Annotated in this window: 57 protein-coding genes and 3 tRNA genes (2 of these 60 cut by a window edge); 24 read left to right on the plus strand and 36 right to left on the minus strand. The window is 63.7% G+C overall.

What is annotated here, in order from left to right; all coding sequences use genetic code 11:
- From rpsA to mnhG, 11 genes are all read left to right on the plus strand, one after another.
- Positions 1-219, plus strand: the final stretch of a protein-coding gene (gene rpsA, locus AC07OD_RS13585) for a 30S ribosomal protein S1 (RefSeq protein WP_370627717.1). 1,482 nt of this gene lie to the left of the window's left edge; 219 of the gene's 1,701 nt are visible here — the last part of the coding sequence; its start codon lies beyond the left edge, outside the window; its stop codon occupies positions 217-219.
- Positions 220-304: 85 nt separating this feature from the next.
- The gene (locus tag AC07OD_RS13590; protein ID WP_492255377.1) at positions 305-640 is read left to right on the plus strand and encodes an integration host factor subunit beta; all 336 of its coding nucleotides are present in this window, start codon (positions 305-307) and stop codon (positions 638-640) included.
- 121 nt (positions 641-761) lie between these two features.
- Positions 762-1,094, plus strand: coding sequence for a LapA family protein (locus AC07OD_RS13595; protein ID WP_218297485.1), 333 nt, complete (start codon positions 762-764; stop codon positions 1,092-1,094).
- Entirely contained in the window at positions 1,084-2,241 is a 1,158-nt protein-coding gene (lapB, locus tag AC07OD_RS13600; protein ID WP_218297486.1) for a lipopolysaccharide assembly protein LapB, read from the plus strand. Before AC07OD_RS13595 ends, lapB begins: the two co-directional genes overlap by 11 nt.
- A gap of 47 nt (positions 2,242-2,288) precedes the next feature.
- The gene (locus AC07OD_RS13605) at positions 2,289-2,708 is read left to right on the plus strand and encodes a ComEA family DNA-binding protein (protein WP_218338751.1); all 420 of its coding nucleotides are present in this window, start codon (positions 2,289-2,291) and stop codon (positions 2,706-2,708) included.
- A gap of 116 nt (positions 2,709-2,824) precedes the next feature.
- The gene (locus tag AC07OD_RS13610; RefSeq protein WP_494597117.1) at positions 2,825-5,773 is read left to right on the plus strand and encodes a monovalent cation/H+ antiporter subunit A; all 2,949 of its coding nucleotides are present in this window, start codon (positions 2,825-2,827) and stop codon (positions 5,771-5,773) included.
- Complete coding sequence (locus AC07OD_RS13615; RefSeq protein WP_142146595.1) at positions 5,764-6,129, plus strand: Na+/H+ antiporter subunit C; 366 nt, start codon at positions 5,764-5,766, stop codon at positions 6,127-6,129. The genes AC07OD_RS13610 and AC07OD_RS13615 overlap by 10 nt, the downstream gene beginning before the upstream one ends.
- A 159-nt stretch (positions 6,130-6,288) precedes the next feature.
- Positions 6,289-8,010, plus strand: coding sequence for a monovalent cation/H+ antiporter subunit D (locus AC07OD_RS13620; protein ID WP_255594897.1), 1,722 nt, complete (start codon positions 6,289-6,291; stop codon positions 8,008-8,010).
- Positions 8,007-8,528, plus strand: coding sequence for a Na+/H+ antiporter subunit E (locus tag AC07OD_RS13625; protein WP_218297489.1), 522 nt, complete (start codon positions 8,007-8,009; stop codon positions 8,526-8,528). The genes AC07OD_RS13620 and AC07OD_RS13625 overlap by 4 nt, the downstream gene beginning before the upstream one ends.
- Complete coding sequence (locus tag AC07OD_RS13630) at positions 8,525-8,803, plus strand: K+/H+ antiporter subunit F (RefSeq protein WP_055402533.1); 279 nt, start codon at positions 8,525-8,527, stop codon at positions 8,801-8,803. Before AC07OD_RS13625 ends, AC07OD_RS13630 begins: the two co-directional genes overlap by 4 nt.
- Positions 8,800-9,186, plus strand: coding sequence for a monovalent cation/H(+) antiporter subunit G (mnhG, locus tag AC07OD_RS13635; protein WP_218338753.1), 387 nt, complete (start codon positions 8,800-8,802; stop codon positions 9,184-9,186). The genes AC07OD_RS13630 and mnhG overlap by 4 nt, the downstream gene beginning before the upstream one ends.
- A 51-nt stretch (positions 9,187-9,237) precedes the next feature.
- Here mnhG and AC07OD_RS13640 read toward each other — a convergent pair whose 3' ends face one another.
- Both AC07OD_RS13640 and AC07OD_RS13645 read right to left on the minus strand, forming a co-directional pair.
- Positions 9,238-12,888, minus strand: coding sequence for a hydantoinase B/oxoprolinase family protein (locus AC07OD_RS13640; protein ID WP_494597121.1), 3,651 nt, complete (start codon positions 12,886-12,888; stop codon positions 9,238-9,240).
- An 85-nt stretch (positions 12,889-12,973) separates the two neighbouring features.
- Complete coding sequence (locus tag AC07OD_RS13645) at positions 12,974-13,504, minus strand: winged helix DNA-binding protein (protein ID WP_218297492.1); 531 nt, start codon at positions 13,502-13,504, stop codon at positions 12,974-12,976.
- A gap of 172 nt (positions 13,505-13,676) precedes the next feature.
- Here AC07OD_RS13645 and AC07OD_RS13650 point away from each other — a divergent pair, with 172 nt between their 5' ends.
- The 5 genes from AC07OD_RS13650 to AC07OD_RS13670 all read left to right on the plus strand — a co-directional run bounded on the left by AC07OD_RS13650 (position 13,677) and on the right by AC07OD_RS13670 (position 18,229).
- On the plus strand, positions 13,677-14,693 hold the full coding sequence (locus AC07OD_RS13650; RefSeq protein WP_218297493.1) for a TRAP transporter substrate-binding protein: 1,017 nt from the start codon (positions 13,677-13,679) through the stop codon (positions 14,691-14,693).
- Positions 14,694-14,702: 9 nt separating this feature from the next.
- The gene (locus tag AC07OD_RS13655; protein ID WP_218297597.1) at positions 14,703-15,239 is read left to right on the plus strand and encodes a TRAP transporter small permease; all 537 of its coding nucleotides are present in this window, start codon (positions 14,703-14,705) and stop codon (positions 15,237-15,239) included.
- 193 nt (positions 15,240-15,432) lie between these two features.
- The gene (locus AC07OD_RS13660) at positions 15,433-16,743 is read left to right on the plus strand and encodes a TRAP transporter large permease (protein ID WP_218297494.1); all 1,311 of its coding nucleotides are present in this window, start codon (positions 15,433-15,435) and stop codon (positions 16,741-16,743) included.
- A 134-nt stretch (positions 16,744-16,877) separates the two neighbouring features.
- The gene (gene crcB / locus AC07OD_RS13665) at positions 16,878-17,264 is read left to right on the plus strand and encodes a fluoride efflux transporter CrcB (protein WP_369642362.1); all 387 of its coding nucleotides are present in this window, start codon (positions 16,878-16,880) and stop codon (positions 17,262-17,264) included.
- Positions 17,265-17,365: 101 nt separating this feature from the next.
- On the plus strand, positions 17,366-18,229 hold the full coding sequence (locus tag AC07OD_RS13670) for an LOG family protein (protein ID WP_494597125.1): 864 nt from the start codon (positions 17,366-17,368) through the stop codon (positions 18,227-18,229).
- Between the two features lie 74 nt (positions 18,230-18,303).
- Here the strand turns inward: AC07OD_RS13670 and AC07OD_RS13675 are convergent, their stop codons facing one another.
- The 7 genes from AC07OD_RS13675 to AC07OD_RS13705 form a co-directional block, all read right to left on the minus strand.
- Positions 18,304-19,494 (minus strand): MFS transporter, encoded by a 1,191-nt coding sequence (locus AC07OD_RS13675; protein WP_494597127.1) that lies wholly within the window; start codon positions 19,492-19,494, stop codon positions 18,304-18,306.
- Positions 19,491-21,317 carry a DNA recombination protein RmuC gene (locus tag AC07OD_RS13680; RefSeq protein ID WP_218297498.1) on the minus strand — a complete coding sequence of 609 codons (1,827 nt, stop codon included), beginning with the start codon at positions 21,315-21,317 and terminating at the stop codon, positions 19,491-19,493. Before AC07OD_RS13680 ends, AC07OD_RS13675 begins: the two co-directional genes overlap by 4 nt.
- 80 nt (positions 21,318-21,397) lie before the next feature.
- The gene (locus tag AC07OD_RS13685; RefSeq protein WP_492246207.1) at positions 21,398-22,393 is read right to left on the minus strand and encodes a 2-hydroxyacid dehydrogenase; all 996 of its coding nucleotides are present in this window, start codon (positions 22,391-22,393) and stop codon (positions 21,398-21,400) included.
- A 172-nt stretch (positions 22,394-22,565) separates the two neighbouring features.
- Positions 22,566-23,978: a sodium:proton antiporter gene (locus tag AC07OD_RS13690; RefSeq protein ID WP_369643898.1), complete on the minus strand. Its 1,413-nt coding sequence runs from the start codon at positions 23,976-23,978 to the stop codon at positions 22,566-22,568.
- Between the two features lie 17 nt (positions 23,979-23,995).
- Positions 23,996-25,216: a nicotinate phosphoribosyltransferase gene (gene pncB, locus AC07OD_RS13695; protein ID WP_218297501.1), complete on the minus strand. Its 1,221-nt coding sequence runs from the start codon at positions 25,214-25,216 to the stop codon at positions 23,996-23,998.
- Between the two features lie 192 nt (positions 25,217-25,408).
- The gene (locus tag AC07OD_RS13700) at positions 25,409-25,894 is read right to left on the minus strand and encodes an acyl-CoA thioesterase (protein WP_494597130.1); all 486 of its coding nucleotides are present in this window, start codon (positions 25,892-25,894) and stop codon (positions 25,409-25,411) included.
- Complete coding sequence (locus AC07OD_RS13705) at positions 25,891-26,835, minus strand: histone deacetylase family protein (RefSeq protein WP_218338759.1); 945 nt, start codon at positions 26,833-26,835, stop codon at positions 25,891-25,893. The genes AC07OD_RS13700 and AC07OD_RS13705 overlap by 4 nt, the downstream gene beginning before the upstream one ends.
- A gap of 200 nt (positions 26,836-27,035) precedes the next feature.
- Here AC07OD_RS13705 and AC07OD_RS13710 point away from each other — a divergent pair, with 200 nt between their 5' ends.
- The 3 genes from AC07OD_RS13710 (at position 27,036) to AC07OD_RS13720 (ending at position 29,845) form a co-directional block, all read left to right on the plus strand.
- On the plus strand, positions 27,036-27,584 hold the full coding sequence (locus AC07OD_RS13710) for a phasin family protein (RefSeq protein WP_094290910.1): 549 nt from the start codon (positions 27,036-27,038) through the stop codon (positions 27,582-27,584).
- A 317-nt stretch (positions 27,585-27,901) separates the two neighbouring features.
- Positions 27,902-28,954: an extracellular solute-binding protein gene (locus AC07OD_RS13715; RefSeq protein WP_218338760.1), complete on the plus strand. Its 1,053-nt coding sequence runs from the start codon at positions 27,902-27,904 to the stop codon at positions 28,952-28,954.
- A 132-nt stretch (positions 28,955-29,086) separates the two neighbouring features.
- Positions 29,087-29,845 (plus strand): 3-hydroxyacyl-CoA dehydrogenase, encoded by a 759-nt coding sequence (locus AC07OD_RS13720; RefSeq protein ID WP_218297505.1) that lies wholly within the window; start codon positions 29,087-29,089, stop codon positions 29,843-29,845.
- A gap of 166 nt (positions 29,846-30,011) precedes the next feature.
- Here the strand turns inward: AC07OD_RS13720 and AC07OD_RS13725 are convergent, their stop codons facing one another.
- On the minus strand, positions 30,012-30,638 hold the full coding sequence (locus AC07OD_RS13725) for a GNAT family N-acetyltransferase (RefSeq protein ID WP_494597134.1): 627 nt from the start codon (positions 30,636-30,638) through the stop codon (positions 30,012-30,014).
- Between the two features lie 108 nt (positions 30,639-30,746).
- On the opposite strand from AC07OD_RS13725, the gene AC07OD_RS13730 reads away from it, so the two are divergent.
- Positions 30,747-31,625 (plus strand): LysR family transcriptional regulator, encoded by an 879-nt coding sequence (locus AC07OD_RS13730; RefSeq protein ID WP_494597136.1) that lies wholly within the window; start codon positions 30,747-30,749, stop codon positions 31,623-31,625.
- A gap of 205 nt (positions 31,626-31,830) precedes the next feature.
- Here AC07OD_RS13730 and AC07OD_RS13735 read toward each other — a convergent pair.
- The 4 genes from AC07OD_RS13735 to AC07OD_RS13750 all read right to left on the minus strand — a co-directional run bounded on the left by AC07OD_RS13735 (position 31,831) and on the right by AC07OD_RS13750 (position 33,700).
- Positions 31,831-31,907: transfer RNA gene (locus AC07OD_RS13735), tRNA-Asp, on the minus strand.
- 52 nt (positions 31,908-31,959) lie between these two features.
- Positions 31,960-32,035 (minus strand) — tRNA-Glu (locus AC07OD_RS13740).
- A 30-nt stretch (positions 32,036-32,065) separates the two neighbouring features.
- Positions 32,066-32,141 (minus strand) — tRNA-Ala (locus AC07OD_RS13745).
- A gap of 353 nt (positions 32,142-32,494) precedes the next feature.
- Positions 32,495-33,700 (minus strand): tyrosine-type recombinase/integrase, encoded by a 1,206-nt coding sequence (locus tag AC07OD_RS13750; protein WP_494597138.1) that lies wholly within the window; start codon positions 33,698-33,700, stop codon positions 32,495-32,497.
- Positions 33,701-34,042: 342 nt separating this feature from the next.
- On the opposite strand from AC07OD_RS13750, the gene AC07OD_RS13755 reads away from it, so the two are divergent.
- Positions 34,043-34,777, plus strand: coding sequence for a hypothetical protein (locus tag AC07OD_RS13755; protein ID WP_494597139.1), 735 nt, complete (start codon positions 34,043-34,045; stop codon positions 34,775-34,777).
- Positions 34,752-35,366, plus strand: a complete 615-nt coding sequence (locus AC07OD_RS13760) for a hypothetical protein (RefSeq protein ID WP_494597141.1) — start codon at positions 34,752-34,754, stop codon at positions 35,364-35,366. The genes AC07OD_RS13755 and AC07OD_RS13760 overlap by 26 nt, the downstream gene beginning before the upstream one ends.
- 189 nt (positions 35,367-35,555) lie before the next feature.
- Here the strand turns inward: AC07OD_RS13760 and AC07OD_RS13765 are convergent, their stop codons facing one another.
- Positions 35,556-35,840, minus strand: coding sequence for a hypothetical protein (locus AC07OD_RS13765; protein ID WP_494597142.1), 285 nt, complete (start codon positions 35,838-35,840; stop codon positions 35,556-35,558).
- Between the two features lie 209 nt (positions 35,841-36,049).
- On the opposite strand from AC07OD_RS13765, the gene AC07OD_RS13770 reads away from it, so the two are divergent.
- Positions 36,050-36,208, plus strand: coding sequence for a transposase (locus AC07OD_RS13770; protein ID WP_494597144.1), 159 nt, complete (start codon positions 36,050-36,052; stop codon positions 36,206-36,208).
- Between the two features lie 110 nt (positions 36,209-36,318).
- On the opposite strand, the gene AC07OD_RS13775 is transcribed toward AC07OD_RS13770, so the two are convergent.
- The 7 genes from AC07OD_RS13775 to AC07OD_RS13805 form a co-directional block, all read right to left on the minus strand.
- Positions 36,319-36,972, minus strand: a complete 654-nt coding sequence (locus AC07OD_RS13775) for a hypothetical protein (RefSeq protein WP_494597146.1) — start codon at positions 36,970-36,972, stop codon at positions 36,319-36,321.
- Between the two features lie 557 nt (positions 36,973-37,529).
- Complete coding sequence (locus tag AC07OD_RS13780; RefSeq protein WP_494597148.1) at positions 37,530-38,225, minus strand: hypothetical protein; 696 nt, start codon at positions 38,223-38,225, stop codon at positions 37,530-37,532.
- 316 nt (positions 38,226-38,541) lie between these two features.
- On the minus strand, positions 38,542-39,078 hold the full coding sequence (locus AC07OD_RS13785) for a PD-(D/E)XK nuclease family protein (protein ID WP_494597150.1): 537 nt from the start codon (positions 39,076-39,078) through the stop codon (positions 38,542-38,544).
- Positions 39,071-39,535, minus strand: coding sequence for a CFI-box-CTERM domain-containing protein (locus AC07OD_RS13790; protein ID WP_494597152.1), 465 nt, complete (start codon positions 39,533-39,535; stop codon positions 39,071-39,073). The genes AC07OD_RS13785 and AC07OD_RS13790 overlap by 8 nt, the downstream gene beginning before the upstream one ends.
- The gene (locus AC07OD_RS13795) at positions 39,532-40,029 is read right to left on the minus strand and encodes a hypothetical protein (protein ID WP_494597154.1); all 498 of its coding nucleotides are present in this window, start codon (positions 40,027-40,029) and stop codon (positions 39,532-39,534) included. The genes AC07OD_RS13790 and AC07OD_RS13795 overlap by 4 nt, the downstream gene beginning before the upstream one ends.
- Before the next feature lie 21 nt (positions 40,030-40,050).
- Positions 40,051-40,347 carry a hypothetical protein gene (locus AC07OD_RS13800; RefSeq protein ID WP_494597156.1) on the minus strand — a complete coding sequence of 99 codons (297 nt, stop codon included), beginning with the start codon at positions 40,345-40,347 and terminating at the stop codon, positions 40,051-40,053.
- Positions 40,347-41,381, minus strand: coding sequence for a PRTRC system protein D (locus AC07OD_RS13805; RefSeq protein WP_494597158.1), 1,035 nt, complete (start codon positions 41,379-41,381; stop codon positions 40,347-40,349). The genes AC07OD_RS13800 and AC07OD_RS13805 overlap by 1 nt, the downstream gene beginning before the upstream one ends.
- A gap of 1,211 nt (positions 41,382-42,592) precedes the next feature.
- Here AC07OD_RS13805 and AC07OD_RS13810 point away from each other — a divergent pair.
- Positions 42,593-43,768: an integrase domain-containing protein gene (locus AC07OD_RS13810; RefSeq protein WP_494597160.1), complete on the plus strand. Its 1,176-nt coding sequence runs from the start codon at positions 42,593-42,595 to the stop codon at positions 43,766-43,768.
- Here AC07OD_RS13810 and AC07OD_RS13815 read toward each other — a convergent pair.
- The 14 genes from AC07OD_RS13815 to AC07OD_RS13880 all read right to left on the minus strand — a co-directional run.
- A complete protein-coding gene (locus AC07OD_RS13815) occupies positions 43,763-44,116 on the minus strand; it encodes an H-NS histone family protein (RefSeq protein WP_494597162.1) in 354 nt (117 codons plus the stop codon). The two genes, AC07OD_RS13810 and AC07OD_RS13815, sit on opposite strands and share 6 nt — an antisense overlap.
- A 314-nt stretch (positions 44,117-44,430) precedes the next feature.
- A complete protein-coding gene (locus AC07OD_RS13820; protein ID WP_494597164.1) occupies positions 44,431-45,267 on the minus strand; it encodes a PRTRC system ThiF family protein in 837 nt (278 codons plus the stop codon).
- A gap of 17 nt (positions 45,268-45,284) precedes the next feature.
- Complete coding sequence (locus AC07OD_RS13825; RefSeq protein ID WP_494597166.1) at positions 45,285-45,995, minus strand: PRTRC system protein A; 711 nt, start codon at positions 45,993-45,995, stop codon at positions 45,285-45,287.
- A complete protein-coding gene (locus AC07OD_RS13830) occupies positions 45,992-46,732 on the minus strand; it encodes a PRTRC system protein B (RefSeq protein ID WP_494597168.1) in 741 nt (246 codons plus the stop codon). Before AC07OD_RS13830 ends, AC07OD_RS13825 begins: the two co-directional genes overlap by 4 nt.
- A 20-nt stretch (positions 46,733-46,752) precedes the next feature.
- A complete protein-coding gene (locus tag AC07OD_RS13835) occupies positions 46,753-47,781 on the minus strand; it encodes a PRTRC system protein F (RefSeq protein ID WP_494597170.1) in 1,029 nt (342 codons plus the stop codon).
- Positions 47,778-48,230 (minus strand): PRTRC system protein C, encoded by a 453-nt coding sequence (locus AC07OD_RS13840; protein WP_494597172.1) that lies wholly within the window; start codon positions 48,228-48,230, stop codon positions 47,778-47,780. The genes AC07OD_RS13835 and AC07OD_RS13840 overlap by 4 nt, the downstream gene beginning before the upstream one ends.
- A gap of 99 nt (positions 48,231-48,329) precedes the next feature.
- Positions 48,330-48,794 carry a PRTRC system protein E gene (locus tag AC07OD_RS13845; RefSeq protein WP_494597173.1) on the minus strand — a complete coding sequence of 155 codons (465 nt, stop codon included), beginning with the start codon at positions 48,792-48,794 and terminating at the stop codon, positions 48,330-48,332.
- A gap of 73 nt (positions 48,795-48,867) precedes the next feature.
- On the minus strand, positions 48,868-50,649 hold the full coding sequence (locus AC07OD_RS13850; RefSeq protein ID WP_494597175.1) for a PRTRC system ParB family protein: 1,782 nt from the start codon (positions 50,647-50,649) through the stop codon (positions 48,868-48,870).
- Between the two features lie 114 nt (positions 50,650-50,763).
- On the minus strand, positions 50,764-50,991 hold the full coding sequence (locus AC07OD_RS13855; protein WP_494597177.1) for a hypothetical protein: 228 nt from the start codon (positions 50,989-50,991) through the stop codon (positions 50,764-50,766).
- A gap of 76 nt (positions 50,992-51,067) precedes the next feature.
- Complete coding sequence (locus AC07OD_RS13860; protein ID WP_494597179.1) at positions 51,068-51,616, minus strand: hypothetical protein; 549 nt, start codon at positions 51,614-51,616, stop codon at positions 51,068-51,070.
- Positions 51,617-51,691: 75 nt separating this feature from the next.
- A complete protein-coding gene (locus tag AC07OD_RS13865) occupies positions 51,692-52,228 on the minus strand; it encodes an adenine nucleotide alpha hydrolase family protein (protein ID WP_494597181.1) in 537 nt (178 codons plus the stop codon).
- 2 nt (positions 52,229-52,230) lie between these two features.
- The gene (locus AC07OD_RS13870; protein WP_494597182.1) at positions 52,231-52,845 is read right to left on the minus strand and encodes a hypothetical protein; all 615 of its coding nucleotides are present in this window, start codon (positions 52,843-52,845) and stop codon (positions 52,231-52,233) included.
- A gap of 255 nt (positions 52,846-53,100) precedes the next feature.
- Positions 53,101-54,522: an MFS transporter gene (locus AC07OD_RS13875; protein ID WP_494597184.1), complete on the minus strand. Its 1,422-nt coding sequence runs from the start codon at positions 54,520-54,522 to the stop codon at positions 53,101-53,103.
- 81 nt (positions 54,523-54,603) lie between these two features.
- On the minus strand, positions 54,604-55,385 hold the 3' portion of the coding sequence (locus AC07OD_RS13880; protein ID WP_494597186.1) for a hypothetical protein. 220 nt of this gene lie beyond the right edge of the window; the window shows 782 of its 1,002 coding nt (coding positions 221-1,002); its start codon lies beyond the right edge, outside the window; its stop codon occupies positions 54,604-54,606.

The following is a 55,385-nucleotide window of genomic DNA, read 5'->3' on the forward strand; positions in this document are numbered from 1 at the left end:
GATGCCCGCAACGTGCTCAAGGAAGGCGACGAAGTCACCGCTGTGGTGGTCAACGTGGATCGCAAGACCCGCAACATCCAGCTGTCGATCAAGCAGAAGGACATGGCCGACGAACAAGGCGCCATGGCCAACCTGAGCCAGCAATCGAGCCGCGAAAGCGCCGGCACGACCAGCCTGGGCGCCCTGCTGCGCGCCAAGCTGGACAACTCGGAAAAGTAAAGCGCTGACCCGTTAAACGGTCAGACAGCGGGCGCCTCGGCGCCCGCTCTTTTTTCAGCCAAGACTGCCTATGTCCCAAGATTCCATGACCCGCTCAGACCTCGTCGAAGAACTGGCCGCCCGTTTCGGCCAGCTGACACACCGCGATGCCGAATACGCCGTCAAGACCATTCTGGACGCCGTGGGCGAGGCCCTGGTGCGTGGGCACCGCATCGAGATCCGGGGCTTTGGCAGCTTCTCGGTGAACCACCGCCCTCCCCGCATGGGCCGCAATCCGCGCAGCGGCGAGGCCGTGGCCATCCCCGAAAAGCGCGTACCCCATTTCAAGCCCGGCAAGGCCCTGCGCGAAGCCGTGGACAAGCGCACCGCCGAAATGGAAGAAAACTCCGGCACGGCAAGCAACGCATCCATTCAAAAATGATAGCTATCAGCGCTTGATGAGCAAGCGCTAAAGGCCTTTTTGATCTGGATACCAGCCCTCCGGGAGCCCCGCCGCCCCGCATGCGCAAGCTCTTAGAATCGCCCCACCACTGGGGAGACCGATGAAATACCTCCTGTGGCTGCTCAAGGCAGCCATTTTTTTTACGCTGTTTGCCTTCGCGCTGAACAACCAGCAGGACGCCACCGTGCACTTCTTCTTTGGCACCCAATGGCGCGCCCCCCTGGTGCTGGTGGTGCTGACCGCCTTCTCGGCAGGCCTGGCCGTCGGGGTGCTGGGCATGGTGCCGCGCTGGTGGAGGCACCGCGCCGCCGCGCGCCGCGCCCATGCCGCCGTGGCGTCCCCCGCGCCGGCATCGGCACCCGCCGCCGCGGCCAGCACGGCCCCCCCTGCCCCGCCACCACCGCCCGACCTGCCCTCCGCCCATGGAATTTGACCTGACCTGGATTCTGCTGGGCCTGCCCGTGGCCTTCGTGCTGGGCTGGCTGGCATCGCGCTTCGACCTGCGCCAGCTGCGCGCCGAGAACCGCCGCGCGCCCAAGGCCTACTTCAAGGGCCTGAACTTCCTGCTCAACGAGCAGCAGGACCAGGCCATCGACGCCTTCATCGAGGCGGTGCAGAACGACCCCGACACCTCGGAGCTGCACTTTGCGCTGGGCAACCTGTTCCGCCGCCGGGGCGAATACGACCGTGCCGTGCGCGTGCACGAGCACCTGCTCTCGCGCGGCGACCTCTCCCGCACCGACCGCGAGCGTGCCCAGCACGCGCTGGCGCTCGACTTCCTCAAGGCCGGCCTGCTCGACCGCGCGGAAGAAGCCCTGCACCGCCTGGAAGGCACCCCCTTCGAGGCCCAGGCCCGCCTGGCGCTGCTGGCCATCTATGAACGTTCGCGCGACTGGCCCCATGCCGCCACCATCGCCCGCAAGATGCACGACGCCGATCAGGGAGACTTCAGCACCCGCCAGGCCCACTACCTGTGCGAGCAGGCCCTGGCGCTGAGCACCCAGGGGGACCTGCCCGGTGCCCAGGCCCTGCTGGAGCAGGCCGTGGCCGCCGCCCCGGAGGCCGCCCGCGCGCGCATCGAGCTGGCGCGCCTGCAGCGCCTCATGGGCCAGCCCGCCGCCGTGCTGGCCACCCTGAAAACACTGGGCGAGCGCAACCCCGCCGCTTTGCCCCTGGCCGCCGCGCTGCTCGTCGAGGCCGCCACCGCCACGGGGCGCACACCGGAAGCGCAGGCGCTGCTGCAGGCGCACTACGCGCAGGCACCGTCCCTGGACGTGCTCGAAAGCATCGTGGCCATGGAAGCCGCCGACGACGCCACGCGCGGCACGGCACGGCAGCGCTATGTGCAGCACCTGGACAAGGAACGCTCGCTCGTGGCCGCCGCCAAATGGCTGGCCGCCGAGAAGCTGGAGCACGAGGAGTTCCACCCCCAGATCCAGCGTGCGCTGGAGCATGCCGTCAAGCCGCTCACCCGCTACCGCTGCGCGGCCTGCGGGTTCGAGGCACGCCAGCATTTCTGGCAGTGCCCCGGCTGCCAGACCTGGGACAGCTATCCGGCGCGCCGCGTCGAGGAACTCTGAAAGCCGCCGGGCCAGGCCGCGCCACCCCCACCAGGAGACCATTCGCCATGCTGAAGAAACTGCTTGCCCTTTTCGCCGCGCTGTGTGCCGCCGCGGCATTCGCCGCCGTGGACGTGAACACCGCCACCGAGGCTGAACTCGACGGCATCAAGGGCATCGGTCCCGGCCTGTCGGGCCGGATCCTGGAAGAGCGCAGGAACGCGCCTTTCAAGGACTGGGGCGACTTCATCGGCCGTGTCGGCGGCGTGGGACCCAAGAGCGCGGTGAATTTCTCCAGGGAAGGCCTGACGGTCGGCGGCAAGAAATACAGCGCCGCAGCGGCCGCCAGGGCCGAAGCGAAAAACCACCACGGCAGCAGGAAACAAGCCGTGGACCGCAAGCCCCACGGGGGCACGGGGAACGATGCGGCGCCTCCTGCCGCCACGGCGCCAGGGCACGCTGCCGCCGCCAGCGCTAGCAAAAGCTAAGCACGCTCTTCAGGCTTCAGGCCCGCCTCGGCGGGCTTGTCTTTTTGTGCCCACCGGCTGCACAACGGCAAGGCCCGGGCAGGGGCTTTGGAGCGAACCCCTAAAATTGTTCGCGCATGCCCCTGATCACCCTCATTCTCCTTCCCTTCATCGGCAGCCTTCTGGCGGCCGTGCTGCCCGCCAATGCGCGCAACACCGAGTCCACGCTGGCGGGGCTAATCGCCGTGTTCTGCACCGTGCAGGTCGCGCTGTGTTTTCCCGAGATCGCCGACGGCGGCGTATTGCGGCAGGAGATCGAGTGGCTGCCCGCGCTGGGCCTGAACCTGGTCATCCGCATGGACGGTTTCGCGTGGATGTTCTGCATGCTGGTGCTGGGCGTGGGCAGCCTGGTGGTGCTGTATGCGCGCTACTACATGTCGGCGGCCGACCCGGTGCCGCGCTTTTTTGCGTTCTTCCTGGCGTTCATGGGTGCGATGGCGGGCGTGGTGCTGTCGGGCAACATCATCCAGATCGCGTTCTTCTGGGAGCTGACCAGCCTGTTCTCCTTCCTGCTGATCGGCTACTGGCACCACCGCAAGGATGCGCGGCGTGGGGCACGCATGGCGCTCACGGTCACGGGCACGGGCGGCCTGTGCATGCTGGCCGGCATGCTGGTGTTGGGCCACATCGTGGGCAGCTACGACCTCGACCACGTGCTGGCCGCCGGCGCACTGATCAAGGCGCACCCGCTGTACCTGACCGCGCTGGTGCTGATCCTGCTGGGCGCGCTGACCAAGAGCGCGCAGTTCCCGTTCCACTTCTGGCTGCCCCACGCCATGGCCGCGCCCACGCCTGTGTCGGCGTACCTGCACTCGGCCACCATGGTCAAGGCGGGCGTGTTCTTGCTGGCGCGGATGTGGCCCGCGCTCGCGGGCACCGAGGCATGGTTCTGGCTGGTGGGGGGGGCGGGCCTTTGCACGCTGCTGGTGGGTGGCTACGCGGCCATGTTCCAGAACGACCTCAAGGGCCTGCTGGCCTATTCGACCATCTCGCACCTCGGGCTCATCACCCTGCTGCTCGGCCTGAACAGCCCGCTGGCCGCCGTGGCCGCCGTGTTCCACATCATGAACCACGCCACCTTCAAGGCTTCGCTGTTCATGGCCGTGGGCATCGTGGACCATGAAAGTGGCACGCGCGACATCCGCCGCCTGTCGGGCCTGCGCACGATGATGCCCATCACCGCCACGCTGGCCATGGTGGCCAGCGCGGCGATGGCCGGCGTGCCGCTGCTCAACGGCTTCCTGTCCAAGGAAATGTTCTTTGCCGAAACGGTGTACGTGAACACCACGCCGATGCTGGAATGGCTGCTGCCCGTGGCCGCCACCGTGGCGGGCATGTTCAGCGTGGCGTATTCGCTGCGCTTCACGGTGGATGTGTTCTGGGGCCCGCCCGCCACCGACCTGCCGCGCCCACCCCACGAGCCGCCGCACTGGATGCGGGTGCCGGTGGAACTCCTCGTGCTGGCCTGCCTGGTGGTGGGCACGCTGCCTGCCTGGTCCGTGGGCGCCTACCTGGCCGCGGCCGCAGGGCCGGTGGTGGGGGGCGAGCTGCCCACCTACAGCCTGGCGGTCTGGCACGGGTTCAACACACCGTTCGTGATGAGCCTGGTGGCCCTGGGCGGGGGCATCGCGCTGTATGCCCTGCTGCGCTGGCAGCGCGAAAAAGGCGTGCTGGATGCGCCGCCGGTCATGCACCACATCAGCGGCCAGCGGCTGTTCGAAGGCACCCTGGCGGCCGTCACCCAGTGGGGCCGCCATGGCCGCCGGATGCTGGGCACCGGGCGGCTGCAGTGGCAGATGCTGTGGCTGGTGAGTGCCGCGCTGGTGGCCTGCGTGCTGCCCCTGTGGGCTCGTGGCCTGCCCATTGGCGACCGGGCGCAGCTGCCGCTGTCTCCGGCCTTCGCGCTGCTGTGGCTGCTGGGCGGGCTGTGCGCCATGGCGGCGGCCTGGCAGGCCAAGTACCACCGTCTGGCGGCGCTCACCCTGCTGGGTGGCGCGGGGCTGTGCGTGTGCCTGACCTTCCTCTGGTTTTCAGCCCCCGACCTGGCGCTCACGCAGATCGTGGTGGAGGTCGTGACGACCATCCTCATCCTGCTGGGCCTGCGCTGGCTGCCGCGCCGCGACGAGGCCCTGCGCAAGCCCACGCTGGCCGAAGAGCGCCGCACCCAGCTGCGCCGCTACCGCGACATGGCGCTGGCGCTGACCACGGGTGCGGGCATGGCCCTGCTGTCGTTCGCGATGATGAGCCGGCCCTTCCCCGACAGCACCTCCACCTTCTTCCTGGAGCGCGCGCTCAGCGAAGGCGGGGGCACCAATGTCGTCAACGTGATGCTGGTGGACTTCCGGGGCTTCGACACCTTTGGCGAGATCGTGGTGCTGGGCATCGTGGCCCTGACGGTGTATGCGCTGCTGCGGCGCTTTCGGCCCGCGCGCGAGGTGATGGACCTGCCGCCCCAGCAGCGCGCGCTGCCCGCCGATGTGGACACCGACCTGTCCAACCCGCGCCAAACCGCCGACACCGCCGTGGGCTACCTCATGGTGCCCGCCGTGCTGGTGCGGCTGATGCTGCCGTTCGCGACCCTCGTGTCCATGTACCTGTTCATGCGCGGGCACAACGAGCCCGGCGGCGGTTTCGTGGCGGGGCTGGTGTTCTCGGTGGCGCTGCTGCTGCAGTACATCGTCTCGGGCACCTCGTGGGTCGAAGCCCACCTGCCCCTGTACCCGCGCCGCTGGATCGGCGTGGGCCTGCTGGTCGCGCTGGCCACCGGCCTGGGGGCCTGGGCCTGGGGCTACCCCTTCCTGACCAGCCACACGGCCCACCTGCACCTGCCCTGGGTGGGCGAGGTGCACGTGGCCAGCGCGCTGTTCTTCGACATCGGCGTGTTCACGCTGGTGGTGGGCTCGACCATGCTCATCCTCACCGGCATCGCCCACCAGTCGGTGCGCAGCCACCGCTACAACAACGCACGCACGGCCGATGAGGTGCAGGCCGCCGCGGCGACACAGGGAGAAGGCCCATGGAACTGATTCTGGCCCTGGCCATCGGCGTGCTCACCGGCTCGGGCGTGTGGCTGCTGCTGCGCCCCCGCACCTTCCAGATCATCATGGGCCTGTCGCTGCTGTCGTACGCCGTCAACCTCTTCATCTTCAGCATGGGCCGCCTGGGCCTGGCCATCGACAAGGAGCCCGTGCTGCAGCCCGGCCTGCCCCAGGACCTGGCCCACTACGCCGACCCCATGCCCCAGGCGCTCACGCTCACGGCCATCGTGATCGGCTTCGCCATGACCGCCCTCTTCCTCGTGGTGCTGCTGGCATCGCGCGGCATGGCGGGCACCGACCATGTGGACGGCACCAAGGGCAAAGACGTGCAGGAAATGCCATGATGAAGAACACCCCCCTGAGCGGCTTCGCCGCTTCCCCCCGATCTCGCAGCGCTGTGCGCTGCGGGCAGGGGGACGCAGCCCTCGCGGCGGGGCGGCCCTGGCTCGGCTGCCCTGGCCTGAGGCGCGCCCTTTTCATGCGCAGCGCCATGGAGTCCTGACATGACATCCGTGCACCTCCTACTGGAGCGGCTGATGCCGCACCTGATCCTGGCGCCGATCGCGCTGCCCCTGCTCACGGCCGGGCTCATGCTGCTGCTGCGCGAGGAGCGCCAGCGCACCAAGGTCACGCTCAACATCGCCTCGACCTTCCTGGGCCTGGTGGTGGCCGTGCTGCTGCTCGTGCAGGCCAAGGACCCCGCCCTTCACAACAGCCTGGCGGTGTACCTGCCGGGCAACTGGCCGGCGCCGTTCGGCATCGTGCTCGGCATCGACCGGCTCTCCGCCATGATGCTGGTGCTCGCCAGCACCGTGGCGCTGGCCACCGTGCTGTTCTCGGCGGCGCGCTGGCACCGCGCGGGGGTGCACTTCCACCCGCTGTTCCAGTTCCAGCTCATGGGGCTGGCGGGCGCGTTCCTCACGGCCGACCTGTTCAACCTGTTCGTGTTCTTCGAGATCATGCTGGCCGCGTCCTACGGCCTGCTGCTGCACGGCTCGGGCCGCCCGCGCGTGTCGGCGGGGCTGCACTACATCGCCATCAACCTGGCGGCCTCGTCGCTGTTCCTGATCGGCGTGTCCATGCTCTACGGCATCACCGGCACCCTGAACATGGCCGACCTGGCGCAGAACATCGCCGCCGTCGCGCCAGCGGACCGCGGCCTGCTGCACGCCGCTGCGGCGGTCCTCGCGGTGGCCTTTCTCATCAAGGCGGCGGTATGGCCCCTCAATTTTTGGCTGGTACCCGCCTACAGCGCGGCCACGGCCCCCGTGGGGGCGCTGTTCGCGCTGATGACCAAGGTGGGCGTGTACAGCGTGCTGCGGCTGTGGACACTGCTGTTCGGCGCCGAGGCCGGCGAATCGGCCCAGTTCGGCGGCCAGTGGCTCATCGGCGGCGGCATGCTCACGATGGCCTTCGGCGCCATCGGCATGCTGGGCTCGCAGCGCCTGGGGCACCTGGCGGGCTTCAGCGCCATCCTGTCGTCGGGCACGCTGCTGGCGGCGGTCGGCTTCGGGCAGAACCTGCTCACGGCCGGGCTGCTGTACTACCTGCTCAGCTCCACGCTGGCCGTGAGCGCGCTGTTCCTGCTGGCCGACCTGATCGACCGCTGGCGCAACGACGGCTCCAACCTCGCCCCCTACGAGCAGACCGACGACGCCCCGTTCCTGTCGGCCGACCTGGTGCCCACCGAAGGCATGAACCTCGACGACCAGGAGGAGGCACTCATCGGCCAGGTCATCCCTGCGGCGGCGGCGTTCCTGGGGCTGGCGTTCATGGCCTGCACGCTGATCATCGCGGGCCTGCCGCCCCTGCCGGGCTTCGTGGGCAAGTTCGCCATGGTCCACGCGCTCTTCAATCCGCTGGGCCTGGGGGCATCCCACGGATTCCAACTGGGCGCCGCGGGCTGGATGCTGGTGGCGCTGCTGGTGGGGTCGGGCCTGCTCGCGCTGCTGGCGCTCACGCGCGCGGGCATCCGCCATTTCTGGGCGGCGCACGACCGCACATCCCCCAAGCTGCTGGTGCTGGAAGGCCTGCCCATCGCGCTGCTGCTGCTGGCCAGCGCGGCCCTGGTATGGCAGGCGGGGGCCGTGATGCGCTACACCCAGGCCACGGCCGACGCGCTGCATGCCCCGTCCACCTATGTGCGCGCCGTGATGACCGCCGCGCCGGTGCCCAACCCGCCCCACGCGGATGCGCCCGCACCCCAAGGAACCACGCCCCCATGAAGCCCCGCAACACCCCCGTGCAGCGGCCCTTCAAGCGCCTGGTGCCCGCCCCCGTGCTCTCGCTGGCGCTGCTGGCGCTGTGGCTGCTGCTCAACCGCAGCCTGAGCGCGGGCCACATCGTGCTGGGCACGGTGCTCGCGCTGGCCATCCCGCTGCTCACGGCCGGGCTGCGCCCGTTGCCCGTGCGCATCCGCAAACCCGGTGCCGTGCTGCGCCTGGCATTCACGGTGGTGGCGGACACCACCCGCTCCAACCTGGCCGTGGCGCGCCTGCTGCTCGCGCCGGGCCGCCGGCGGCACCCCTCGGGCTTCGTGCACATTCCGCTGGACGTGCGCGACCCCAATGCCCTGGCCGTGCTGGCCACGATCGTCTGCATCACCCCCGGCACCGCCTGGGCCGAACTCTCGCTGGACCGCAGCATGCTGCTGCTGCACGTGCTGGAGCTGGACGACGCCGAAGCCATGGCCGCCAGCGTCAAGCAGCGCTACGAACGCCCCTTGATGGAGATCTTTGAATGACACCGATCCTGGATTGGGCCCTGCCCATCGCCCTGTTCATGCTGGCCCTGGCCATGGGCTGCGCGCTGATCCGCCTGCTCAAGGGCCCTTCCGCGCAGGACCGCGTGCTGGCGCTCGACTGCATGTACCTCAGCGGCATGCTGGTGATGCTGGTGCTGGGCCTGCTGTACGGCAGCAAGAACTACTTCGAGGCCGCCCTGCTGCTGGCGCTGTTCAGTTTTGTCGGCTCCATGGCCATGGCCAAGTTTTTGCTGCGTGGCGAGGTGATCGAATGACCGAAGCCGCCACCATCGCCGTTCTTCCGCTGTGGCTCGAAATCATCGTGGCCGTGCTGGTGCTGTCGGGTGCGGGGCTGGCGCTGCTGGGCTCCACCGGCCTGCTGCGCCTGCCCACGTTCTTCGAGCGCGTGCATGCGCCCGCCATCATCGCCACGCTGGGCTGCTGGCTGATCATGCATGGCACGGTGCTGTACTTCTCGGTGGCCGACCGCAGCCTGGCGCTGCATGCGCTGCTGATCGCCGTGTTCGTGGCGATCACGGTGCCGATCATGTCGATCTTCTTGATGCGCGCGGCACTGTTCCGCGCGCGGCAGATGGGGCTGAATGTGCCCCCGAGCCTGAGCCAACCCAGGGCAGCACAGGAAACCGAAGACTCCTGAATTAATAGCTGCCAGCGCTTGATGGACAAGCGCCAGCGGCCATTTTCATCACTATTTTTGGCCTGAAGATCCGAATCCGCCGCCGCCCGGCGTGTGGATTTCAAACACGTCGCCCGGTTGCATCTCGGCCTGGCCGATGTGGTCCAGCAGCTCCACCCGGCCATCGCTGCGCACCACCTTGTTGATGCCCACGGCACCCGGCTGGCCGCCCGCCATGCCAAATGCGCCATGGTGGCGGCCGTTCGACAGGATGCTGGCCGTCATGGGCTCCAGGAAGCGCACGCGGCGGATGCCACCGTCGCCGCCCTTCCACTGCCCGGCGCCGCCCGAGCCCTTGCGGATCTCGTAGCCCTCCAGCCGCACGGGGAAGCGGAACTCCAGCACCTCGGGGTCCGTCAGGCGCGAGTTGGTCATGTGGCACTGCACGACGCTGGTGCCTGCAAAGCCACCCGCCAGTTGCCCGTTGGCATCCCACACGCCCCCCGCGCCGCTGCCGCCCGAGATCGTCTCGTAATACTGGTAGCGCGTGCTGCCAAAGGTGAAGTTGTTCATGGTGCACTGCCCCGCCGCCATCAGGCCCAGCGCGCCATACAGTGCGTTGGTGATGCAGGTGGAAGTCTCCACATTGCCCGCCACCACCGAGGCCGGCGGGTTGGGGTTGAGCATGCTGCCGGGCGGAATGATGACGTTGAGCGGCTTCAGGCACCCCGCGTTGAGCGGAATGTCGTCATCCACCAGCGTGCGGAACACATACAGCACCGCCGCCATGCACACCGCCGTGGGTGCATTGAAGTTGTTCGTCTGCTGCGCGCTGGTGCCGGTGAAGTCGATGGTGGCGCTGCGGTTCTTCGCGTCCACCTTCACGGCCACGCTGATCTGCGCGCCGTTGTCCAGGGGCAGCGTGAACGCACCATCCTTCAGGCGCGTGATGACACGGCGCACCGATTCCTCGGCGTTGTCCTGCACGTGGCGCATGTAGGCCAACACCACATCCAGGCCGAACTCGCCGACCATGCGGCGCAGCTCCTGCTGGCCCTTTTCGTTGGCCGCGATCTGCGCGCGCAAATCGGCCATGTTCTGCTGCGGGTTGCGGCTGGGGTATTCGCCGCTTTCGAGCAGAGCGACCATCTCCGCCTCGCGCAGCACGCCGCGCTCGACCAGCTTCACGTTGTTGATCTGCACGCCCTCTTCCTCGATGCGCGTGGAGAACGGCGGCATGGAGCCGGGGGTGGTGCCGCCCACATCGGCGTGGTGGCCCCGGCTGCCCACGTAGAACGTGGGCGCGGCCTCGTCGGCAAGGTAGACCGGCGTGATGACGGTGATGTCTGGCAAGTGCGTGCCACCGTGGTACGGGTCGTTGAGCACATACACATCACCCGGCTGCATCTTGCCCGCGTTCTCGCGGATCACCGTCTTGATGCTCTCACCCATCGAGCCCAGATGCACCGGCATGTGCGGCGCGTTGGCGATCAGGTTGCCCGCCGTGTCGAACAGCGCGCAACTGAAGTCCAGCCGCTCCTTGATGTTCACCGAGTACGCCGTGTTCTGCAGCTGCAGCCCCATCTGCTCGGCGATGTTCATGAACAGGTTGTTGAACACTTCGAGCAGCACCGGGTCCACCGTGGTGCCCACCGCATGCTGCACGGCACGGGCCACGCGGCGGTCGAGCAGCAGATGGTCCAGCTCGGTCAGCCGGGCCTCCCAGCCGGGCTCGACGATGGTGGTGGCGTTCTTCTCGGCAATGATGGCCGGGCCGGGGATCACATCGCCAGGGCGCAAGTCTTCGCGCACCACGAGCGCGGCGTCATGCCACGCGGCCACGCCGTCGATGCCGCCGGTGTACATGCGCACGGTGCTGCGGCGCGGCACCTCGCGCGCGGGCTGCAGCGTGTGGCGCGGCTCCACGGGCGCGTCGCCGGGCAGCACGGCCTCCACCGACACGGCCTCCACCACCAGGCCCTTGCCCTGCATGAGGAACGCAAAGCGCTGGCGGTAGGCGTTCTCGAACGCGGCGGTGATTTCGGCCAGCGAGCCCAACGGGACGATGAGCGCGGAGTCGCTGCCCTCGTAGCGCACGTGCACGCGGCGGTGCACCACGGCTGTGCCTGCACCCGCCTGCTGGCGCTCCAGCTCGGTGCGCGCGGTGGTGGCCAGTTGTTCCAGCGTGGCTTCGATACCCGTCAACGCCTCGGGCGCCAACTTGGCCTCCACCGCCTGCTCGCGGATCACGTTCTGGTCCGCCAGGCCCATGCCGTAGGCACTGAGCACGCCCGCCAGCGGGTGCACGAACACCCGCGTCATGCCCAGGGCATCGGCCACCAGGCAGGCGTGCTGGCCGCCCGCGCCGCCAAAGCATTGCAGCGTGTAGCGCGTCACGTCGTAGCCGCGTGCCACGCTGATCTTCTTGATCGCGTTGGCCATCTGCTGCACGGCGATCTGGATGAAGCCGTGGGCGACATCCTCGGCCTTGCGCCCGGCCTGCGTGGCAAGGCCATCGAATTTCTGCACCACGGCATCGCCATCCAGCGCCTCGTTGGCGCCGTGGCCAAACACCTTCGGGAAATGCGCAGGCTGGATCTTGCCCACCATCACATTGGCGTCGGTGACGGCCAGCGGGCCGCCCCGGCGGTAGCTGGCGGGGCCGGGGTTGGCGCCCGCGCTCTGGGGGCCCACGCGAAAGCGCGCGCCGTCGAACCCCAGGATGGAACCGCCACCGGCGGCCACGGTGTGAATGCTCATCATCGGGGCGCGCATGCGCACGCCGGCCACCTGGGTCTCGAACTCGCGCTCGAACTCCCCCGCGTAGTGGCTCACGTCGGTGGAGGTGCCGCCCATGTCGAAGCCGATCACCTTGGCGTGCCCCGCCAGCCCGGCGGTGCGCGCCATGCCCACGATGCCGCCCGCGGGGCCACTCAGGATCGCGTCCTTGCCCTGGAACACCTGCGCATCGGTCAGCCCGCCCGACGATTGCATGAAGAACAGCTTGACGCCCGGCATCTCGCGGGCGACCTGCTCCACATAGCGGCGCAGGATGGGCGAGAGGTAGGCGTCCACCACGGTGGTGTCGCCCCGGCTCACGAACTTCATCATGGGGCTGGTGGCGTGCGAGGCGCTCACCTGCGTGAAGCCCACCTCGCGCGCGATGCGCGCGGCGGCCTCTTCGTGCGCGGTGTAGCGGTAGCCGTGCATGAACACGACGGCTGCGCTGCGCAGGCCCGCGTCATAGGCGGCCCACAGGCGTTCCTTGAGGTGCGCCTCATCCAGCGGCTCGATCACCTCGCCGCGCGCGCCCACGCGCTCCTGGGCCTCGACCACGCGCTCGTACAGCAGCTCGGGCAGCACGATGCGCCGGTCGAACAAACGCGGACGGTTCTGGTACGCGATGCGTAGCGCATCCTTGAAGCCCTTGGTGGTGATGAGCAGCGTGGGCTCGCCCTTGCGCTCCAGCAGCGCGTTGGTGGCCACCGTGGTACCCATCTTCACGCACTCCACCAGTGCGGGTGTCACCGGCTCGCCAGGTGCAAGGCCCAGCAGGTGGCGGATGCCCGCCACGGCGGCGTCCTTGTACTGCTCGGGGTTCTCGGACAGCAGCTTGTGCGTGACCAGGCTGCCGTCGGGCCGCTTGCCCACCACGTCGGTGAAGGTGCCCCCCCGGTCGATCCAGAACTGCCAGCGGGACATGGGGGAAGGTTGGTTGGACATCTTTTGCTATGTTATTGATAGCTTTTTGCGCTTGTGCACCAAGCGCAGGAGCATTGTTGGATTGAAATACCGTGCGTGCCGCGGGTCACAGGGAGGCGGCCGAGCGCGCCGCCTGGTCGTACATGCCGGAAAGCACACGCAGCAACCGGGCCAGCTCGCCAATGTCGCGGTTGAGCGAATCGTCCGCCTGCAGCGCATCGATCAGGCAGCTCTCGCGGATCTCGCGGTAGCGCTGCACGTAGGCGCGGCCGGATTCGGTGGCGGCATAGGTCACTTCCTTGCCGTTCTTCTGCGATGCGACGACCCCCAGGTTCTGCAGCTTCTTGAGCGCGTAGTTCACCAGGTGCGTGTCTTCCACGTTCATGATGAAGCAGATGTCGGCCAGGCGTTTGTCGCGCGCGCGGTGCGTCACGTGGTGCAGCACCACCACATCCAGCGGGGTCAGGTCCTTCAGGCCGGCAGCCGACATGCAATGCACCACCCAGCGGTGAAAGGCATTGCCCGCGACGATGAGCCCGAACTCGAACTCGCTCATCTCCGCGCTCTGCGCCGACACCAGGTGCGCGGACGACACGATCGGACCGGAATCGCCCTTGGCCTTGGCCCCTGGTTTCATGAACACCGCCTCCACAACAGTCGAATCTGGCACGGGATATGCATAGGCCATTGTAGGCAACTCGACAATGATTTGTTGGCAATTTGTCAGCGTTTAGGCAAAACACCTATGCCACGGCCGATTGCTTTCTATACAGTGGCTTACCCCCACGATCCACCTTGCGGAGCACTCCATGAAGCGTCGAATCTTCTCCACCACTGCCCTGGGAATGGCCCTGGCACTGGGCATGTCTGCCACCTCGGCCCAGGCCCAGGCCAAATGGGACCTTGCGGCCGCCTACCCGGTGAGCAACTTCCACACGGAGAACCTGATGCAGTTCGCCAAGGACGTGGACACCGCCACCGCCGGCAAGCTCAAGATCACCGTGCATGCCAACGCCTCGCTGTTCAAGGCCAACGAAATCAAGCGCGCCGTGCAGGGCGGCCAGGCGCCGGCGGGCGAAATCCTGCTGGGCAACTTCGAGAACGAAAACCCGCTGTACGGCGTGGACGGCATTCCCTTCCTGGCCACCTCGTATGCCGACTCCAAGCGCCTGTACGACGCGCAGAAGGCCTCGCTGGACAAGCTGCTGGGCACGCAGGGCATGAAGCTGCTGTATGCCGTGGCCTGGCCGCCACAAGGCATCTACTCCAAGAAGGAACTGGCCTCGGTGGCCGACCTGCGCGGCATCAAGTGGCGCGCCTACAGCCCCGCCACCGCCAAGATCGCCGAGCTGATCGGCGCGCAGCCCGTGACCATCCAGGCGGCCGAACTCTCGCAGGCCCTGGCCACGGGCGTGGTGGAAGCCACCATGACCTCCGGCTCCACGGGCTACGACAGCAAGATCTATGAAAGCATCAAGCTCTTTCACGACACCCAGGCCTGGCTGCCCAAGAACGCGGTCATCGTGAACAAGAAGGCCTTCGACGCGCTCGACAAGCCCAGCCAGGACGCCCTGCTCAAGGCCTCGGCCGAGGCCGAGACTCGCGGCTGGAAGGTCAGCGCCGAAAAGACCGAGTGGTACAAGAAGGCCCTCGCTGAAAAGGGCATGAAGATCGTCACCCCCGCGCCCAAGCTCATGGCCGACATGCGCCAGGTGGGCGAGATCATGCTGGCCGACTGGCTCAAGAAAGCCGGCCCGGAAGGCGAAGCGATCATCGCGGCCTACCGCAAGGGTGGCCCGGCCACGGCCGCTGCGGCCAAGAAGTAAGCCGTGACCATGCTGCGCCGCTGGCTCGACCGCATCTACCTCGCCGCCGGCGCACTGGGCGCGGCATTCATCGCGCTCATCTGCGTGCTCATGATCGCGCAGAGCATCATGCGCGAGCTGGGCCTGCGCACCGGTGCCATCAACGACATCGTGGCCTGGTTCTGTGCGGCCGCCGCGTTCCTGGCCATGGCGCATGCCTTCAAGCACGGCGACTTCGTGCGCGTGACGCTGCTGCTGGAAAAGCTGTCCCCGCGCCGCTGCCGCCAGCTCGAGGTGGTGTCGCTGGCGATCGGGTCCGTGGCCGTGGGCTACCTCATGTGGGCGGCCTGCAGCTACACCTACGAAAGCTGGGAGTTCAACGACATCTCCCAAGGCCTCCTGCCCATGCCGCTGTGGATTCCGCAGCTGAGCTTCGCGCTCGGCTCCATCCTGCTGTGGGTGGCCGTGGTCGATGAATTCATCATCGTGCTGCGCGGCGGCGTGCCGACCTTCGTGCGCGCCGTCGAAGAGCGCCATGCCAAGGGCGACTTTTCTTCTGATATCTAGAGAAGCCCCCCTGAGGCGCTGCGGGCCTTCCCCCGAGGGGGATGCCACCGGTGGCCCGGCGAAGCCGGCTCCACGGTGGCACTGGCGTTTGGCAGCGCCAGTTTTTGCGGTGCGCTGGAAGCGCATTGCGGTGTGAGTACCGATAACAACAGGCTGCATCGGGCATAGCGCTCATCGGCCCAGAAAGTTCGATATGGATATCTTGATGGTGGGTGGCGTGTTGCTGCTGCTCATGCTGGTGCTGCTGTCCGGCGGTGTGTGGATCGCCATGACCCTGGCGATCTGCGGCTGGGTCGGGCAGGCGTTCTTCACCTCCACGCAGCCGGCCAAGAATTTGTTCTCGGCGTTCTGGGAGAGCAACGCGAGCTGGGAGCTGGCGGCGCTGCCGCTGTTCATCTGGATGGGCGAGATCCTGTTTCGCACCAAGCTCTCCGAGGAGATGTTCGAGGGGCTGCGCCCCTGGCTCAACCGCGTGCCCGGCCGGCTGATGCACACCACCATCCTGGGCTGCGGCATCTTCGGCTCGGTCTCGGGCTCGTCGGCGGCCACCTGCGCCACCATCAGCAAGGTGGCGCTGCCCGAGCTCATGAAGCGCGGCTACGACGAGAAGCTGGCGCTGGGCGCGCTAGCCACGGCCGGCACACTGGGCATCCTGATCCCGCCCTCCATCACCATGGTGGTGTACGCCGTGGCCGCCGATGCCTCCATCATCCGCATCTTCCTGGCGGGCTTCCTGCCGGGCATCCTCCTGATGCTGCTGTTCTCGGGCTACATCGGCTGGTGGAGCCTGCGCAACCCCGACAAGGTGCCCGCCGCCGACCCGCCCTCCTCCCTGCGCGAGAAGATCCGCAAGTCGGGCAACCTGATCCCCGTGGGCGTGCTCATCGTGTTCATCGTGGCGGTGCTCGTCACGGGCTACGCCACCGCCACCGAGTGCGCGGCCTACGGCGTGGTGGGATCGCTGGGCCTGGCGCTGTGGAGCCGCTCGCTCACCTGGCAGAACTTCAAGGAAGGCCTGATGGGCACCACGCGCACCAGCTGCATGATCATGTTCATCCTGGCCGGCGCCGCCTTCCTCACCAAGACCATGGCCTTCACCGGCATTCCGCGCGAGCTGGCCCAATGGGTCAATGCCATGCACCTGTCGCCGTTCGCGCTCATCAGCGTGCTGGTGGTCGTGTACCTGGTGCTGGGCACCGCGCTCGACGGCATCAGCATGATCGTGCTCACCAGCGCCGTGGTGCTGCCCATGATCCAGCAGGCCGGGTTCGACCTGATCTGGTTCGGCATCTTCATCGTGCTGCTGGTGGAGATCGCCGAGGTCACCCCGCCCGTGGGTTTCAATCTCTTCGTGCTGCAGAACATGACCGGCAAGGACAGCAACACCATCGCGCGCGCCGCCATTCCTTTCTTCCTGTGCCTGGTGGTGTGCATCGCACTCATCACGATCTTCCCGCAGATCGTGACCATCCTTCCCGACCTGGTCATGGGCGTGGAGAAGTAGCCGCCCTCAGCCGGTGCACGCCGCCGCGCCCGGAAGGCTGCGGCGAGGCCGGCCCCGCCGCGGGGCGCAGGCCGTGAACGGCCGGCGTGGGCCACAATAGCGCCCGCATCCAATTTACGGGGAGTGATCGCACCATGCTCGCAGTCATGGCTATCTGCATCGGCGCCAGTCTGGGCGCGCTGGCGCGCTGGCGGCTGGGCATGTGGCTGAACACCGTGGGAGCGCTCATGCCCTGGGGCACGCTGGCCGCGAACCTCGTTGGGGGCTATCTGGTAGGCGTGTGCGTGGCCGTGTTCCAGGCCCTGCCCCAGCTGGACCCGGTGTGGCGGCTGGCCCTCGTCACAGGCTTTCTCGGCGGCCTCACCACGTTCTCCAGCTTTTCGGCCGAGGTCGTGGGCATGCTGCAGCAGCAGCGCTACCTGCTCGCGCTGGGCACCACCTCCGTGCACCTGCTCGGTTCGCTCACGCTGACCGTGCTGGGCATCCACACTGCTACTCTTTTGCTAGCAGGGCGCGCCTGATCGTGCGTGATAATCGGGCACAACGGCCGCCAACCACCCCCCATTCAACCCACTGCCGACCCGCGCTCGCGCACCGGCCGGCCGCGTTTTCCTGATCTGCCATGGATGCCAACACCCAACTGAATGAACGCCGCCTGGCCGATGCCTGGGCGGAGCTGCAAAGCCACGCCGCCAACGGCAATCCGCTGCACGCCGACGCCTACCGGCTCGCGTTTGCAGACCCCGAATTCCTGTTCCGCCGCGAAACGCGCGGCATCCGCTTCCAGCTGGAGATGCTCAAACCCGACCTCGGCCAGATCGAGCAGGGCATCGAGAACACCATCGTGGTCTACGGCAGCGCCCGTTTCGTCGCGCCCGACGAGGCCGCGTCCCAGCTGGCCGAAGCCGAGGCCAGCGGCGACGAAGTGCGCCTGCAGCGCGCGCACCAGGCCGTGCGCAACGCCCACTACTACGACCTGGCCCGCCAGTTCGCTCGCATCGTCGCGGAACACAGCGAGCTGCAGCCGCCCGCCGACCGCATCTACATCTGCACCGGTGGCGGCCCCGGCATCATGGAGGCCGCCAACCGCGGCGCGCATGACGTGGGCGCGCTCAACGTGGGGCTGAACATCGCCCTGCCCCATGAGCAAAGCGGCAACCGCTTCATCTCGCCGACCCTGAGCTTCAAGTTCCACTACTTCGCGCTGCGCAAGATGCATTTCATGATGCGCGCCAAGGCCCTGGTGGCCTTCCCGGGCGGCTTCGGCACGCTGGACGAGCTGTTCGAGGTGCTCACGCTGGTGCAGACGAAAAAGGCCAAGCCCGTGCCCATCGTGCTGTTCGGCACGGACTACTGGAAGCGCCTGATCAACTTCGAGGTGCTGGTCGAACAGGGCACGATCTCGGCACAGGACCTGGGCCTGTTCCACTACACCGACGACCCGCAGGAAGCCTGGGGCCTGATCAAGTCGTTCTACCAGCTGTAGATCCGCGCTGCGTAGCGGCACGGTACGGCACCACCACCTGCCGGCGGCCGCGTGCGGGGGCATGCCCCGCCACGCTATTGCGGCCCGTGCTCTTTCTCCGGCTTCTCCCCGCCGATGCGCCACGCCAGCCGGGCGCCGCCCAGCCCCGTAGCGCCCACGGCCCAGAACAGGCCGCTGACCCCGATCACCGCGCCGGCCGACCCGAACAGCAGCGGCATCAGCACGCTCGATGCGTTGATGGCCATCAGCCGCAGGCCCAGCGCCTCGCCCTGGCGGTGCGATGGCGTGATCTGGTGCAGCAGGCTCATCACCATGGGCTGCCCGGTGCCCAGCGCAAAACCCAGCAGCACCGAGCACACCCCCATGGCGAATGCGCTGTCCAGCAGCGGATAGGCCCCGAACAGCACCGCCGTCACCAGCATGGCCCCCGCCATCACGCCGCGCTCGCGCAGGCGCTCGGCGACAAAGGGCATGAGCACGCGGATCACCGTGGCGGCGATCGCAAACGCGCCGAAGATGGTGCCGATCACCGCGGCCGACAGCCCACGCTCGTGCCCCAGCAGCGGCACCGCAAAAGCGTGTACGTCCCAGCATGAGGAGATCAGCCAGTTCACGATCAGCAGGCGGCGAAACGGCGGGTCGTTCAGCAGGTCCCACGCCCGCTGGGGCGGGCCGCCCGTGGCGGCGGCGACGCTGGGCAGTTCCTGCGTGCCGCGCACACAGAACCAGCTGAGCAGCGGCAGCAGCGCAAGCAGCACGAAGGCCGCGCGGTAGCCCTCCAGGCTGCCCGCCGCGCCACCCGCGTGGTCGATGGCCAGGCCCGCGCAAAAAGGCCCGATGAAGTTGGACACCGCCGGGCCGATGGACAGCCAGCTGAACACCTGCTTGAGTTCGGTGGCGTCATGGACCGCGCGGCCGGCGTGGCGCTGCACCGCTATGGTGGCCAGGCCCGCCGCCGCACCGGTCATCAGCGCGGAGACACACAGCACGGGAAAGGTCGGAAACACCACCGCCAGCCCCGCGCCCACGCAGGCCACGGCCACCGAATAGCCCACGGGGCGCTTGAGGCCGCGGCGGTCCGCGTACCGGCCCGCGGGCAGGGCAAGGAACACCTGGGTGAGCGCGAACAGCGCCACCAGCAGCCCCACCGCCGCCGCGCTGTACCCTTCGCGCAGCGCCAGCAGCGGCGCGGCCAGGCGCATGCCGGCCATGCTGGCATGCACGCAGACCTGCCCTGCGATCAGACGGGCCAGTGCCCGGTTCACAGCGGGTCGTCCTCCGCGTCCAGTCCGGGCAGCGCCGCCGTGCCACCGCCCACGGGCAGCGGCAGGGTGGCGCCGGGGGGCGCCGGCAGGTCCTGCACATCACGCAGCTTGCGCTGGATGGCGCGGGTGCGCACTCCCACCTCGTCGAAACGCTTGGCCGCCGCGTCGATGGACTTCTTGGTGGCCTCCACCACGTCGCCAAACTTGGCGAATTCGGTCTTGACCATGCCCAGCAGGCTCCACACCTCGGACGAGCGCTTCTCGATGGCCAGTGTCTTGAAGCCCATCTGCAGGCTGTTGAGCATGGCGGCCAGGTTGGCGGGGCCGGTGATCATCACGCGGCAGTCGTTCTGGATGGCCTCGACCAGGCCGGGGCGGCGTATCACCTCGGCGAACAGGCCTTCGGTGGGCAGGTACAGCACGGCGAAGTCCGTGGTGTGCGGCGGCGAGACGTACTTGGCGAAGATCTTCTTGGCTTCGAGCTTGATCGAGGCCTCGAACGCGTTGCCGGCCGAGGCGATCAGCCCCTTGTCGGCCGCGTCCTGCGCGTCCATGAGCCGCTGGTACTGCTCCACGGGGTACTTGGAGTCGATGGGCAGCCACACCGGATGCTCGTCGCTCTTGCCCGGCAGGCGGATGGCGAACTCCACCAGCTCATCGCTGCCCGGCACGGTCTTGACGTTGCGCGCGAACTGGTCGGGCGTGAGCACGTTGTCGATGATGGCGCCCAGCTGCATTTCGCCCCAGGTGCCGCGCGACTTCACGTTGGTCATCACACGCTTCAAGTCCCCCACGCTGCCCGCCAGGGTCTGCATTTCGCCCAGGCCCTTGTGCACCTGTTCGAGCCGGTCGCTCACCAGCTTGAAGGATTCGCCCAGGCGCTGCTCCAGCGTGGCGTGGAGTTTTTCGTCCACCGTGCGGCGCATCTCCTCGAGCTTGGTGGAGTTGTCGGCCTGGATCGCGGCCAGCCGCTCGTTGAGCGCGTTGCGCAGCTGCTCCGCGTTTTGCTGGCTGCCCTGCACCAGCCCCGTGAGCTGCTGCGAGACCGCATCCTGCAGCACCGAGAACTGGTTCCTGATCTGGAAGCCATTGGCTTCCAGCTGGTCCTTGAGCGCGCTGGACATCGTGCCCAGCTGGGTCTGGATGTCGCCCTTGAGCGAATCGAGCGTGAGGCGCGTGGCCGCCTGCAGGGCCTCGAAGCGCTCCTGGATGCGCTTTTCGAACAGCGCGGCGCTTTCGCCCATCGCCTCGCGCGACTTGACGCTTTCGGCCGCCAGCGCGGCCGTGGTGGCCGTGAGTTCGGTGCGAAAGCCCACCAGGGTGGCCGACAGCTCGGTGCGCGCGGTGGCGGCATCGGCCTGGCCCTGCGCCAGATGGGCCAGCAGGGCCTTGCTGCTTTCTTCCAGCCGCCCGGCCACGGCATTCTGCAAGGCATCGAAACGCTGGGCCAGGGCCGCATCCTGCGCGGCCTGGCGCTGCTCCAGCCGCCCTTCGAACACGCCGAACGCTGCCAGCAGTTCAGCGCGGCCGTTGCGGGACTCGGCCACGGCCTGGGCCAGGCGCTCGTCCACCGCGTGGCGCAGGGTCTCCAGCGTGGCCTGCGTGGTGTGCGTGAAGCCGCGCAGCTGCTGGCCCATGCCGTCCAGCGCGCCGTCGTTCTTGGCCACGGCAATCTGCGTGGCCTGGGCGGTGTGTTCCAGCGCCTGCAGGCGGGCCAGCCACTCGGGCGGCAGATCGACGCGGGGGCGGCGCAGCATGAGCAGCACCAGCAAAACCAGCACGAGAGCCAGCGCGGCCAGCAGGATGAGGGTGTCGGTAGTCAAGGCAGGAATACTATGTTTTTGATAGCTGCTTGCGCATATGAATAAAGCGCCAGCGGCCCTTTTTGCTTAAATTCTCGATGTCACTGCCGGCCACGCGGGCCGGGCACCGGCTGGTTCACCGGCGTGAGCGGCCCACGCCCCCCCAGGAAGGCGATCAGGTTATCGGCCGCCAGGTTGGCCATGGCACGGCGCGTGGGCACGGTGGCGCTGGCAATGTGGGGCGTGAGCACCACGTTGGGCACGGTGAGCAGATCGGGGTGCACGCCGGGCTCGCCCTCGAACACATCGAGGCCCGCTGCCGCGATGCGGCCTTCCCGCAGCGCCGCGGCCAGCGCGGCATCGTCCACGATGCCGCCGCGCGCAATGTTGATGAGCGTGGCCGTGGGCTTCATGAGCGACAGCTCGGCGGCGCCGATGGTGTGGTGCGAGGCAGGCGTGTAAGGCACCACCAGCACCACATGGTCCGCGGTGCGCAGCAGCTCTTCCTTGCCCAGGTAGCTGGCCTTGCATTCGGCCTCCAGCGCGGGCGGCAGGCGCGAGCGGTTGTGGTAGACCACCTTCATGCCAAAGCCGTGCGCGCCGCGCCGGGCGATGCCCTGCCCGATGCGCCCCATGCCGATGATGCCCAGCGTGCTGCCGTGGATGTCGCTGCCGGCGAACATGTCGTAGCTCCACTTGGTCCACCGGCCGGCGCGCAGGTAATGCTCGCTCTCGGTCATGCGCCGGGCCGTGGCCATCAGCAGCGCGAAGCCGAAGTCGGCGGTGGTTTCGGTCAGCACGTCGGGCGTGTTGGTGCCCTGCACACCGGCCGCCGTCATGGCGTCCACGTCGAAGTTGTTGTAGCCCACGGCCATGTTGGCCGCGATCCTCAGGCGCGGCGCGGCGGCCAGCAGGGCCGCATCGATGCGCTGGCTGCCGGTGGTCAGCACGCCATCCTTGTCGGCCAGGCGCGCGGCCAGCTCGGCCGGGGTCCAGATCACGTCGTCCGGGTTGGCCTCGACCTCGAAGTGCGCGCGCAGGCGCTCCACGATGTCGGGGAAGATGGCGCGGGCGACCAGGATGCGGGGTTTGCTCATGAATCTTTAGTCTCCAATGTATCGATACGGTTGCCGTGCCTTGCAACTGGCGCGGCCGGCACCAGCGGCCACCGTGCAAGGGCCGCCCCGCTGCACTCTGGTGGCATCCCCCTTCCCATCGCGCAGCGATGAGAGAAGGGGGAAGAGGCGCAGCCGCTCAGGGGGATGGTCACTACCGGAACCAGATGAAGGTCATGACAATGAACAGCGGCACCAGAATGCCGCCCGACCACAGCATGTAGCCGAAGAAGCTGGGCATCTTCACGCCCCGGTCTTCCGCGATGGCCTTGACCATGAGGTTGGGGGCATTGCCGATGTAGGTGTTGGCGCCCATGAACACGGCACCCGCGGAAATGGCGGCCAGGGTGGGTGCCAGCGTGGTCATCAGCACCGCCGCGTCGCCACCCGCCGTGTTGAAGAACACGAGGTAGGTGGGCGCATTGTCGAGGAACGAACTCAGCAGGCCGGTGGCCCAGAAATACATGGCCGGGTCGGGCGCGCCGTCCGGCCGGGTCACCGCCGAGATGATGGCGCCGAACGGTCCCTGGTTCCCCGCCTTGAGCATGGCGATGACCGGAATGATCGTGAGGAAGATGCCCGCGAACAGCTTGGCCACCTCCTGCATCGGCGCCCAGCCGAACTGGTTGTCGGCATGCACCTGCCGGGGGGTGAGCCACAGCGATGCGAGCGTCACCAGCACAAGCCCCGCATCGCGCACGATGCCCGGCAGCCCCACCAGGGTGCCCGCGACGTCGAACGCCACGCTCGACTTCCAGAAGCCGCTGAGCAGCACCAGCGCGACGACCGCGCCCAGCAAGGCGAAGTTGATCTTCCCGTCGAAGCCGATGGAGCGGCTGTCGGGCGTCGGGTCGGCGGGCAGCACCTCCTCGCGGTGCCGGCAGTACCAGGTGTCCAGCAGGAAGAAGATCGCCAGCAGCGCACCGACCAGGAACAATGTTTCCGGAAAGATGTGGCCCACCGTCCAGAAGAAATCGACGCCCTTGAGAAAACCGAGGAACAGTGGCGGATCGCCCAGCGGGGTGAGCGAGCCCCCCGCGTTGGACACGATGAAGATGAAGAACACCACCACGTGCGCCACGTGCCGGCGGTTGTCGTTGGCGCGGATCAGCGGACGGATCAGCAGCATCGAGGCCCCCGTCGTGCCCATGAAGCTGGCCAGCAGCGCCCCGATCGCAAGCAGGGCGGTGTTGAGCCCCGGACTGCCATGCAGGTTGCCGCGGATGTAGATGCCCCCCGCCACGGTGAACAGCGCCGTGAGCAGCACCACGAACGGGATGTACTCGGCCAGCAGCGCATGCACCAGGCTGGCCCCGGCCACGCCAGGGCCGAAGGCGATGGCGAACGGCAGCAGAAACGCCAGGCCCCACGCGGCCGCGACCTTGCCGAAATGGTGGTGCCAGAAAATGGGGGCCAGCAGCGGCATGAGCGCGATCGACAGCAGGATGCCCGCGAAGGGCACGCCCCACAGCACCGACAGGGTGCTGCCGTCCACATCCGCGGCCACGGCCAGGCCCGGCAACACGAGCAGGGTGATCAAGAGACCCAGCGCGCGGGGCGCCGGCATCCGGGTGGCGCGGGCCATCATGCCACCGCGGGGATGTCGAACACCTGGCGCAGGTAGGCCAGGTATTTCTCGTCGTCGCACATGCCCTTGCCCGGCGTGTCGGACAGCTTGGCCACCGGCTGGTCGTTGCAGCGCGTCATCTTGATGACCACCTGCAAAGGCTCGTGTGCGGGCGGGCTGCCCAGGTCGTTGGTCAGGTTGGTGCCGATGCCGAACGCCAGCTGGCAGCGCCCCCGGAACTGCTGGTACAGCTCGATGGTGCGCGGAATGGTGAGCGCATCGCTGAAGATCAGCGTCTTGGTCAGGGGGTCCACCCGGTTCTTGCGGTAGTGGTCCAGGAGGCGCTCGCCCCAGGCGAACGGGTCGCCGCTGTCATGCCGCGCGCCGTCAAAGAGCTTGCAGAAGTACAGGTCGAAATCACGCAGGAAGGCACTCATGCCGTACACGTCGGACAGCGCGATGCCCAGGTCGCCGCGGTATTCCTTGGCCCACATCTCGAAGCCGAACACCTGGCTGTCGCGCAGGCGCGGCCCCAGGGCCTGGCAGGCCTGCAGGTATTCGTGCGCCATGGTTCCCAGCGGCGTCACGCCCAGCTTCATGGCATACAGCACGTTGCTCGTGCCCGCGAACTGGCCGGGGCCCGCGGGTGCGCCGGGGCGGCGGTCGCCCGTGCCCAGGCGGGCCACCAGCACCCGCAGCACCTCTTCGTGCCAGGCGCGGGAAAACCGCCGGCGCGTGCCGTAGTCGGCGATCTTGAGGTCCGACAGGCCCTCGCCCTGCAGCAGCGCGATCTTGGCATCCAGGCGCTTGCGGCCTTCCAGGAAGTCGGGCACCTTTTGCGTGTTGCGAAAGTAGACCTCGTTGACGATGGCCAGCACCGGGATCTCGAAGAGGATGGTGTGCAGCCAGGGCCCGCGGATGGAAATGTCGATCTCGCCGTTGTGCTGTGGCGTGACGGTGATGTACTTCTCGTTGAGCTTGAAGAGGCCCAGGAAGTCCACGAAGTCGCTCTTGATGAAGCGCATGGAACGCAGGTAGGCCAGTTCGGCATCCTGGAACTGCAGGCAACACAGCGAGCGGATCTCGTCGCGGATCTCATTGACGAACGGCGCCAGCTGCACGCCAGGGTTGCGGCACTTGAAGCGGTATTCGACCTGAGCCCCCGGAAACTGGTGCAGCACCACCTGCATCATGGTGAACTTGTACAGGTCGGTGTCGAGCAGGCTGGTGATGATCATGGACAGGGCAGGCCTCAGACCGCGGGCTGGTCAGCAAAGCCTCAAAGTGTAGGCCATCGGGGCATCCCGCACCGTGCAGGGACTCTGCCCCCGCGCCACGGGCATGCGACGCCATGCGCTGGGGAAAAACGCCCTTCGCGCCCTTGGGAGAAGCGCGAGAAGCTAACGGATCAATAGCAGGCCCGCCGGTGCTCAGCCGGCCACCACCAGCTCTTGCAGGACCTTGCGCAGGGCCTCTGGCACCGGCACGGGCCGGCGGGTCTCGCGGTCCACATACACATGGATGAAATGGCCGGCCGCAGCGGTCAGCGACTCGCCCTGGGCAAACAGGCCCACCTCATACCGCACGCTGGAGCCACCCAGCCGTGCCACCCGGATGCCGGCCTCGATCGTCTGCGGGAAGGCCAGTGGCGCGAAGTAGTTGCACTGGGTTTCAATGACCAGGCCTATGGTCTCGCCCGCATGGATATCGAGCACGCCTTGGTCGATCAGGTGGGCATTCACCGCCGTGTCGAACCAGCTGTAGTACACGACGTTGTTCACATGGCCGTACACATCGTTGTCCGCCCAGCGCGTGGTGATGGGGCGAAAGGCCCGGTAGGCGCTGCGCGGCTGCGGGGACGGGCGGGCGGCCGGCGCGGGCGCAGCGGCAGGGGTGGTGCTGGCGGCAGAAGTCATGGCCGCACATTCTGCCAGCGCTGGTGGTAGTGCCAGGCCACGCGCCAGGTGTTCAGCTGCGCCAGCACCGTGTCTTCCAGATTGCGGCCATAGCCCCCCGCCATCGCGAAAGCCAGGGGAATGCGGCGCTGCCACGCCCAGTCGAACACGCGCCGGTCGCGCGCCTCCAGGCCATCGTGGGTCACGGCCAGCCGCCCCAGGCGGTCTCCTTCGTGCGGATCGGCACCGGCCAGATAGAAAACGAGCTGGGGCGCGAACCGCTGCTCCAGGGTCTCGAGCGCCTGCTCCAGGGCCTGCAGGTAGTCGGGGTCGGCGCAGCCGTCGGGCAGCTCGACATCCAGGTCGCCGGGCTCCTTGCGGAACGGGAAATTGCGCGCCCCGTGCAGTGACAGCGTGAACACGCTGTGGTCGCCCCGGAAGATGTGCGCCGTGCCGTTGCCCTGGTGCACGTCGAGGTCGATCACCGCCACCCGCAGCGGGCGGGCCACACGCCCCGCGCCCTCCGTGCGCGCCCATTCCACCTGCATGAGCCGCGCAGCCACCGCCACGTCATTGAACACGCAGAAGCCGCTGCCCTTGTCCGCATACGCATGGTGCGTTCCCCCTGCGAGGTTGCCCGCAATGCCCTCGCGCAGCGCCACGCGGGCGGCGGCCACCGTCGCGCCCACGGACCGCCGTGCGCGCTCGGCCATGGCCTCGCTCCAGGGGAAGCCGATCTCGCGCTGGGCGGGAGGTGCCAGCGTGCCGTCGGCAATCGCATCGACGTACTCCGGCGTGTGGGCCAGCGCGAGTTCGCTGTCCGACGCGGGCATGGCCACCTGCAGCGACACGCCGGGCAGGTGCTGCGTGATGCGGTCGCGCAACAGCCGGTACTTGGCCATCGGGAACCGGTGGCCCTCGGGAAGCGGCAGCACGAAATGGTCTGCGTAATAGGCATGCATGACGCGATTGTGGCAAGCGGCGGATTTCTGGGGCGCCGTCCCTAATTTGCTGCAGCGCAACAAAAAACCCCTTGCAATACCACGCCAAGTGCCTAAAATTCATCCCATGCTGCACTGCAACATGACTCACCAGGTCAGGGCCAGCGCAGATGTCCGCGAACCACCTTGGCCCCCGGGCCCCATTTTTTAGGAGATATGACATGACGCTGACCGCTGAACAAATCCTGGCCTCGCACAAAGCCAACATCGAAACCCTGTTCGGTCTGACCACCAAGGCCTTCGAAGGCGTGGAAAAGCTGGTCGAACTGAACGTGACCGCTTCGCGCGCTGCCCTGTCGGAAGCCGCCAACCACACCCAGGCCGTCCTGGGCGTGAAGGACGCGCAAGAGCTGCTGGCCCTGCAAGCCGGCCTGTTCCAGCCACTGGCTGAGAAGACTGCCGCCTACAGCCGCCACCTGTACGACATCGCTTCGGGCACCGGCGCTGAATTCGGCAAGGCTTTCGAGAGCCAGGCCACCGACGCGCAAAAGGCATTCACCAACCTGGTGGACAGCGCCGCCAAGAACGCTCCCGCCGGTTCCGAAACCGCCGTGGCCGTGATGAAGAGCGCCGTCTCTGCCGCCAACAACGCTTTTGAATCGGTGCAGAAGGCCGTCAAGCAAGCGTCCGACGTGGCCGAAGCCAACTTCAACGCCGTGGCCAGCACCGCTGCCAACGCCGCCAAGACCGCTGCACCCCGCAAGCGCTAATGAGCCATCTGCGGTCTGGAGTGCAACCTCTAGGCCGCGTTCAGGGAATACCCTGATAATTCAACCACGCGCTGCGGAAGCCCTCCACGGCGCACCAGTTGTCTCCTTGGATCCTCTCGAAACCCCCGTTTCAGGGATCCTTTTAAAGCCCGGTTCATGACCGGGCTTTTTTTTGCCCGTGTCCTGGCAACACCCTTCCGGCTCTTGCGCTGCGTCAGGAATTCCCTCTGAATTCCTTGGCGCGCCCCAGACATTTATTAAGAATAATTCGCGTTTGTTTTATCATCGCCAGAGTTACAACCTTGAAAGACGCATCCATGTCGAAGACTGTGAAAGCCTTGTTGAGCGCGTGCACGCTGGCCGTTGCCGCCGGCGCCGTTTCCGCCCAGGACCAGGTGGTGAATCTCTACTCGGCCCGCCACTACTCCACCGACGAAGCGCTGTACAGCGGATTCACCAAGGCCACGGGCATCAAGATCAACCGCGTGGATGCGGACGACGCCGGCATCCTGGCACGCCTGAAGGCCGAAGGCACGGCATCTCCGGCGGACGTGATCCTGCTGGTGGATGCCGCCCGCCTCTACAAGGGGGAAGTCGACGGCCTGTTCCAGCCCATCCAGTCCAAGGTGCTCAGCGACGCCATTCCCGCCAATCTGCGCAGCGCGCCAGCGGCAGACGGGGGCATTTCCTGGTTCGGACTGTCCACGCGCGCACGCGTGATCGTCTACAGCAAGATCAAGGTGCAGAAGTCGGACGTCGACACCTATGAGGAGCTCGGCGACCCCAAGAACAAGGGCAAGCTGTGCATCCGCTCCGGCTCGCATCCCTACAACCTGAGCCTCTTCGGCGCCGTGACCGAACATCTGGGCGAACAGAAGGCGGAGGCCTGGCTCAAGGGCATGGTGGCCAACCTGGCGCGCCCTCCCAAGGGCGGGGACACCGACCAGATCAAGGCCGTGGCCGCGGGCGAATGCGATATCGCCGTCACCAACAGCTACTACCTCGCGCGCATGATGCGCTCGACCAAGCCCGAGGACGTGGCCGTGGTCAACAAGGTCGGCGTGGTGTTCCCCAACCAGGATTCCTGGGGCACGCACCTGAACATTGCCGGCGGCGCGGTGGCCAAGCACGCCAAGAACCAGGCCAACGCCATCAAGTTCCTCGAGTACCTGGTCAGCCCTGAAGCGCAGAACTACTTTGCCAACGGCAACAACGAATGGCCCGCCGCCAAGGGCGTCAGCATCGACAACCCCGCTCTCAAGGCCATGACCGGCGGTGCGCCCTTCAAGAGCGAGACCATTCCGATCAGCGCGGTGGGCGCCAACACGACCAAGGTGCAGCAGATGCTGGACCGCGTGGGCTTCCAGTAACCCGCCCGTGCGGCCCCGCGGCGCGGGGTTTGCGCCAGGCCCGGCCTCGCTGGGCTTTTTTTCGCCTGTCGGAAACCAGGCGGATGCGCCATAATTGACGTTTACGTTAACGTCACTCACTGGAGACAGAACATGGACATCAAAGGCAAGGTTTTCATCGTGACCGGCGGCGCGTCCGGCCTGGGCGAAGGCACGGCGCGCATGCTGGCCGCCCAGGGCGGCAAGGTGGTCATTGCCGACATGCAGGCGGAAAAAGGCGAGGCCGTGGCCAAGGACATTGGCGGTGCCTTCGTGAAGTGCGATGTGAGCAGCGAGGCCGACGGCCAGGCCGTGGTGGCGAAGGCCGTTTCGATGGGCAAGCTGATGGGCCTGGTGAACTGCGCGGGCATCGCACCCGCGGAAAAGACGGTCGGCAAGAACGGTGCGCACGCGCTGGCCGTCTTCAGCAAGACCGTCACCGTGAACCTCATCGGCAGCTTCAACATGATCCGCCTGGCCGCCGAGGCGATGTGCAAGAACGACCCCGAGCCCACGGGCGAGCGCGGCGCGCTGATCTCCACCGCCAGCGTGGCCGCCTACGACGGCCAGATCGGCCAGGCGGCCTATTCGGCCTCCAAGGGCGGCGTGGTTGGCATGACCCTGCCCATCGCGCGCGACCTGGCCCGCAACGGCATCCGCAACATGACGATTGCGCCCGGCATCTTCGGCACGCCCATGCTCTTTGGCATGCCCCAGGAGGTGCAGGATGCGCTCGCGGCCGGAGTGCCCTTCCCCAGCCGCCTGGGAACGCCGCAGGACTATGCCAAGCTCGTGCAGCACATTTTCGAGAACGACATGCTCAACGGCGAAGTGATCCGCCTGGACGGCGCGATCCGGCTCGCACCCCGCTGATGCTATTCAATTTATAGCATCCAGCGCTTGTTGCGAAAGCGCTGGGAACATTTTCCCCCATGATTCCCGAGCCCTGGACTTGTCCGGGGCTTTTTCATGGAAGAACCAGGGCGGAGGCCGGGCGCTTCCCCCAGGCGCCACGGGGCGCGGCGGTGCGTCCGCCAGCCTAGGCCGCGTGCCGCTGCGGCGCCGGGCGCGGCGGCTGCGCGGCGGGCAGCACCGAATCCCCTGCACCCAGCGGCCGCTGCATCAAAACGGTGTCCAGCCAGCGGCCTTTCTTGAAGCCCACGGAGCGCAGTGCACCAATGCGCTCGAACCCCATGCGGGCATGCAATGCCATCGAGCCGGCGTTGTCATCGCCCTGCCCCACCACCGCGAGCATCTGGCGCCACGGCCCCGCCTCGCAATGCCGGATGAGTTCGCCCAGCAGCGCAGCCCCGAGGCCTCTCCCTGAAAGATCGGGCGCCACGTACACCGAGTCCTCCACCGTGTGGCGGTAGGCCACCCGGGCCCGGTACGGCGCGGCGTAGGCAAACCCGGCCACCATGCCGTCCAGTTCCGCCACCAGATAGGGCAGGCCGGCAGCCACCACGGCAGCGCGCCGTGCGCGCAGTTCATCAACCGTCGGCGGTATTTCCTCGAAAGAAGCCAGCCCGTGCAGCACGTGGTGGGCGTACAGCGCCTGGATGGCGGACAGGTCGTTCTCGCTGGCGCCGCGCACCACGGGTGCGGCGCGCCCGGCGGCGGCTGCTGCGCGAGTCCGGTTCGGTGGCGCTGGCAGAGTGGATTTCAAGATGGGCAGGGGAATGGTCGTCGAGGTGTGCATGACCGACAGTGTGGCAAGCTTCCATGCATAAAAGAAGCTTTCTCAAGTTATGCAAAGTATGAGAAATTCTTTGCCATGGAACGCATCAATCTCGACCAGCTTCACGGCTTTGCCACCGCCCTTGAACTCGGCAGCTTCTCTGCCGCGGCGCAGCGCCTGGACCTCACCCAACCGGCCGTGAGCCTGCAGGTGCGCCAGCTCGAAAAGCGCCTGGGCACGCCTTTGATCGAGCGCGTCGGCCGGGTGCTGCGCCCCACGGCGGCGGGTGCCGAGTTGCTGGCCCATGTGGGCCGCATCGATGCGGTGGTGGCCGAGGCCCTGGAGGCCGTCTCCCGCCATGCCGACAGTGCCACCGGTCGCGTACGCCTGGGCACCGGCGCGACGGCCTGCATCTACCTGCTGCCACCGGTGCTGCGGTCGCTGCGGCAGTGCTTTCCCGGCCTCGACATCACCGTGCGCACCGGCAACACGGCCGACATTGTCCAGGCGGTGGAGGACAACACGCTGGACCTGGGACTGGTCACGCTGCCCGCCAGCGGGCGCATGCTGGAGGTGTCACCCCTGCTGGACGACCCGTTCGTCGCGATCGCCCCGCGAGGCACCGCGCTGCCGGCGCGGATTGGCGCCAAGGAACTGGCGCGGCATCCCGTGCTGCTGTACGAGCCCGGCGGCCACACCCGCCGGATCGCCGATGCCTGGTTCGCGCGGGCGGGGGTGGCACTGCAGCCGGCCATGTCGCTGGGCAGCGTGGAGGCGATCAAGGAGCTGGTCGCGGCCGGCCTGGGCTGCGCCGTGCTGCCGGGCATGGCCGTGCGGGACGGGCACCAGGGCAGCCTCGAAGTACGGCCGCTGTCGCCACCCCTGCGCCGCACATTGGCCGTCGTCATGCGCCGGGACAAGCGCCTGCACCGGGGCCTGCGCGAAACCGTGGCGGCCCTGCAGTCACTGGGATGAGGGAAGAGCAGGAGCCCGCCGCCATGCCGTCAATGCAGGGGTGGGTGGCGGTGATTCCGTGCCGCCGGCGCACAAGACCGATATCCGCCATGAAACCCACAAAACAAATGGAAATGGGCAAAGAAAAACGGACTGCAGCAATCAATACTGCAGTCCGTTTATTTGGACCACGGCACAACCAGCGACGGGCTGTGCCATGTGAATCTGGCGGAGTGGACGGGACTCGAACCCGCGACCCCCGGCGTGACAGGCCGGTATTCTAACCAACTGAACTACCACTCCTGGCAGGCAGCTTTCGCTTGCATTTCATCAACACAAGCCAAGCGCTACAACTTGGCGACCCTACGGGGATTCGAACCCCGGTACTCACCGTGAAAGGGTGATGTCCTAGGCCTCTAGACGATAGGGTCAAAACCTTGGAACTAACCGATAACAAACCTTGGTGGAGGTAAACGGGATCGAACCGATGACCTCTTGCATGCCATGCAAGCGCTCTCCCAGCTGAGCTATACCCCCACGATTCTCTGGATGACACCAAAGAAAAACCCTTGCATATCAAAGACCTGCAAGGGTTTTTGACTGGCGGAGTGGACGTCTGCCTTGTTAGTGGCTCACGTCGTCTCACCGAAGACCGCAACTATAGCAGAAATAATGGGCTTCGGCGAAAGATCGTCTCATTTAATTCCGTCCCGTTCCACAGAATCGCATGCGCAGCCGGGGATCGAGGCGGGGATCGGTCGAATTGGGCGGAGGAGCCAATTTCCGCGCACGATCACGCCCCCAGACGGGGATCGAGCCGTGGGTCCACGGTTCAAAGAAGCCGGCCTCCGCCCAAGAATTCAAAGCCTGGATCATGGCACTCCCCCTCATCAAGTCGTCTCGCTGGGAGGCAGCGCCTTGCACCAGTTGGCCCACTCAGCCATGACTTCACGCCGCCGCTCGAACAAGTCCGACCGCTGATACGCCTCCTCGACCGCGGCTCCTACGGAGTGAGCCAGCGCCATCTCTGGCAGCTCTCTCGGAAACTCCGTCTGTTCGGCGGCCCAGACACGAAACGTTGAGCGGAACCCGTGAACTGTAATGTTCGACCTCCCCATGCGCTGGAGCACATTGAGCATGGCCATGTTCGACATGGGCTTGCCATGCCTCGCACCAGGGAAGACCCAGACCGGATCCATCCCCTTCATGCGCTCAAGTATGGCCAGCGTTTCGTCCACAAGCGGGACCCGATGCTCCCGGCCGGCCTTCATTCGGTCGCCAGGAATCACCCACACATTGGCCTCAAAGTCGAACTCCGTCCACTTTGCATAGATCACCTCTCCTGTACGACTAGCCGCAAGAATGGTGAACTGCAGTGCTCGTGCAGCAACACCTTTTTCCTGACCCAGAGCCTGCCAGAACTCCCCCATCTTCATGTAGGGCAGCGATGGATGATGCTTCACCTTCTTGATCTTGGAAGGTTTAGGCAGGAGCTCCTCCAAGTGGCCATCCCATCGCGCAGGATTCTCGCCCTCACGATAGCCCTGGGTTGCCGCCCATGCGAGTACCCGTTCCATCCGCTCACGCAGCCGGCTCGCCGTCTCCGTTTTTGTTTTCCAGATCGGCTCGAGAACTTGCATGACCAAAGGCGTATTGATCAACCGAACATGCATCTTTCCAAGCTGCGGGCTCGCGTACTGGGTCAGAGTGGCCTCCCATTGCTTGCGGTGCTTGGCGTTACTCCAGGACTCCTTGTGACTCTTGATGTATTCTTCAACGCACTTGTCAAAGACCTTGTTACTTGCCTGTACCGCCAAGCTTCGGGCGAACCTCTCTGCCTTGGCTTGCAGGGGGTCGATACCCTGCTTTAAAAGCTGACGAGCTTTCGTGGCCTCCTCCCGCGCCTCGGCCAGCCCCACAGAATGGGTAGGGCCCAACCCCATGAAATGCTCGCTACCGCCGCGCTCGTAGCGGAAGACCCAACTCTTGACCAACTGCTTGGTGACCTGCAGGTACAACCCCTTGCCATCTGAGTACTTGCCGGCCTTGGCAGTCTTGCTGACCTTCAGCGCGGTCAGCTTTTCAATTCCAGCCATTGCTGTTCTCCTTGGTATTGCTGCGACGTAGCTCAAATGCCCGTCCCGCAAACCAATAAAAACAGTCGCAAACGTGTTTTCAACCCCACGCTCAATGCGTTAGGCTGCACATTCGGAACACCTGATTCGGGAAGACATCTGCGCCTTCCAAGCGTGCGGAGATGCCAGGGCGCGATCTAGCGAAAAATGGCTGGCAATTAGGCCGAAATCGCACCAGAGCCGCCCTATGAAACGCGGTGATATGACCTGCGTGTTCTGCGTCTAAAGGCACTGCAGGCCTGCTTGAGTCAGGAGGGATCATCACTAAGCCTCACGCAATAAATTGGAGAGAGGACGCGCGCATTGAAGCTATACGAGAACATCACCATCGGCAACTTTCTCTTTGCACTTGGCTACGCCATTCGTGACCGGCGGAAAGACGGTCCATTCATGGGCTCCATCAACCTGCTTCAGCAAACTCCGGTGGATAAGCTACTTGGTGACGTGCTCCTGCAGTTCACTGGAGTCGTCCGCCTGCTCGAATTCAAGGCCGAAGGTGCGAATCTATCCAAAGAGCGAGGCAAGCATGTAGCCCTTAAAAAGGTGCTCGAGGATAGAGGCCTGGCCGAGATTTCACGGGAAGTTCACTGGTATGTCGAAACAAAGGCGACGGAAGCAAGCCTCAATTTGCGTACGCTCCCTTATCTGGACGCCTTTCCAAAACCTCGCGTTCCACCAACCCATCGACTGGAAGATCTGGTGCGATCGATTGCCGATGATGTTGCAAACCAGCGTGCGACCTACAGTAGCAGCCAGATTCGCGACTACCTGCTTTGTGTCAGGACAATCAACGGGAGTACCGAGTCGGGAACCGGAGGGCTCCTTCTACTGGTAGAGCCAAACGGCACATTGAGATTCGCCCCCATCCGGGATCTACTGGACCTGAACATGATGCTCTCGGAGTGGATCAACGAGCACGTCAACCAGATTGGACGCAGCTATCAATTGGAAGTGTCGCATGCACGCGATAAGGCACTGAGCCACGAACATCAACCCAAACAAGATCGAAGCAATGATGGGCCAGACTTCAGCCGCTGAATACAAAACCTACGATGAGATGATCCGTGCTCAGGCAGAGATTGTCTCTACCATACTGACTACAGGCATCGAGAATCAGGAAGCTGCAGATAAGGCATTCAAGGCTCTAGACCGATTACGTAGCGAGGTGACGCAGAATGTATCTGCGTTGGCTACGAACGTAACTTTGCAAATCGGCTCTTCTGCCGAAACTACGGCAAAAAAAGCGGCCGAGTTGCTGCATGAAAAGTTCATTGAGGCAGATGCTGCTGCGGAAGCCGCTGCGAAACGCTACCGAACTGCAGGAAGACGGCTGAGCCTAAAAATCTTTATGGGACTCATCATTTTCCTAATGGCTCTAGGACTTGCAGCCTGGCTCCTAGTTCTGCCCCTACTTCCAAGCTTTGAAGAACTGCAAATGCGCCGGGACGAAATTTCAACCCTCAATGCGCGCGTTGCAGATCTGGAAAAAAAGGGGATTCACCTCGAATGGAGTACCTGCCTAGATAAATCCAACCGGCCACTGCTTTGTTTTCGAACTACCGGCCAGCAATATGGTGACTCCAAAAATGGAGAGTCATATGCAATTCCCTATCGCTCAAAACGCTGAACTCACCCACACATAGGAGCATCAAGCGTATTCCGGTTGAACTGACGACCTTTGCCGGCTATCGCTGACCGGTTCGATGGTCGTGACCGCCTGCGGTTGGTCAATCCGTGATTGACGCTGTTCGCCCCAGAGTTGTCACGCAGATCCCATCTGTGTGAAGCATAAAAGGCGCTCTGGGGCACCTTTTTTTCATTTGAGGATGGCAGCTTTGCAAGCTAGGAACTGAGGCCGAGTGAGGATTCCAGCCTGCCTAAGCATTTCCATGGCTTGTATGGCTTTGGCTGTGTGTGCGGCAGGCGCTGCTTTGGAAGGTTGTATTGCAACTTTTTTCTCTGCAAATGGCTTCGTCGGCTGATCCCCGAAGTGGATGTACTTGGCTTGCCATGGTGCGTATCCAACTGCTGCTGCATCTGCAATTTCATCTGCAGAGTAGCCTTGGTTATGCATGTCATGTAGAAAATCCCAATCGCTCATCTTGTGCTCTCTAGCTTTGCGTCTTTACAGCGTACAGGATGCAAGGCGGATCGTCAAAATTGGCCATAGCTCACTTCAATGTCTGGAGGATGGATGATCTGCAACTGTCACAGATTCGACCCTGAGCCGTAAGGGGCCAGCCGTCCCATCCTGAACCGGCGAGCTGACTGGCCAACGATCGTGTCCACGATCAACTGATGCTGGACACGATGACTACGGACAAGAAGCGGATTCGCCGCAACCACACCCCGGCGCTGAAGGCGCAGATCCTGGCGGAGTGCGCGGCCCCCGGCGCCTCGGTGGCACAGGTGGCAATGGCCCACGGCATCAACGCCAACATCGTGCACGGCTGGCGCAAATTGCAGTGAGGTGGTCTTCCTCAGAACGTCGCTAGGTTCACGCTCCGAGGCACGAAGCCGTCATCCGCATGCTGGCGCTGCGCTGTCAACAGCGGACGTTTGGCCAAGCCGCTCGTACGTTATTTAGTGGGCGGCCAGGGGGCAGAGCCTGCCGCCGCAATGGGCTCAGGAAGCCATAACGGGCGCGGCGTAGCAATGGAGGGGGACGGGGTTGGGCCGTGGGGAGCCGGTCTCCAAGCCTTCGTACCGAGGCTCCACAGCATGTCGATGCTGCGCAGGTAGGTGACAACCTTGTGACATTCGTCGTTGACCAGGCCGTCAATCTTGGTCTGGTGCGGATCGGTCGGGGGAAACGAGGGCGAGCGGTCGAAGAACAGGAGTTCGATGGACCACACGTCGCCGTTCGGCAACCTCTTCGCAATAGCGTTCAGCTCTACCAGATACTGTTTCAGGCGCGGTTCCGAATTCCAGTAGAACTTGGCCGCGACCACCACATAGAGTGTTCCTTTGCGCTCGCCGATGAACTGGACAGGGGAGAGCAGGCCGGCCATGTAGATGGCTTCGACGGCTTCTATCACACGCGTGTCGTGGTCTTCGTCCCAGATGACCGCGAAGTCATGGACCTGCGGAACGGGAAGCGGATCGCGCACGACATCGAGCCATTCAGCGGTGCGGAAAACGGAGTAGTGGGTACCGCGGCCCAGGCGCCCGACTGGCTCGGGTTCGTCGTACAGGCAGGCGAAAAGATCTGAGTAGACGGGTTGCGTCTTCATAGGTGCTCCGATTTCGTCGGTTGAAGTGATGTCAGTCACTACTGCTGGGCTTTCGGCCAAGCAGCGGTTCGTTCGCACATTCTAGTCACACGTAGCCAGGAATGTAAATCGGCGCCTTCGGCCTATCGCACTGTCGTGAACTGAGCCGCTGCGCCAATCTCGGCCCTGCGGGCTTCGATCCCGGACGCCTTCGCTGCGCTTGCCTCAAGGGGAAGGCCTAGCGGTCCCACCCCCTCCGCGCATTTTCCTCGGCCCAGCTCTGCCACTTTCTGTTCAAGACAGTGCTGCTCCGTTGCACTGCCCCGCACGACATTGATCGTTAGTACGAAGGTCGGCTGTGGAGCAGTTCGAAAGTAAGCAACATGCGCGGAGCGCCAACTCGCCAGATGCGCAGCCAACCGCTCATGCAATCTATCTGCGAGCTGTCCATGATTGACCGATTTCGGGGGGATAGCGGACCTATCACTGCAATGACTGCTTTGGGTGGCGGCAATCGTTGAGTTGACAGGCTGCAACTGGCCGCGTTCTGCCGGACATGCACCGCGGTAGAGGCGGGTTCAGACCTCCACTTTCACCCTGGCCGCATCGCCACCTGCTCCATGGCCTTGAAATAGTCCGGTGGGGTCGAACCACGTGGTCTGCTCCCGAGAGATGACCAATTTGCGGTCACTGGCACTGAGAGGAATGCCAAGCGGAATGGTCCACCCATCCAAGCCTTCTGCAAACTCACGCCATATATGGTCAGGCTCGTTTTTATGCGAGACAGCGAGGTAGAACCAGAAGCTATTGATGGCCACGAGTTTTACTAGGAAGCGATTTCCAAGCCGTCCGTTATAAGCAATCACCGCGCTTCGGAAAAGCTTTGGCACCACTTCGTCCAATTCCTTTCCTGATAGTTCGACCCTTCTTCCGGGAGTGACTATCTGCAGTCTCAGCATGGCTCGTGGCGCGTAACCGCCGTCCAAGATGTAATTCGCGAACCTTGCTAGGGTCGAGGTATTCTTCAAATTGTTAGCAGCGCGGGATGCGTTGTACGAGATCTTTAGAATAACCCGAAGCAATTGCTGGTATGAATAATTGAATTCCACGCCAGAGCCACGTTGGACTATGTTTGCGAAGGTTTTCTCGAATTCCTCCGCGAGAAAGTTATCTAACTGACTCAGTTTGGTGCTGTTGCAGGGTTCGCATACATCGCGTATGACAGGCTCGCTTTGGTGAAACTTCTCCGTCTTGGGGTTGTATGCATGCGTCATCTCATTTTGAGAGATGAGATTCTTTGGCCATATATGTTCCTTGGTAAGTGCAACTTGCCGTCCACAGTAAGCGCATTTTTTCATTGGTGTCCAGATAAAGGGATTTTCGAGTTAAGTCCAAAAACTACACATGCCTCCGCTGTTCCGCCAGCCAATGCCAATGCTACAAACACGAAGAGAAAACCACACCGGTAACGCTTATGAACACGCAGATTCATTGGATTTGAAGTTCCTTCGCGTCTGATTGTCTGAATGTCTGCTTGTGGCGAACGCAGCCGGTCACCACCAGCAAACTGGTCAATCGCATCACAATTGGTCAACTCAGCCGGGAAACGCAGCAACAAGAGGTCCAGCATTCTTTGCTGAATTCACACTTTCTGCACAGTTGGCGCACACAGGTACGTCGTGGCTCAATATGCCCATCCAGAACTGCTTGACGGCGCACGATCAAAGCATCGACCTCGTTGTCATCCATGAGCTCGACTTTGTGGGATACGCGCCTGCCACCCTGAACGTCTACCACAACATATGCGCGAGTCAAGACCGGCTCTCCTGTCTGCCGCATGATCGCCACCCGCTGCGCTGACAGCTCGATCACATCGGACAGATAGGTTCGATTGATCCGACGGGTTTTCAGCTCGACCAGAACGAGCTGGTTGCCTGCTACCCGGTAAGCACGATCTACCCTTGCGGACAGTACAACTGGCCCCGGTGCGCGAAAGCGCGTTTCCGCGTACACCAGTGTGCCACGTTGTATTTCCCTGGGCATCCAGCGCTGATCGCTCCGCCTGGCACTCCACCACCAGAACAGGACGCCTGCCAGTATCAAGGCGACGAAAAAGAATTCAGCCATCTTTCCGCCCTCCCCTGCTGCTCTTCACTATCCGAGCTGTCATCCAAACGATTGGCTCGAGCAGCGCTCGCACTACCCAGGTGAGCTGCGGCCGCCCATCCAGTACACGGCATACCGACGGAGCGGTTCGATAGTAGACATAAATGAACACTCGCCCGAAGGGCAGAGCACGCAGGACCTGGTCGCGGAACTGTCTGAGCAATGCGGTTTCGGGGCCTTCACCGTACACCTGGGTGGCAATGAAGCAACGCCCCTTACGTTCTGCAAGTCCTTCCTGGTAGAAGCGCAAGTGCTCTTGATCCCCTCGGGCCATGTCGGCGCGCTGCTGTGCAGAGCGCCGCTGGCCGTACCGGTGCTCGAATTGCACCAACTGCTCGCAGACCCCCATCTGGGCGAGCTCAGATGCACTGACGCTGGGGCCGATGCTTCGGCTTACTCGGGTATTTGGGCGACTCATGGCGCACACCCTTCCCGTCGGCGCTCCGCATGCCAGAGAAAGTAATCCCGGTCCAAGAGGAAGCTCACTTCAGTTGCCTGCTGATCGCCTCGTTGGCATGCCAGCCATCCAACGGCCAGCCAGAACACGAGAGTAAAGACCAGCGCAGCCAGCGCTGCCCACCAGTCAAAGACCAGTCCGGACAACACCACTATGCCCAGGCCTGTCCCGACTAGCCCCCTGTTAGACCAGTTGAATGAGCCCTGCTCCAGATAAACCGTGCCATCGCCAATCGTGTGATTCACCAGCACGAGTATTTGCCGCGGCCTTGCTTGCTCGACAGCTACGCTCACCACATCGCCCAATCTGAGAGGATGGTCGAACTTTCCAATGGCAAGATCCATCAACCGACCTCGATCCAGTTCCAGCGAGAGGATATGGGCATCCGGTGCCGGGGATGCCTTCACGATGTCATGCACTCGCCCATGCATGAACAGGTAGTTCGTGTCATTCATTTCAGACTCTCCCATTGGTTTTCAGCTCTCCAGTGGAGAGGCAAATACATCCGTTGCTGCGGGCATTTGGAAGGCACTTCCTGTCGCCTCACTGTCCGCAGCCCCATTTCCACCCAGGGCAGGAGCAGCCTGGACCGAGAGTGCGGCCGGAATGGACTGACCCAGCACCCCTTCATGCGCCAGCAAACGCAAGCGGTTGATGCGCTTGGTACCTTTCTTAAAGCGGATCAAATCGTCATAGAGCTTGGGATCGTCTTCACGGTCGAGCTCGAACATCAAGCGAATAGTCTCCAGCTTGTGGATTACGCTGTCATCCATCACACACCTCCTTGATCAGCACCCGCCAGCGCGTTGCCACCGAAAAGCTTGGAGGCCTGGTTCATGCCGGCAATCTGGAAGCCCCGGACGTTGGCATGCAGCGGATCCTTCATTTCCAGAATCCGGTGCTTGGGAAAGGCCTCCTTCACGGCCTTCTTGAACAAGTAGGCGCCACCGCCGACCAGGATGATGTTCTGGAAGCTGTAGCTGGCCTCCACCCATCGCATCATTGAGGCCACCGCCTGCTGGGCGATGGAATGAGCGATGGGCATGGCTCGCGAGATGTCGTAGGCCTTCTGATAGATCACCGGGTTCTTGCCCGTGCGCAGCGCCAGATCGATCGCGTCAATGTCGTTGTAGGGTGTTCCGATGTCGTGCCCGATTTCGGCAGAGATCGCCTGCAGGATGTCGAAGACGCCGCGGTTCACCGAATGGCTCTTGGCCCGTACCAGACGCATGCCCCGGGCCACAAGCCAGTCGAAGGTACGCGAGCCTGGGTCAAGAATCAGACTCTGCTCCTTTTCGATGGTGCTGCCCTTCCCATGCTGGACCGCAAAATCGACCAACGCCCCCTGGGGCTGGGCAATCGCAAGGGCTTTGCGGACGAGCACGCTCTTGCCGCTTCCCAAATCGTGCGTCCCCGCGACCAGCTTTTCCAATGCGCTTTTCTTCGTGGCAAGTGCCGCGACGGGCAAACCAACAACCAATAGGTCGATCACGGGTTGCTTCATCATGGCCAGAGCCCCACGGAGCAACGCCATGTACTCGGGCGTCTCTATATAGCCATCATGCATCTGGGTCGACCGGAAAGTATCGGCCGCCAGTTCGACCTCCGGCCCGACTTCGTAGAAGAGGCCATTGATCGGGATCGCCACCGTCTTGCGCCGCTCGTAGCCTGGTTGGGTCGATGGCTCGCGCATGCTCGGGTAAGCAATCGAAGGGAAGCTGGCGCAGCGGATTTCGCTGCCCGATACGCTGCTGACGTATTTGGTATTGCCGAAGCCGACGTCAACGGCTCTGACGACATGTTCCATGAAGATTCTCCTGTGCAAGTTGGAAAGTGATCAGCATCCGCTGGGTGGCGCTGACCTTCCACACGGAAATCGCCTGAAAAACACTCGTTCTCGCACTCCATTTGCATTGGGGTTGCACTGCATCCGCCGGCAAACCTTGTCCAAGTCGACTACTTCGTGAGCGGCTTTTCCAATTGCTCCGTGTGTGACTACGGTCTCACTGGATTTGCCTGGGTCAAGCCCCTGGATTTCTGCGCAGCGCATCGATGACTTCCCCGCACCTGCTCGAAACCCTCACGGTCTGAACCAGAGGCCAAGCAAACGGTTGTCAAGCCCTTGCGCAGCCACATTCGTGCGGGCCGTTGAAAAATAAGCGTCCCTCACGTTGCAATTTCAAGGGCCATCCGCAAATGCCGCCGCTCAGGTGATTTGTGTGGTCAAGGCGCCGCCAGCTATTGACGATACGGCCGCATGGATGTCAACTACAGACTCCCGAGGCCCCCTGGCCTGCTCCATCGCGGAGCGAAAGGCGTTGCGGTCGTTACCCGCCTCTTCAAGCCCTGGCCCTTGAGTCAGGCTCGGCGTGAACCTCCGAGTTCATCCCCGAAGCTGTTTTCCCCGTAGAGCAATGCACGGCTTGGCTGGCAGTCGCTGCTAGACGTTCCTTGAGCACGCACCCTGCATTCGAGCAGTTCACCCGGTCGGCACCCGATGCCTGATCGCTGTTCCCGTCATCCCATCGAGCACGCGCACTGTGCGCAGCACACGGTTGTGTTGGCCCCTGTCGGGCTCCCCGGGTGTCCCCGCTCGTCAACCTGGCACTGCCCTGGACTTTTCGGTCAAGGGGCGGACCCATGCAGGTGGATGGCGCTACGTACCAAGGATTGATCCCCCAATGGCGTACAAGGCGCGACCTTGTGCGCTGATGCTCCCCCGTGTTCCTTGAGGCCGGGTTGCATCCCAAACCCTGTCAAGCGCAGAAATGCGCAAGCAGGACGGATCACTGTATTCATTTTTAAGACTGACCGAGCCGGTAGCCACACAGCCTCTGCGTGCCACCGGCAAAACCCTGGGTAGGCGGGCGTGCTCGTGGTCGCACGCCTTGCTGAAAAACACCTGACCACGCATTGCCAGCGCTCTGGAGTCCGCGCAGGCGATGAACCCAAGGATTCCAACCTATTCATGCCGTGCGCCGCCGGGACGGCCCATGGCGTTCATGCCGGAGAACTGTCATGTCCAGATTCAACCCACACCGCACACCCCGTCGCATCCAAGGCTCTCGCGGCGCATGGCGCGACACCCAGCAGCCGCGCCGCCAGCAAGAACGCGCCACGCTGCCACCCGCCGAAGCGCTTGCCCGCCTGCGGCCCGGCCATGCCGACCCGATGGAGGTGCTCGATCTCCTGATCAGCCTCTACAACACCCAGCACACCGCGCTGGAAAAAACCGTGTCGCACAAGACACGGCAAGAGCGGGGGGACTTCCTGCGGCGGTTCTTCCGTGACCTGCGCCAGAAAGCGGGCTTCAAGACAGTGCCCGACCCACGCAACCTGGGCGAGCGCCACATCCGAGCCATGGCTGTCGTGTGGCAGAAAGAGCGGCTGGCGCCAGCAACGATCCAGACGTACCTGAGCTTTCTGCGAGGGCTAGCGCAGTGGCTCGACAAGCCGGGGTTCATCCGCAAACCCGCCCACTACGGCCTGACACCCGCTCAGTACCAACGCCACGAGTATGCGCAACGGGACAAGAGCTGGACCGCAGCAGGTATTAGCATTGATGAACTGGTGAATAAGGTATGCGCCTATGACCGCTATGTGGGTGCTTCGCTCAAGCTGATGCGGACGATGGGCCTGCGGCGCAAGGAATCAGTGATGTTTCTTCCGCACCGCTGCGTCGTGCCCTTCGAGGCCACGGGACTGCCGCCTGAGCAACGCTGCGCCGATCTGTACGTGCGAATCAAGGAAGGGGCGAAGGGCGGCAGGCTGCGCTTCGTGCCGCTGGATTCGCCCGAGCGCATAGCGGCCCTGGAGTTTGCCCAGGCCGTGGCCAAGGGCGAGGATGCCCACATGGGCGACCCGCGCCACAGCCTGCTTCACAACCTGCGGCGCTTTGACTACATCATGGCGCGCTTTCACATTACCCGCGAAGGGCTGGGGGCCACCTCCCACGGGCTGCGCCATGAGGCCGCGATCGACCGCTATATGGCCGAGTCTGACGGCATCGCGCCGCCAGTGCGCGGTGGAGGGGCAGTCCCTGCCGAGGTCGATGATGCTGCAAGGCTGTCGGTGGCACAACTGGCTGGGCACTACCGCCTGCGCTCGGCGGGGGCCTACATCGGTTCGCCGCTACCAAAGCATGGCGATGACCGCAAGCCGCCCCGCGAGTCGGAGCCTGCACCAGCCTTATGAAGTAGCAGGAGGGGCCAGCAGATCGGCCTCGGTCTTGCCGCTGGCGAGCGCCTCGGTGAACCACTTCGGCCTGGGGCCGTAGCCTGACCATGTATGGCCTGCCTCATCCTGGTACTTGACACGGCGGGCTGGCGATTGGGCCTTTGGAGCCTTGTCACGCTTCCTGGGCTTGGCAATGTCCAGGCCCAGGTCGGCAGCAGTGAGGCCGTAGAACGCAATGGCCTCCTTCATACGGGCCACGACACCGGCCTTCTCCGCCGCCAGGGCTTGCTCACGCTCCTGCTGCAACTTGGCAATCTCGGCGTCGATTTCCTGGGCCGTGCGTTGAACCGTGCGTTTACGAACCATGGCAGCCTTCCCGGTAGGAGTGGATTGGAAGCGAAGTTGCGCGGCCCAGACATAGAGCCGGGCCGCTGGCCCAGTCTATAGCATGCCCCTTCTTTAGGCCACAGGCGAGACCTCGAAGTCCTCGTCCGGGTAGATGGCCGCACCACGCGAGTGAACGCCGTCCGGCATCATTTCCGCGACTTCGTCCTCGGACAAGCCATATTTGGACTAGGCAGCGCAGCGTGCCAGCGCCTCATTGGATTCAGTCACTCGCCCAACCTGGATGGTTTGCCCAGCCCGCCGTACGCGAACATTCCATTCCTGCATCGTCGCTGTCAAAGTGCGCCCTCCTCGGCGGTTTCGTATTCTGGTTCCTGGTGATCGTTGTCCTGATGCCGGAACCCAAACCGCGCCCAAGTGCGAGGATCGACCTCGATAGGGCCGACGCGCTTGGAGTCGAGATTGATCATGGCACCATGCTGGGTCAGCCGCCCCTTGGAGAACAGTTCGTAGAGAAGCTGCGCTCCGAAGCGGACCGCCACATCGTTGATGAATAGTCCCTGCGATGCCAGCGACACACGCACCGAGCAGGATGGCTGGTTGTCATCGGGGATGCTCTCGTCCAGCAGTTCGGGAAACAGCTCGGTCACACACGGCAGGCGAGGTTCCGGCTGGCTATCGAGGCGCCGGACGCCTTGCCCTAGTACGACCTGGGCTGTCGCCTCCGTGTTGCCGAGGTCGAGCCAGTAGCGGTAGGAATGGTTCCCGTCCGTGACAGCCTCATGCAGTACCCGCCGAGCCGAACGGCTGTCTACGCAACTGATCAGAATATCGACGCTCGGCGTTGAATAGCGTTCGGCCAGCATGGATTCGTAGCGCGTCGGATGGGCCGCCCAGTCCAGGCCGTAGAACTGGTTGAGGCGATGGACAGTCACGATTGCCTTGTGCCGACCGATGTCTGCGCGGCTGTAGAGTTGCCTGCCGACGTTGGCCTCGCTCACGGTGTCGGCGTCGAATGCCGACACATGCAGGCCGTAGGGATGGCCCAGCGCCTTCATGGCTATGTCCAGTCGAGCGAGACAGGCAGCCATTTGCGCACCGTTTCCGCCCATACCGACCAGATGAATGGTGACGCGGCGATCCAGGAGTCGAGGATCTATCAGGTGTTCCATGTGGGTGTCCTCCGGGTTCATCTGCGGCCAGGAAGTGGCCACCGACTCAGTATCCGGCGCAGCAGGCCGCCTTCAAGGGAGGGCTGGAAGGCAGGCGCTGGGCTGCTTTCGTTCGTGGGCATCCATGGGTGGGGCAAGGTACGGAACCGGCCATTGATCACCAGCCGGAATTCCGCAGCCGGCCTGGGCTGGTGCAGGCAACCGAACACCCCCGCCACCTTGATGCCCTGGTCGTCGTCATCGTCGATGTCCGACCAGAAAGGCCGGCTACAACCGTGGGTGTGCAGATCGACGGCCACGGTTTCGTCGGCCTCCATGCTGGGCACGCTGTATTCAATCCTTACCGGGGAGGATGCCAATGGCTCGCACAGCGCCAGCCGCAAACTCCCCCGCCGCCGCGAGTAGATCAGCACCCCGGCGACTTCGTTGGGCAGGCCGCACCGCCCTGCCTCGATGAACTCCTCGATCAGCCGAATAGGCAGCACGCCGAAGGCAAAGACCAAGCGCTCGGCAACACTGCCGTAGGGCAGGGGTAGCGGCAAGGCCGGGGCCAGTTCCTGAATGCAATCGAGCCAGTCGAGCTTGACCTGCACGAAAACCCCGTTGGCCGCGAGAATGATGCGCTGGCCGTTTTCCATCGGAGGCAAGCTGCCGAAGCGCGGCGCGGCGATGACCGGGCATGTGGCCTGCAACGCGCGGTCTCGGGCGTCGAGAGTCAGCGTCGTCATGCGCCCTCCTGAATGCCCAGCAGCACGCAGAGCGTGGTTTTGGCGTCCACCAGAACGCCCTGGGGAAATTTCTGAAAGCGGCCGTCCAGCATGTCGCGCCAGAAGGCGTAGGCACCGCCGCGGAATTTCACGAGCTTGCCTGGCACGTTGGGGTGGGTGAAGTAGGAATGCAGAAATGCGTCGTTCCAGGCAGTGATCTTCTCGACCGTCGTGCCCTCTGGCACCGGAACGTTGCCCTGGCAGATCGTGCCCTGGGCGTTCACATTGAAATACGGGGCCTGATACAGAGGTGTCTCCGGTGTCGGTCGGCGTGCGCCCTTGACGGCCCAGACCTTCCACACCCGCCCCGACGCCGCGAATACCAGCCCCGGATGCGGAACTGATGCCCCCCGTTCCTCGCCGCCAAAACCCTCGGCATGTTCCTTCCCCACCTTGAATGCGACGTGGTGGCAGGCTGGCGGCACCCACCAGACGATCAGGTCGCCAGACATATAGAGCACCGTTTCCGGCAGGAAGCCACCGTAGGCTGCGCGCTTGAGCAATGCGCGGGACAGCTCCATCGCAGCGCGGGGCGTCATCGCCTGCCCCACACCGATGATGGGCTCGCCATCCACCTCCTCGACTTCATGCACCGTGGCCAGCGCGCCGCCTTGGTCGTCGTCATAGATCAGCACCGCCTGGCTCAGACGCACGGTGCCGGTCGTCGGCGACTGTATGGAAAACTCGGCTTCGTTCATGATCGTGACCTCCATGACCATCAGTTTCCCGCCGACAGTCCGAAGATCAAGGCATCGATATGCCGCATCGCCACGAAGCGCACGGCCATGTCTCGTTGCCATGCGGAGAATGCGCCGGGGTCATCCAGCGGCATCTGCATCTGACCCATGGTTTCGACGTACTCGCCTTCATGAGCCATATTGATCAAGTCGTCGTATATCCGTGTGGTTACGTCCCCGGCCTCCCACGACAGAACCGCGCCAAAGCCGATGTACTCGCCCTCGATGTCGGGCCGAAAGCGGTCGTCCAAGTCTAGTGTCCCCAAGGCCAGCGCATGCTCGGCCAGTTCCCGCATCGGCCGGTCACAGGGCTTGCACAGACGCTTGACGGCGCGGCGCAAGAGCCTGCAGCACTGAGGCAGCTCCAGCCCTCGCGGCCAAGCCCTGGCCCATTCGGGATAGTCCTCCATGAGAGTCGCCTTGGACACCATGTCCGCCCGCATGGCCTCCCGCTCCTGCTCGTCGTCGCCACAGTTCATGTCGAGCGCAGCTTCCTCATCGTCCTCGCCGCACCAATACAGCATGGAAGCAATGTCAGAGGCGGTATCGGGCGTGAACACCGGATAGACCCAGGCGCTCTGCCTGCGCAGGACGTGCAGGATGACCGCGCCCAGGGCTGGCAGACGGCGATTGAGCGCAGTCAGCCCCTCCCCCACGGGCCACTCCTGCTCACGGCCTTCACCCCAGCATGCCTCCACACTGTGGACGTCCAGGTTGCGCTTGGGGTCGTTCGTGTTCCGGCTGAAATAGTCGCCGTTTTCTGAGAGAAGGTACAGGCCGAAGCGCGGTCGCAGGCAGTGCAAAGGGCCGATCTGGCGCTTGATCCATGCGCCGAGGGCTTGCCTGCAGGCATCGAGCGAATCCGCCCAGGTTGCTGGAACATCCACTTCGTCAAATGCCTGGGCTGTGAGCAGAAAGCGCGATACGCGCGCATTTGCGGCCAGCAGCGCGCCCGGCACGATAGTGCGCGGCACCTGGGCGCTGATGCGCGGAAGGGCGAGCGGCATCATGGCAACGGCACCAGCATTTCACTGGTCGGTAGGACACGCTCCGAATGCCCTTCTCGCGCCTCATGCAGCGAGTGGTACGCGAAAGCAGCCCATGACCTTGCCCGCTCCCTGGTGCCGCGGCGGTTGAGTGCCCGAGCGAGCCGGCCATCGCTGCCTGCGGCCCCTTGCGCCTCCGCCTGCGCCGCAGCCATCAGAGCCGTCAGGCGCTCCCCATTGTCGGTCGTGACCGCTTGCCCGGCCTTTCGGCCCTTCGTGCCCACGGCCTTGCGGAAGGTGTACTCCTGAACGCCCCCGACCACCTCCCCTGCCTGGATTTCCGCGCTGATCAGTTCGGAGTATTGGGCGCTGTAGAGGTCGCGCACTTCTTGTGGCGTCATGCCCGGAACGTCAGGCAGGGCAATGCCGTTGTAGCGGTAGACCCGCTGGATTTCGTTGATGGCTATCGTCATGGTTGGCTCCTGTCGTCTGGAGCCTCCCCCGTGGGAAGCTCCTTGGAACCAGTGTCCAGCCGCCCCGCCCTGTTTCAAGTCCGGGCCAGGACCGGGACATCAGCCAAACAGGTCGTAGGAGCGGGCGTCGCTGGTCGCAGCGGCTGGCGCGGCTGGAATCTCCGTACCGCTTTCATCGTCCTCCACCTCAATGGCTGGCAGCGTATTGGCGGGCGCTGGTTTGGTCTGTGCCGCAGCCGGCTTTGCCGCCTTGGCGGTGGCATCGCCCGCCCTCTTGACCGATGCGGACTTGGCCGCTTGCAGGACTTCGCGGGTCGCCTCGGCCTGCTCGGCCAAACTCTGGCGTGCCTCACGGTAGCCCTTGAGGGTCTGAACGAACTCAGCGTCGAACTCTGCGGGCGTGGCCGTCAGGCTCAGTGCCCGAGTCAGAGCGGGTTCGTCCATTTCTTTCTTGGGTTTCGGGATCACGTTGACAGTCATCCGCCCGGCCTTGTCATCGGCGCTGATGACCAGCGTCAGGGTGGCGCTAGATGCCAGTGCAAAAAGTTCCTCGAACATGGTCATGGCTTGCTCCTTGAAAAAATGCCTTCGAGTCCATGCTACGAAGGCATTCGAGGTTTTCCAGTGGTGGAGCGGATCAGGCCGGAAGGGCTTCCTCTTCGTCGGATTCATCTACCTCGCTCTCCCGCAATGGCGCTGTACCGTCATCCACCGGCGTGGTCCCCACGGCGCTTCGGGGATACTTCATGACCATCGGCACCGTTCCCTCGTAGGTAAAGCCCGTGACGGAAAGCAGTTCCTTGATGAACTCGCCCTTTTTCTTGGCCCGCGCCATCTTGTAGGTTGCTCCCATCTGGTTCATCAAGCCCACCTCCGCCGAGAGCGCCTCCAACTCGCTGATCGTGAAAAGCTCCATGAATGCGGTGTCCCACTTGAAGTACTTGCTCTCATCCACCTCAAGGTAGTTGAGCAGCTTCCCCAGATCGCTGGTATTGATGCCGAAGGCCGCAGAGGCAGTGACCGCCAGCGTCAATAGCTCCAGGTGCTGGCCGTCGATGGCATCCACTTCGCCCAGGAAGTGCCCGAAGCCCGTGCCCTCCATCGGACTGGCGGTCATCCGGTTCACGACCTGCCCGAACTCTATGGAGCGCACATCGCCCGCGTGCCCTGAGCGCGCCAGCGCCACCATGACGCGGCGATTGCGCTCTGGCTGCTGCATCAGTTCCTTAGCCACCCATTTACGCCATTGCATCAGGCGGTAGTCGATCACGCGCTGGGGTGTCTTGTTGGCCGGCGCAGAGAGCTTCGATGCAGCCGCTGCCAGGACAGGACGCCTGCGCGCATTCTCTGAGCTACCGGCATTAGCGTCAGTGCTCCCTTCTTCATCCTCCGATGGACTGGCGCGCTTGGCCTTGCGCCATGCAGACACCTTCAGACTGTTGCAGGCAGCATCGAAACAGAGCGACATAGTAACTTCGCCCTGGCTCCCAGGCAAAGCCGAGATGGCACAGCCAAAGGATGCACATCCTTGGCAGGCACTGTATTGCTCCGGCCCCACCCCCAACTCGCCATCCGCTGCGACGGGCAGTGGGGAAAAGCCATCAGAAGCCTTGACGATGTGAACCACGGGATACTGCTCGCACAGCCCCTTGGCCTTGGTTTCGATGGCCTGGACCGTCAACTCGTCGTAGTGAGTGGGGTGCTGGCAGAAGCCTTCGCCCAGGCTTTCGTCGAACAGGCCGGACTGGCGGGCCGAGTTGTGCGGGCAGGCCGAGCACTGCGCCGTGTCGAAGATCGCATCGGCCAGACGGCGGGCAAAGCGCCCAAGCTGCTCCTTGAGAACGCCTACTGGCACCTTGCGCTCAATGATGCCTGCCAGCACGCTGTCCTGCTTGTCGGGAGGAACACCGGCCAGCAGCTCGGCATGGCCCAACTGAATCTTGCGGTGGGTCAGCGCTTCCAGCACGGCGGGCGTGCAGGTCAGCAGCGCCAGCCGCCTCTCCAGCACCTCCGGCTTCCAGCCCAGCGAGGCGGCAGCCTCGGCCTTGTCGCCCTTGTAGCGCATCAGCCTACGCTGGGCGGCATGGGCTTCTTCCGCATGCGACATGCCGGCGCGGTGATGGTTCTCAATCGTCGCAAAGGCTTCGGCGTCCTCGTCGCTCAGCGTGTCGATGACCACCGGCATGTCGTAGTCGTCGCCAAACACGTTCTTTGCAGCGCGCCAGCGGCGCTCGCCCGCCACAATCTCGTAGAGGTCGGTGCCCGGAATGGGTCGGATGAAGATCGGCATGATGACGCGGCAAGCGGCTCGCAGGCCCGCCTCAAGCTCTGCCATCTCTTCGGGATCGAAGTAGGTTCGGGGGTTTTTGCCCTGCACGATGCGGCGCAGGGTCATGGTGGCGTTGGTGGGTGTGTCCATGAAACTCTCCTTGTCGGATACCTTCATGGTCTCGCGGAAGGGATGAGATTCAAGGTCTGGCGCTGCCCGCTCAGGCCACGCGGCTTCTGCCCTGCCTGAGTTCAACCTAGTGCGTCACGCGTCCTTGGTGCCTTCCACCAACTCATCCGCCGCCTGCTCTGCTCTGCGCAGACACAGCGCCAGCGAGCCTTCGTCGTGGTGCATGGCGTTGAGTTCGCATTGCTTGTCGGGACTGATCTGGTTCCATGCCCGCAAGGCCCTGCGCAAGAGCCCTGCCACTTCGGACAGGCTGCGCCGATCATCTTGGCTAATGCGTCCCAATAGCTGCTGCTCCAGTGGCATTGTCGAGTTCCTCCTATGTGTACGCGCCCCATCGTCACCCCAAAACAAGTGTGTTCAAGATCAGCGCCTGTGCCGCCTAAGCCATTGCAGAGCGATTGGAGCCGTGTCGAGCAAGCATCATCTGCTCATAGCGCGCCATGACCGACTCGCCGTCAACGAAGTCCACGGCGATGTCCACCGTTTCCGCAACACGCCGCCGTATGGACGCCAGATGCCGGGCCTCGGCGTTCGTCGGCAGGCATGTCGGCCAACCGGACTGGTACAGCAGATGCGCGGGGATTTCCGCTTCGGCCTCCTGCCGCGACGCGGCACGCTCCTTGGCCTCGGCAAGCTGCGACCGGAGAACGGGTGTGAGCAGCGCCGGAGCGACATCCCCTAGCCAGTAGCCGGATTGAAAAGAGAACGTGCTGAGCGCTTCGAGCTGCACCAACTCGGTGTAGATCTCGGCGTTGTCTTCGCAACGCGAAGCCGCCAGGAGATCCCCACGTGAGGCGAGTACGCAGAAGGCACAGGAAACTCGTGAGCTTCCATAGATACGGTAGGCCTCGTGCAATACGCCCCCACGCTGGGCAATGTAGTCGAGCACATCCTGGCGCGGCCAGTGAATGATGGCATTCCATGCCAACCCCACGCCTCGCACACGCGAAAGGCCCGAATCCCGTTTCGCCACAGGCTGGCGCGCCCTGGCCGTACTTTCTTCCTAGCGCAGCCCAACCGCTGAAACCACCGGCCCAGCCGGGTGCCGTGCTCGGATCGCCCGCGCGATGATCTGTGATTTCATCTCGCTGGTACAAAAACGATGCGTTGCCGAGCTCCACGGCATGATGAGCTTCACGCATGCCAGCGTGCGATAGCGTTCGAGATTGGCCGTCCAGCGCGAGTGCCAGCGGTCGAGCATATCGCCTGCGGGTCGGCGCACGGTCACCAGTTCCCAGCCCAGGCGCTGCGCCAGCCGCTCGCATACAGGGGCCGAGTCGCGCCACTCGATGCGCCCCAGATCGGCATGGATTAGTGCCCTCACGCCACTGTGGCCCAGGGCATCGAGATGCTCCTGTACCCGATAGGCCAGCGCCTGGCTATCCTTGCCTCCACTGACGCCCACATACGCCGGGGCGTTGCCCGCAAGCGCCAGCTCAATCATGGGGTCAGGCGCGATGCTGAAGCGCCCCGCCACCGCACTACTGCAGCGCGCCGACGCAACGGATGGCGCAAAGCCGGGCAGTTCGATCTGCTGCATGATCAGACACCAGCCTCTGGCCGGAGCAGCGTATCCGCTTGGGCGGAACGACTGCGCCCGACAAAACGCTGCAGGCGCTGGCGTAGTGCGCGTTCTTCTTCGGGAAAGCGCGTGAGATTCAGATCTTGTGCTTCACAACCCCACCAGAGGGCAGCGTATTCGGAGGTCACGCCGTTGTAGCCACAGTTGGGGCCATCGGCGTCGAACGCCGCACACATACGGCGGATCGCCTCTCGGTGCGACAGTCTGCGTACCGACAGCAGCACCGCCGGATTCCAGACAACCCAGACATTGCCGCCCCACCCTCGCACCGCATCCGAACCCGTACGCAGGAAAAATCCATCCCATGGGTTGTCGCCCTCACCCTGGCCTTCATCGCTTCCGATTCCGTCAGCCCAGCGCGCAGACGGTGCCAGCCATGCCTCAAGCACGCAGCCGCCTGTCTCGTACGTACCGTATTCATACGACACCGTGATGGACTCGCTGAGGCAAACACCTGTGCCGGTATAGCTGCGTGAGCGCCCGCGTCGAAAGCCCGTACGCAGGATATGCCGGGCACTAGACTCACGGGTTCCGTGATACAGCGGGCCAATTGGTGTGGCGTTCTGTGTTTCCATACGACCAGAATCATCTGGGCCGCAGCGCTTTCAAGCCCCTATCTGGCGCGAGGATCAAGGAATTCTCGCTAGCGTGTGCACCTGACTGTAGTGCTCGGACCCAGAATGCTTTGCTTCTTACCTATATTGTCGTAGCTTGCTCGCATCGCAATCGCAGCCCGAGGGGATTTGCGCACAGAATCCTTAGGAAAAAGCTACCGAAAAATCAATTGAAACCATTAATATTCCATTTTTAAATACTTGTCCGGGATCATTTCATCTGGGCTTCTGATAAACCGCAGCATAAAACGCTCGCGCGCAAAACAGCAAAACAATCGATGTTGCAATTAATGAGATGCTGAAATATTTCAGCGAAATAAAAGTAACCACATCGTCATGCACGACAACCAATCCAAAGACCGCAACCCCAAAGGCACCAGCTATCTGACGCGCAAAATTTATAACGCCAGATATCATACCTCCTTGTTCCGGCCCGATGGTCTGCAAAGCCGTCGCCGTGATCATTGGAGTGATCAGACCAACGCCAAATGAAATGAGTGTAAGAGCCGGAAGCATTAGCCAATATTCTCGCAGCATGGAGGGCAGAGCGAGCAAAAGCGCACCAGATATCAAAACACAAAGCCCAATAACAATCGAATATCCCGGGCTTCTATCTCGACTCAGTTTTCCGCTGAGAATATTTGCAGCAATCAATGGAAGAGTTACTGGAATGAATGCAAGACCTGCCTGGAACGCATTCATTTTAAATGCATCGCGAAAGTACAAACTTGCGTAGAATACAATGCCAAAATAAAGAAAATTTACTGCAACCCCCACTATGAGCGCACGTTGAAGCGATCTATCTGCGAATAAATCAATTGGTATAGCAGGCTCTGATATTCTCTTTTCAATTCGGATGAAAAAAATGAAACCGGCGACTGCTGCTGCGCACAACACACCCACCAAAATCAAAGAGAGGTCAGTGTAATTAATAATCAACAACAGCAACGAAGCTGATGACACAAATAAAAAGAATTGACCTGCCCAATCATTTTTACGGAAAGCCGCCTTCGGTGGCGCTTGAACAAAGCGAGCCGTTAGAAATATACCGAGCAAACAAACGGGGAGATTTATAAAAAATATATATTGCCAAGTAGCAAAAGATGTAATTATCCCTCCAACAATTGGGCCTGACGTTAACCCAATGCCTCCAAAGGCCATCCAAATTGAAAGCATTGTCAGCCGCAGCGCCTGCTGGCCAGAGAATGACCAATTTATGACCGCTAGGGAGTTGGGCACGATAATGGCAGCGCCGATGCCTTGAATACATCTCGAGCCAAGCAAAAAGGAGATGTTAGGAGCAAGACTGCAAGCCAACGATCCGGCAAAAAAGATGGAATATCCGATTATGAGAAAACGCTTACTACCGTAGCGGTCGCCGAGAATTCCAGATGAAAGAAGTAAGACTGAAAATACCAGAGTATAGGCATTGACAATCCATTGGAGCATCGCAACGTCGATTTCATAATATGCCTGCAGGGCAGGCAAACTGAGATTAACAATCGACACATCAAGCTGCACGACGAAATACCCCATCGATGCGGCGCACATGATAAGCACAACCCGCCAGGAATCTTTTGGTATCGTGGCATCTTTGATGGGCTCTTTAGTATTCAATTTTAATTGAGATGTGGTCATGGCTAATCAACGAGTTCTTATAGCGCGAGCGCGGCCTTCTTTCGATGGCTCAGTAACCATCTCATCTGGAAATTCTCTGAATTAGCCGCGCACAATGCGAGGCCGCCCCTCAATGAAATGCGCTTGGTGATCATGGAGCGAGCGAACATTAACGGTCTTCATCAACCAACGCTCTTTCAATGCTTTCTCATCACGAACCACGTATACATCTTTGTTGTGAAGGCAATCATTATTTGCCGATCCAAGCAAGTCACCTGATTGTATCAGAACACGCTTTTTGAGACGATGAAGCACCTCGATCAGACGTGCAACAGCCTGTTCTGCTCTGGGTGTTTTTCCCTCTGTGCGGTTTTCAAAGAAACGAATATCGGTGTCCGTTGCTCCTCCAAGGATAGGATGCATATCAGCGTTATCAAGCTGCACCGCGCTCTTATACATGGTCAGGTCATCAAACGGAGTATAAAACTCGGCGCTACGCAGGATCGATTGTGTTTCGGCATCAAGCTCATTCAATAGGTCCTTATTGCGCACAAATGAAGTATAAACTTCATTTTCAACGGACGAGCGCAAGCCGAGAATATTCACCCAATCAGGGCGCACGAAGTGATTGGCTAAATCTTTATGGAAGAAGATTGGTTTTAGCGCTTTTTGCGACTGGCTTGCTATCAAGTCGCGCTTGGGATGGATATCCTGAAAGATGTCCCCATCATTGACGTTAGCATAACCAATTGGCTCTTGATGCATCAACTTCGCGTACAACAAAAGAAATCCCTCTGCTACGTAGGTAAGTTTTCTGTTGCGCTTGTCAATAACAGGCTCATCGAAATCAAGATACGGCAGCGAAGGATCAACTGGGCAGCCGC

This window comes from Acidovorax sp. GW821-FHT10E03, assembly GCF_059415205.1.

Coding starts and splice junctions, on each gene's coding strand:
- AC07OD_RS13590 (WP_492255377.1), top strand. CDS start 305: ATGACCCGCTCAGACCTCGTCGAAGAACTGGCCGCCCGTTTCGGCCAG.
- AC07OD_RS13595 (WP_218297485.1), top strand. CDS start 762: ATGAAATACCTCCTGTGGCTGCTCAAGGCAGCCATTTTTTTTACGCTG.
- lapB (WP_218297486.1), top strand. CDS start 1,084: ATGGAATTTGACCTGACCTGGATTCTGCTGGGCCTGCCCGTGGCCTTC.
- AC07OD_RS13605 (WP_218338751.1), top strand. CDS start 2,289: ATGCTGAAGAAACTGCTTGCCCTTTTCGCCGCGCTGTGTGCCGCCGCG.
- AC07OD_RS13610 (WP_494597117.1), top strand. CDS start 2,825: ATGCCCCTGATCACCCTCATTCTCCTTCCCTTCATCGGCAGCCTTCTG.
- AC07OD_RS13615 (WP_142146595.1), top strand. CDS start 5,764: ATGGAACTGATTCTGGCCCTGGCCATCGGCGTGCTCACCGGCTCGGGC.
- AC07OD_RS13620 (WP_255594897.1), top strand. CDS start 6,289: ATGACATCCGTGCACCTCCTACTGGAGCGGCTGATGCCGCACCTGATC.
- AC07OD_RS13625 (WP_218297489.1), top strand. CDS start 8,007: ATGAAGCCCCGCAACACCCCCGTGCAGCGGCCCTTCAAGCGCCTGGTG.
- AC07OD_RS13630 (WP_055402533.1), top strand. CDS start 8,525: ATGACACCGATCCTGGATTGGGCCCTGCCCATCGCCCTGTTCATGCTG.
- mnhG (WP_218338753.1), top strand. CDS start 8,800: ATGACCGAAGCCGCCACCATCGCCGTTCTTCCGCTGTGGCTCGAAATC.
- AC07OD_RS13640 (WP_494597121.1), bottom strand. CDS start 12,888: ATGTCCAACCAACCTTCCCCCATGTCCCGCTGGCAGTTCTGGATCGAC.
- AC07OD_RS13645 (WP_218297492.1), bottom strand. CDS start 13,504: ATGAAACCAGGGGCCAAGGCCAAGGGCGATTCCGGTCCGATCGTGTCG.
- AC07OD_RS13650 (WP_218297493.1), top strand. CDS start 13,677: ATGAAGCGTCGAATCTTCTCCACCACTGCCCTGGGAATGGCCCTGGCA.
- AC07OD_RS13655 (WP_218297597.1), top strand. CDS start 14,703: ATGCTGCGCCGCTGGCTCGACCGCATCTACCTCGCCGCCGGCGCACTG.
- AC07OD_RS13660 (WP_218297494.1), top strand. CDS start 15,433: ATGGATATCTTGATGGTGGGTGGCGTGTTGCTGCTGCTCATGCTGGTG.
- crcB (WP_369642362.1), top strand. CDS start 16,878: ATGCTCGCAGTCATGGCTATCTGCATCGGCGCCAGTCTGGGCGCGCTG.
- AC07OD_RS13670 (WP_494597125.1), top strand. CDS start 17,366: ATGGATGCCAACACCCAACTGAATGAACGCCGCCTGGCCGATGCCTGG.
- AC07OD_RS13685 (WP_492246207.1), bottom strand. CDS start 22,393: ATGAGCAAACCCCGCATCCTGGTCGCCCGCGCCATCTTCCCCGACATC.
- AC07OD_RS13690 (WP_369643898.1), bottom strand. CDS start 23,978: ATGCCGGCGCCCCGCGCGCTGGGTCTCTTGATCACCCTGCTCGTGTTG.
- pncB (WP_218297501.1), bottom strand. CDS start 25,216: ATGATCATCACCAGCCTGCTCGACACCGACCTGTACAAGTTCACCATG.
- AC07OD_RS13700 (WP_494597130.1), bottom strand. CDS start 25,894: ATGACTTCTGCCGCCAGCACCACCCCTGCCGCTGCGCCCGCGCCGGCC.
- AC07OD_RS13705 (WP_218338759.1), bottom strand. CDS start 26,835: ATGCATGCCTATTACGCAGACCATTTCGTGCTGCCGCTTCCCGAGGGC.
- AC07OD_RS13710 (WP_094290910.1), top strand. CDS start 27,036: ATGACGCTGACCGCTGAACAAATCCTGGCCTCGCACAAAGCCAACATC.
- AC07OD_RS13715 (WP_218338760.1), top strand. CDS start 27,902: ATGTCGAAGACTGTGAAAGCCTTGTTGAGCGCGTGCACGCTGGCCGTT.
- AC07OD_RS13720 (WP_218297505.1), top strand. CDS start 29,087: ATGGACATCAAAGGCAAGGTTTTCATCGTGACCGGCGGCGCGTCCGGC.
- AC07OD_RS13730 (WP_494597136.1), top strand. CDS start 30,747: ATGGAACGCATCAATCTCGACCAGCTTCACGGCTTTGCCACCGCCCTT.
- AC07OD_RS13750 (WP_494597138.1), bottom strand. CDS start 33,700: ATGGCTGGAATTGAAAAGCTGACCGCGCTGAAGGTCAGCAAGACTGCC.
- AC07OD_RS13760 (WP_494597141.1), top strand. CDS start 34,752: ATGATGGGCCAGACTTCAGCCGCTGAATACAAAACCTACGATGAGATG.
- AC07OD_RS13765 (WP_494597142.1), bottom strand. CDS start 35,840: ATGAGCGATTGGGATTTTCTACATGACATGCATAACCAAGGCTACTCT.
- AC07OD_RS13770 (WP_494597144.1), top strand. CDS start 36,050: ATGACTACGGACAAGAAGCGGATTCGCCGCAACCACACCCCGGCGCTG.
- AC07OD_RS13775 (WP_494597146.1), bottom strand. CDS start 36,972: ATGAAGACGCAACCCGTCTACTCAGATCTTTTCGCCTGCCTGTACGAC.
- AC07OD_RS13780 (WP_494597148.1), bottom strand. CDS start 38,225: ATGACGCATGCATACAACCCCAAGACGGAGAAGTTTCACCAAAGCGAG.
- AC07OD_RS13785 (WP_494597150.1), bottom strand. CDS start 39,078: ATGGCTGAATTCTTTTTCGTCGCCTTGATACTGGCAGGCGTCCTGTTC.
- AC07OD_RS13790 (WP_494597152.1), bottom strand. CDS start 39,535: ATGAGTCGCCCAAATACCCGAGTAAGCCGAAGCATCGGCCCCAGCGTC.
- AC07OD_RS13795 (WP_494597154.1), bottom strand. CDS start 40,029: ATGAATGACACGAACTACCTGTTCATGCATGGGCGAGTGCATGACATC.
- AC07OD_RS13800 (WP_494597156.1), bottom strand. CDS start 40,347: ATGGATGACAGCGTAATCCACAAGCTGGAGACTATTCGCTTGATGTTC.
- AC07OD_RS13805 (WP_494597158.1), bottom strand. CDS start 41,381: ATGGAACATGTCGTCAGAGCCGTTGACGTCGGCTTCGGCAATACCAAA.
- AC07OD_RS13810 (WP_494597160.1), top strand. CDS start 42,593: ATGTCCAGATTCAACCCACACCGCACACCCCGTCGCATCCAAGGCTCT.
- AC07OD_RS13815 (WP_494597162.1), bottom strand. CDS start 44,116: ATGGTTCGTAAACGCACGGTTCAACGCACGGCCCAGGAAATCGACGCC.
- AC07OD_RS13820 (WP_494597164.1), bottom strand. CDS start 45,267: ATGGAACACCTGATAGATCCTCGACTCCTGGATCGCCGCGTCACCATT.
- AC07OD_RS13825 (WP_494597166.1), bottom strand. CDS start 45,995: ATGACGACGCTGACTCTCGACGCCCGAGACCGCGCGTTGCAGGCCACA.
- AC07OD_RS13830 (WP_494597168.1), bottom strand. CDS start 46,732: ATGAACGAAGCCGAGTTTTCCATACAGTCGCCGACGACCGGCACCGTG.
- AC07OD_RS13835 (WP_494597170.1), bottom strand. CDS start 47,781: ATGATGCCGCTCGCCCTTCCGCGCATCAGCGCCCAGGTGCCGCGCACT.
- AC07OD_RS13840 (WP_494597172.1), bottom strand. CDS start 48,230: ATGACGATAGCCATCAACGAAATCCAGCGGGTCTACCGCTACAACGGC.
- AC07OD_RS13845 (WP_494597173.1), bottom strand. CDS start 48,794: ATGACCATGTTCGAGGAACTTTTTGCACTGGCATCTAGCGCCACCCTG.
- AC07OD_RS13850 (WP_494597175.1), bottom strand. CDS start 50,649: ATGGACACACCCACCAACGCCACCATGACCCTGCGCCGCATCGTGCAG.
- AC07OD_RS13855 (WP_494597177.1), bottom strand. CDS start 50,991: ATGCCACTGGAGCAGCAGCTATTGGGACGCATTAGCCAAGATGATCGG.
- AC07OD_RS13865 (WP_494597181.1), bottom strand. CDS start 52,228: ATGCAGCAGATCGAACTGCCCGGCTTTGCGCCATCCGTTGCGTCGGCG.
- AC07OD_RS13870 (WP_494597182.1), bottom strand. CDS start 52,845: ATGGAAACACAGAACGCCACACCAATTGGCCCGCTGTATCACGGAACC.
- AC07OD_RS13875 (WP_494597184.1), bottom strand. CDS start 54,522: ATGACCACATCTCAATTAAAATTGAATACTAAAGAGCCCATCAAAGAT.